This is a genomic window from Vibrio sp. Vb0598, from assembly GCF_033338935.1.
In the GTDB taxonomy this organism is placed as follows: domain Bacteria; phylum Pseudomonadota; class Gammaproteobacteria; order Enterobacterales; family Vibrionaceae; genus Vibrio; species Vibrio alginolyticus.
Window position 1 is genome coordinate 1 of record NZ_JAWOTP010000018.1, and the last position, 57671, is coordinate 57671.

A 57671-nucleotide genomic window follows, 5' to 3' on the forward strand; every position below is an offset into this window, starting at 1 on the left:
ACCTCGGGGTCAACTTTGAGAATAGAGAGAAGTAGTTATCAGTCCCCGAAGACATACTGCTATTTTTCTTTATCGGCTGTTCAAGCCATAGTAACATGGACGAGCACCGCGTGTAACTAAGTAGTAAAAGACTTGTTAAAACAACTATAAGGAGCAGTTATGCCTTGGATTTATGCCATTGTGGGTTTGCTGGTCGGTACAATCGTAGGCGTAGTCATTAGTAGACTAACCACCCCTGAATACAAGAAACAAAAGTCTGTGCAGAAAGAACTTGAAGCGGCCAAGTTTGAATTAGAGCAACAACGTCAAGAGCTCGTCGATCACTTTGCACAAACCGCAGAAATGTTGGACACCCTAGGTAAAGATTACACCAAGCTATACCAACATATGGCCAAGACCTCTTCTGAGCTTTTGCCAAACTTACCAGAACAAGACAACCCGTTTGATAAGAAAACGGCAATGTCGTCTGAAACCATTGCAGAAGATCAACCAGAGTTTAACGAACAACCAAAAGACTACGCTAATGGCGCCACCGGTCTTTTGAAGGATCAAGAGAAAGAAATCATTAATGCTCCCGAAGCGGTAACCGCAAAAGCATCATAATCCTCTCTTACTTCTATCTAGGGCCGATACATTTGTATCGGCCCTTTTTTGAACTTTTTCCCCTCACCTTCGCTCTAACTTGGGTGTGCACTGCCTCCCCTTTTGATTGTCCGAACTAGACCCTATATTAGTTATTAACAAAGTGAACTAACCGTTCGGATATTTCTTTTTGGCAGACATGTTTCAAGAGGAGTTATTGGATGAAAAAACCACTGCTTGCGCTCACCGTTCTATCTCTGAGTTTGGGGTCGATTATTGCCCCAGTTCAAGCCACTGCCGCATTACCTTTGAATGTGGATGGCCAACAGTTACCTAGCTTGGCACCAATGCTTGAGAAGGTGACCCCAGCTGTTGTGAGTATTGCTGTAGAAGGTAAACAAGTACAAACCAGCCGCATTCCCGAGCAATTTCAATTTTTCTTTGGCCCAGACTTTCCTATGGAACAAAGGCGAGAGCGCCCGTTCAGAGGTTTAGGGTCTGGTGTCATTATTGATGCGAAGAAAGGCCATATTGTCACTAACTACCACGTGATCAAGGGGGCAGATGAGATTCGAGTTCGCCTCTTTGACGGGCGCGAGTATGACGCTACGCTCGTTGGCGGTGATGAAATGGCCGATGTTGCGTTACTTAAATTAGAGAAAGCGAAAAACTTAACGCAGATTAAAGTCGCGGATTCCGACAAACTGCGTGTCGGTGACTTTACGGTTGCGATTGGTAACCCATTTGGACTCGGTCAAACTGTGACTTCGGGTATTGTTTCAGCCCTTGGTCGTAGTGGCTTAAACGTTGAAAACTTCGAAAACTTCATCCAAACCGATGCCGCAATTAACAGCGGTAACTCTGGTGGTGCATTGGTCAACCTTAATGGTGAGCTGATCGGTATTAATACTGCGATTTTAGGCCCTAACGGCGGTAATGTGGGTATTGGCTTTGCGATTCCATCAAACATGATGAAAAACCTCACTGATCAAATTCTAGAGTTTGGTGAAGTCAAACGCGGCATGTTGGGTGTGCAAGGTGGCGAAGTAACCTCTGAGCTAGCTGATGCATTGGGTTACGAGTCAAGTAAAGGGGCCTTTATTGGTCAAGTCGTACCGGACAGCGCAGCCGATAAAGCAGGGTTAAAAGCCGGTGACGTAATTGTATCGGTGAACGGCAAAGCGATTAATACTTTCTCAGAGCTCCGCGCAAAAGTGGCAACACTGGGCGCAGGTAAAGAAATCACATTAGGTGTGGTTCGAGATGGTAAGAATAAAACCTTTGATGTAACGCTTGGCGAATCTACGAATATGAAAGCTAAAGCGGAGACATTACATGAGGGACTCAAAGGTGCGGAGTTAAGCAATACAACACCAAGTGATGTAATCCAAGGTGTTAAAGTATCGAGCGTTGCAGATAACTCTCCAGCGGCTCAATATCAATTACAACAAGGTGACATTATTATCGGTGTGAACCGTCAACGAGTGAAAAACCTTGCCGAGCTTCGTACAATCGTAGAGAAACACAAAGGTGTACTGGCTCTTAATATTCAACGTGGTGAACGTACTATTTATCTTGTCATTCGTTAACCACTTTCAAAGTGATAGGAAATAAGGTTTTCGATGCATAGTACTGAGTGATAAGGCTCGATCACTTTTCCTTATCGCTCAATAACTAATGAAAAGGGCAGCGCGATGACGTGCTGCCCTTTTGTTATTTTTCAATGTAATGCTATTCTTCATCTTCGATGCCATTTTGGCGCTCACGCATGGAGAGGATATGCTCAGCTTTTTATTACGTTCTGTCTTTTTAGGCTTGGCTACTGCCGCAGTGGTATTACTGGCGGTTCCATCTTTGCGCAACAACGTAATTCCTGCCGCGCTTGATCCTCAACCTGTTAATATCGCATCAGTCGAGTTGACGTTTAATCAAGCGGTCCGAAGAGCAGCGCCTGCAGTGGTAAACATCTACAGCCGTAAGTATGTTGAGAATGATCGCAGTAAACTCTCGACTCAAGGTCTGGGGTCAGGTGTCATTGTTAGTGAGAAAGGCTACATCATTACTAACTATCATGTGGTTGCTCAAGCTGATCAAATTGTTGTGGCATTACAAGACGGCAGAGCCGCAGCGGCTCAGCTCGTAGGGACAGATAAACGTACTGATATAGCCGTGCTGCGTGTCGAAGGTTCGAATTTGCCCGTAATCCCTCTGAACTCTAATTACAAACCACAAGTGGGCGATGTAGTACTAGCCATCGGTAACCCATACAACCTTGGACAAACCACAACGTTCGGCATTATTTCTGCCACAGGTCGTTCATCTATTAGCGATGGTCGTCAAGCATTCATTCAAACCGATGCCGCCATCAATGAAGGTAACTCTGGTGGAGCCCTAGTGAACACACAAGGCGAGCTCGTCGGCATTAACACCGCCTCTTTTCAGCAAGCGACAGACTTAGAAACTTACGGTATTTCTTTTGCGATCCCTGCGCCGCTAGCCAGTAAGATCATGCAGAAAATCATCGCTGATGGCCGCGTGATTCGTGGTTATATTGGAATCGACGGCCAAGACATTAATGCGGTCACTGCTCGCCTACTTGGAAATGAACACATAGGTGGTATTGTCGTACTTGGTATTGATCCAAATGGCCCAGCCAATGCGGCTGGCTTTCAAAAACAAGATATCATTATCAGTATTGATGGCAATAAGGTTCAGGGGCGTCAGAGCGTTATGGATATCGTCACCGATTTACGGCCTGGCACCACCGTGGATGTCGGCATTATTCGCAAAGGAAAAGAGATGACCTTGAAAGTCACCATTGCCGAAGACAAGCAAGAAGCATAAAAAATCCCAGCCATTGGCTGGGATTTTTATTTGTGCGTTACTCGCTATCGCTCGATGTTTCCGTCGTATCGGAATCATCTAGCTCAACTTCAATGCGAGTGACTCGCTGCAAACCTCTCGGTAATAACCCACCTCGGCGACCACGTTCGCCACGGAAGTTATCAAGGTCAGACGGTTTAAGACCCAACTTTCGCTTACCCGCGTACAGCGTTAACGATGCACCTTTTGGTAAAGACATTAAGTGAGATAGTACTTCTTCTCGCTCTTTTGCTTTAGCAGCAGGAATGTTGATGATCTTATTCCCTTTACCTTTCGCCAGTTGTGGCAAGTCTTTGATTGGGAACAGCAGCATGCGACCTTGGTTAGTGATTGCTAAGATTTCATCAGAGTCTAAATCTTCAATCTCTTTTGGCGTCATGATCTCAGAGTTGGCAGGTAAAGTGACGAGCGCTTTACCACTGCGGTTTTTAGACAGCAAGTCCGCGCCTTTACATACAAAGCCGTAACCTGCATCTGAGCCCACCAGCCACAGCTGATCTTCTTCACTCATGATGACTTGGCGAATACTGCTACCAGCCGTAATATTCAAGCGACCGGTAATCGGCTCACCTTGACTACGAGCAGAAGGCAGTGAGTGCGATTCCAGAGAGTAACTTCGACCGTCACTACCTAGGAATACCGCAGGCTGATTACTCTTACCTCGAGCATGCGCTAAATACTTATCACCCGACTTATAGTTTAAGCCTTCGGCATCCACGTCATGGCCTTTCGCGTGACGAATCCAACCTTTCTCAGAAAGCACAACCGTGATTGGCTCACTTGGTACGAGGTCACGTTCAGTCAGCGCTTTTGCTTCTGCACGCTCAACCATTGGAGAGCGACGGTCATCACCGTATTTCTCTGCGTCTGCTTTGATTTCTTTTTTCAGTAGTGTATTCAGACGACGCTCAGAACCGAGTAGCTGTTCTAGCTTCTCACGCTCTTTCTCTAGCTCGTCTTGCTCACCACGGATCTTCATCTCTTCTAGTTTTGCTAGATGACGAAGTTTGGTATCTAAAATTGCATCCGCTTGGATATCGGTAATACCAAAGCGTTCCATCAGCACCGCTTTTGGATCGTCTTCAGTACGGATGATCTCAATCACTTCATCTAGGTTGAGGTAAGCAACTAACAAACCTTCCAAGATGTGTAGACGAGCCATTACTTTGTCTAGGCGGTGTTGTAGACGACGACGCACAGTCGTACGACGAAACTCGATCCACTCAGACAGAATTTGCACCAGACCTTTAACTTGAGGACGGTTATCCAAACCAATCATGTTCAAGTTAACGCGGTAACTGCGCTCAAGATCCGTTGATGCGAACAAATGGTTCATCAACAAGTCACAATCGACGCGGTTTGACTTAGGCACGACAACAATACGCGTAGGGTTCTCGTGATCCGATTCGTCACGAAGATCGTCAACCATTGGCAGCTTCTTCGCACGCATCTGGTTAGCGATTTGCTCAAGCAGTTTGGCACCCGATACTTGGTGAGGCAAAGAAGTGATAACAATATCAGAACCTTCTTTATGCCAAACCGCGCGCATTTTGATGCTGCCACGACCGTTGCGGTAAATCTTCTCGATATCCGCTTGCGGCGAGATAATTTCTGCTTCTGTTGGGTAATCTGGACCTTTGACATACTGCATCACGTCCGGCAGTTCTGCTTTCGGGTTGTCGATCAAATGAATAGTCGCATCTGCGATTTCACGAACGTTGTGCGGTGGGATGTCTGTTGCCATACCAACGGCAATGCCGGTTACACCGTTAAGCAGGATGTGAGGCAGACGTGCTGGCAACATTTGTGGCTCTTTCATTGTGCCATCAAAGTTAGGTTGCCATTCAACCGTGCCCTGGCCAAGTTCGCCAAGCAATACTTCAGCAAACTTAGACAGTTTTGCTTCGGTATAACGCATTGCCGCAAATGATTTCGGATCATCTGGCGCACCCCAGTTACCTTGACCATCCACTAATGGATAGCGGTAAGAGAATGGCTGAGCCATCAATACCATCGCTTCGTAACACGCTGAATCACCGTGCGGATGGTATTTACCTAGCACGTCACCAACGGTACGTGCAGATTTTTTGTATTTTGCTGATGCAGAGAGACCAAGCTCTGACATCGCATAAATGATGCGTCGTTGAACCGGCTTTAAGCCATCACCAATGTATGGCAAGGCGCGGTCCATGATTACGTACATCGAGTAGTTCAGATAAGCGTCTTCAGTGAACTTGCGCATTGGCAATTGTTCGACGCCATCGTAGGTAATTTCTGTAGACATCCGTTACACCTCTGCCAAGTCGCCGTTGTTTTGTAGCCAAGAACGACGGTCATCTGCACGCTTTTTACCTAGCAGCATGTCCATCATTTCCATGGTCGCCGTAGAGTCGTCAATGGTTAACTGCACTAAGCGACGCGTGTTCGGATCCATGGTGGTTTCACGCAACTGAAGTGGGTTCATCTCACCCAGACCTTTGAATCGTTGCACGTTGATTTTGGCTTTCTTCTTCGACAAGCGCTCTAAAATGCCATCTTTTTCATCATCATCGAGGGCGTAGAACACTTCTTTCCCGCAGTCGATTCGATACAGAGGCGGCATCGCCACATAGATATGACCCGCTTCCACTAGTGCGCGGAAGTGACGAGTAAATAGAGCACAAAGCAGCGTTGCGATGTGAAGACCATCCGAGTCCGCATCGGCAAGGATACAGATCTTACCGTAACGAAGACTCTCGAGGTTGTCGCTATCTGGGTCAATACCCAAAGCAACAGAGATATCGTGTACTTCTTGAGACGCAAGAACTTGATCGGCAGAGACTTCCCACGTGTTCAAGATCTTACCACGCAGTGGCATCACAGCTTGGAATTCACGGTCACGTGCCTGTTTTGCCGAGCCACCCGCAGAGTCACCCTCCACAAAGAAGATTTCAGTGCGACTTAAGTCCTGTGCTGAACAGTCGGTCAACTTGCCTGGCAGTGCCGGGCCGGACGCCACTTTCTTACGTACGACTTTTTTCGCCGCTCGCATACGACGGTGCGCGTTAGCGATACAGACTTCTGCCAATTGCTCTGCGAGCTGAGGCTTTTCGTTCAACCAAAGACTGAACGCATCTTTGACTACGCCAGAGACAAATGCCGCGGTTTGACGAGAAGAGAGACGTTCCTTGGTCTGGCCTGCAAATTGCGGGTCTTGAATCTTAACCGACAGCACGTAAGAACAGCGGTCGAAAACATCATCACCCGTTAGCTTCACACCACGAGGTAATAGATTACGGAACTCACAGAATTCGCGCATCGCTTCCAACAAGCCTTGGCGTAAACCATTAACGTGCGTACCACCTTGAGCGGTTGGGATCAGGTTAACGTAGCTTTCGGTGATCATCTCACCGCCTTCTGGCTGCCAAATTACCGCCCAGTTTGCCGCTTCAGTATCCGCCAAGAACTCACCAGTAAATGGTTCTTCAGGAATAACTGGATAGCCTTTTACACCTTCCGCAAGATAGTCTTTAAGACCGTCTTCGTAGTACCACTTATAGTCTTTGCCATTAACTTTGTCGGTTAATGTGATTTCTAAGCCCGGACACAAAACCGCTTTTGCGCGCAGGTTGTTGACTAGGCGCGTCACAGAGAAGTTAGCCGAATCGAAGTACTTCGCATCAGGCCAGAAATGCACGCTGGTACCGCGATTGCGACGACCACATGTGCCAGTTACGGTCAGATCAGACACTTTCTCGCCGTGTTCAAATGCAATTTCATACACTTGACCATCACGACGAACTGTTACTTCAACGCGTTTTGACAACGCGTTTACTACAGATATACCTACCCCGTGCAAACCACCAGAGAATTGGTAGTTTTTGTTAGAGAACTTACCACCCGCATGTAGCTTACATAGAATTAGCTCTACGCCTGATACTTTCTCTTCTGGGTGGATATCAACAGGCATGCCTCGACCATCATCGATCACTTCGAGTGATTGGTCAGCATGTAGGATGACTTGTACTTTTGAGGCATGTCCGGCTAGCGCTTCATCGACACTGTTGTCGATAACTTCTTGGCCCAAATGGTTTGGGCGCGCTGTATCCGTATACATCCCTGGTCGGCGACGTACTGGCTCTAAGCCATTCAGTACTTCAATGGCACCAGCATTATATTGTTCAGTCATAATACGGAATTATTCTCAAAGTTTACTTGTTGCCTGAGTATCACCAATGGGCGTACCCATACTCAGGAAACGAAAAAGCCACCCTGTTCACATCACTAAGAGTTTGTAAACATGATGCATAACAAAGTAGCCAGGGTCCTCGACCCTTAAGATCTTTTGGCAAAACATAGTCGGAAAGCATACCGCCCATGTCAAGAAACGGTTGGATATATCAATAAAAACTATGAGCCTTTTCCAATCGCTTTCGAATTACAGTTCTAGAAATTCGATAATCTGTGCAGGATAACGCTCAAAGCCTACAAAACTGTGATCACCGCCTTGTTCTACTGTTTGCTTAGCGTCTGCAAACTTATCTACCGCTTGTCGATAGTCTAAAACCTCATCTTCTGTTTGTTGCAATAACCAAAAAGAATGTGGCGACGCGATGCTTTGTACATCAAGAGCTTTTAACTCGTCAATATGACAAGCTTCAAGTGTATAGGTTTCATGCGTATATGGGTTAGTTTGCTTACCCAAATAATCTACTAGCAACTCATAAGGCTTGACTGCGGGGTTAACCACTACCGCTTTAAACCCAAACTTGTCATTTAGCCACGTTGACATAAAACCGCCTAATGAGCTGCCCACTAGACCAATTTTATAGTCATCTTTATATTGCTCGATAATATCCAACAACATTTTCGCCGCTTGCTGAGGATAACAAGGTAACTGGGGAACAATCACCTTGATATCAGACCTATGTTGCTCGCAGTAGGCTCTCATCACATTCGCTTTCATGGAGAGTGGAGAGCTATTAAAGCCATGGATATAGAGAAGAAGTGAAGGTTTACTCATAGATATCTCGCACAAAAAAGCGAGCCCGAACAGAGAGCTCGGGCGCGTTAGTAGCCGTTAGAAGAGAAGTCTGGTTGGAACTGGCCATCAGGAAGCCGACCTACTTGGGTCGTAATATCGCCACAAGCGTGTAGTTGCAGCTCCCGCCAACCAGGCGAAGTGGTATCAAGGGCAAAATCATCCGAGTTAGGCTTAAACTGAACACAAGTTGAGGGTGTTGCCATCACTCGAATGCCCTTGTAAAGCACATTCATATCTTGATGAACATGACCACAGAGAATGCCTTTCACGTTATCAAAACGCTCGACAACCTGCCAAAACGCTTCGGCATCTTTTAAAGTATGTTGATCAAGCCACGCGCTTCCGACCAGTAACGGGTGATGATGCAACAAAACAAGTGTGTGTCTTTCTGGGTGTTCGGCTAGCTTTTCTTCGAGTAGCGTTAATTGCTGATCACTCAAGCGCCCATGAGGAACGCCAACAACTTGCGAGTCTAAAAGAATTAACTGCCAATGCTCGCCAAGCAACACATGCTCTGCGGCTTTGATTTGTGGCGAAGGCAAAACACTGCCCATATTAGGCTTGTAATCATGATTACCAGGTAGCCAAAAGCAGTCTTTCTCTAGCGGTTCAATGCCGTTGGCAAAGCGCTGATAAGATTCTGCACTATGGTCTTGGGAAATATCGCCTGTCGCCAAGATGTAATCAAACGCCACGTTGCGGCGTAAAACATCAGCAACAACAGCATTAAAGCTATCGACTGTTTTTACGCTTAGCAAACTTCCCTCATCGGCAGCAAACAGATGAGTATCCGTAATTTGTAAAAGTTTGATGCTGTCACTAGATGATTGCAAAATGAAAACCTGATTCGTCCACTATATCGTTATTTGTTATTTTCCTTTAGTGAAGTGACGATCAATTGAAGGCAAGTGGTGTTCTACTGATACCACTTCGTAAACAAAACGTCAGCCATTCACCGAGGAATGTGTTTAATTGATGCTTTTCATCTTTCTGCATCAGTTGGTCATTGGGATAATCATACTTAGCTTTTATGCGAGAGAACTCTCCGCTTGAGCATACTTCGGCTACTCTCGCATCATGATAAAGCCTGACAGACATCGTCGGTAAAGGAAACACTGGCGTTTCATCACTCTGACATATCTCAACAACTGTGGTGTATTTTGTGATTTCATTCACGGTCAATTGGTAAACCATGTTCGCCGCTTGGTAGCAACGTACATCCCCAACTTCAGCAGAAGCAGGCAATAAGGCATTCAATTTAGCGTAGTTGGTCTCATACGTTCTCATAAGACCAGCTAAATCAACATGATATCTCTGTTTTTCAGCCAATTGTGCCATTACTCACTCTCCACCGTTTGGGATAGTCCCCATTCTGACTTTAACTCTTGATGGTGTAATTGCAGCCATTGCAACGCAATAATCGACGCACCATTTTCAAATTTTCCGTCCTTCACCCATTGATACGCCGTTTCACGACTCATGACATGAACTCGGATATCTTCATTCTCATAGTCTAAACCATGAATGCCGTGCGCTTTAGACGCATCCACTTCACCAACAAAGACGTCTAGCTTTTCCGAGCAACCACCAGCCGAAGGATAATAAGAAGTGACAGGTATAACGCGCCCCACCTGAATCCCCGCTTCTTCGACAGCCTCTCGACGAATTACGGCTTCAGCAGATTCATCGCGGTCAATCATACCGGCGACAATTTCTAGCTGCCAAGGGTGTTCATGTTCCAACGCGCCAATACGAATCTGTTCAATGATTACGACCTGGTCCGTCTTTGGATCATAAGGAAGCATCGCTGCTGCGTGACCACGCTCGAACATTTCTCGTTCGACAACTCCACTCCAACCACCAGCAAATAGCCTATGCTGAAAGCGGTATTTCACCATTTTGAAAAAACCTTCAAATAAGGTTTCTTTCGAGATGACTTTTACATCTCGCGAAGTAAAATCTTGTTGTTGTTTGTCACGCTGTTGCATTCAACACCTCTCTGAGTGAATCCTGTAGTTTACTCATTGTTATTCGCTTGCTCAAAGGACTTGGCTCAACTTTTTGTATAATAGTTACAAATTAATTTAAGTCTTTGCTAAAAATTTATTGCACAAGTGGATAATTACGTGTAAAAAAGTGCAAACTTTAGAGTAAATATCGTGCAAATTGAGTTAAACTACTGAGAATTAACCAATCTATGGACCGCGGGAATAGAAAATGAAAAAATTGCTTCCACTATTTATCAGTGCAGCGCTAGGTAGCATGAGTACGTCTGCGTTCGCAGACTCTTTGGCTGAAATCTACGACTTGGCAAAACAAAATGATCCACAATTGCTCAGTGTAGCAGCACAACGTGACCAAGCTTTCGAAGCAATCACCTCAAGCCGTAGTGCTCTATTACCACAAATTAACCTTACTGCGGGTTACAATTTAACTCGTGGTGATACTGAATACGATTCAAATCTAATTAGCGACGTATCAAACGATGGCAACGCACTAACCGCTGGCGTTAGCTTTTCACAAGCACTTTACAACCGCGCATCTTGGATCTCTCTAGATACTGCTGAGAAAAGTGCTCGCCAAGCAGACGCAACTTACGCAGCGACGCAACAGGCACTGATTCTTCGCGTGTCACAAGCGTATTTTGAAGTTCTACGCGCACAAGATAATCTTGTTTTCGTACGTGCAGAAAAAGCCGCGGTTGGCCGTCAACTTGAGCAAACTAAACAGCGTTTTGAAGTAGGTTTGTCTGCAATCACTGACGTGCATGACGCACAAGCTCAGTACGACCAAGTGCTAGCGGACGAAGTGTTGGCAGAAAACGCGCTCACTAATAGCTACGAGTCACTGCGTGAAATTACAGGCCAAGAGCACAAAGATCTCAACATTTTGGACACTGGCCGCTTCACTGCTAGCCCATCGACCGTACCAGCTGAATCGCTCATTGATGAAGCAAAAACCAAAAACCTGACCTTGCTATCTTCACGTATTCTTCAAGACATTGCGCGTGACAATATTTCACTAGCAAGCTCTGGCCACCTACCAACGCTCTCTCTAGATGGTGGTTACAACTACGGTGATACTTCTCATAGCTCTCGTGATAACACGACAGACAACTTCAATATTGGTGTGAACCTTGCAGTACCGCTATACACAGGTGGTAACGTAACCTCTCAAACCAAACAGGCTGAATACGCGTACGTGGCAGCAAGCGAAGATCTTGAAGCACAGTACCGTAGCGTAGTAAAAGATGTTCGCGCACAAAACAACAACATTAACGCCTCTATCGGCGCATTACGTGCGTATGAGCAAGCGGTTATTTCTGCACGCTCTGCACTAGAAGCAACAGAAGCTGGCTTTGATGTAGGTACTCGTACTATCGTTGATGTACTGGACGCGACTCGTCGTCTATACGATGCGAACAAAAACCTATCGAACGCTCGTTACGACTACATTTTAAGTGTTCTTCAGCTACGCCAAGCCGTTGGTACGCTAAGCGAACAAGACATCTTGGATGTTGATGCAGGTTTGAAAGCGGCAAAATAACCGCGAACTGAATACTTCAGGCCTTAATAAATAAAAAACGCCAGTTGAGTTATCAGCTGGCGTTTTTTATTACTTATAGTTCAGAGCCTATAAGTGTCTCTGAGCATCAAGTATCAAAAAGGCCGCACTTAGCGACCTTTATGAGCAAATAGCATTTCAATGCTAACAAACAGCAGGCTTAGCCCTTACCGCCTTTGATTGCATTAATGATTTCACTGGTCGAGCAGCCATCTTCAAAGTTCAATACACGAACTTCACCACCCGCCGCAATGACTTCTTTACCACCAGCAATCTCTTCTGGTTTGTAGTCACCGCCTTTTACTAGCAGGCTTGGTAGAACTTCTGAGATCAAACGCTGCGGCGTATCTTCACTAAATGGTACAACCCAATCCACAGCGCCCAAACCTGCCAACACCGCCATGCGGCGATCGGTTGGGTTTACCGGACGACCAGGGCCTTTAAGGCGTTTTACTGACTCATCGGTATTTACCGCAACGATTAGGCGATCGCCCAGTTCAGCAGCATGGTTTAAGTAAGACACATGCCCTGCGTGTAGAATATCAAAGCAGCCATTTGTCATAACGACTTTCTCGCCACGAGCTCGTGCTTTTTTCACCGCTTCGATCAGTGCTTTTTCTGAAATCACACCGTAATCCGTGTCTTGGCTGCCATGTACCGCTTCTGCTAATTCAATCTCAGAAAGCGTTGACGTGCCTAGTTTACCAACTACAACACCTGCCGCTGCGTTTGCTAGTGCACACGCTTCTTCAAATGATTTGCCTGCGGCAACAGACGCTGCCAATACAGAGATAACCGTGTCGCCCGCACCTGTCACGTCGTACACTTCTTTCGCTTGAGTTGGAAGGTGGAACGGTTCCTGACCACGACGAATCAAGGTCATTCCGTTTTCGCTGCGTGTCACTAAAAGCGCTTCAAATTCAAACTCTTCAACCAAAGCCAGTGCTTTCTCTACTAGCTCTTGGTCAGATTTCACTTTACCTACAACGTCTTCGAACTCTTTCATGTTTGGCGTAAGAAGTGTTGCGCCACGGTAGCGTTCAAAATCCGCACCTTTCGGGTCAATGAAAACCGGAATATTTGCTGCGCGCGCTTTTTGAATGTATGCCTGAACATGCTCTAACGAGCCTTTTGCATAGTCAGACATAATCACGGCTTTAACGTTTGGCAGTGCGGCATCCATTCGAGATAACACTGGCGCAGAATCTGTGTTTTCAAACTTGTCTTCGAAGTCGAGACGAATAAGCTGTTGTCCACGGCTCATTACACGAAGCTTCGTAATCGTTGGGTAATCAGGCAGTGCAACGAAATCGCACTTCACATTGAGTGAGCTCAGCGTCTCCGTCAGCACTTTTGCAGGCTCATCTTCCCCAGTTAGACCAACAATGTGAGCATGGCCACCTAATGATGCGATGTTCATCGCAACGTTCGCAGCACCACCAGGACGCTCTTCATTGTTTTCTACTTTTACAACAGGAACCGGCGCTTCAGGAGAAATGCGCCCGGTTGGGCCATACCAGTAACGATCTAGCATGACATCACCGATGATGAGCACACCAGCGCTGTTGTAATCAGGTAGAATTGGTTTCATTGTTGGTCTCCAAAAATTAAATCGAAGTGAGTTTATCACAGCCCTTATCGAGGCTAAATATATGGTCTTAACTGAACCACTGATTCCAAGCCTGTTTTACCCACTCCCTTTCGGCAACAAACTTATCTTCCACCACATCAGCGTCTAAATTGAGTAGATTTCGGCGGTGTATTTCGTTGCGCATTGTCGTGTAAGCACGTATCAACTGCATTGCTTGGTCTTCGTCCATGACATTTTGCGCAATGAGCGTTTCAAAGATGCGCACATTATCACACCAACGCGTCAATTTCGGCTTATCGTGACTATAGTTGAGCACTAGGTACTGAGCGAGAAATTCGATATCGGTAATCCCACCTACATCTTGCTTGAGCATAAAGCGGCCTGGCTTTTTCCCCCCAAGATGACCGCGCATTTTTTCTCTCATTTCGACAACGTCTTTTTTCAGTTCAGCTTGATCGCGTGCTTTGCACAACACATCATGCCGCGTATTGTGAAATGCGATCGCCAGTGGTTCATCACCATAAATCATGCGCGCGCGGACAAGTGCTTGATGCTCCCATGTCCACGCGTCTTGATGTTGATAGTCGTCGAACGCGTCCGTTGGGCTAACCAACAAACCCGATGCACCGGACGGACGCAATCGGGTATCGACCTCGTATAAAATACCGGAAGCGGTGCGAGTGGAGAAAATATGAATGATACGCTGTGCTAAACGAAGGTAGAACTGACGACCATCAATCTCTTTTTTGCCGTCAGTGTAGACATTGACTGGGCAGTCATGCATGAAGACAATATCCAAGTCGGAGTTATAGCCGAGCTCCCACCCTCCGACTTTACCATAACCAATTACAGCAAAGCCTTTGCCTTCACGATCTTTCACATGCGTTGGCTCGCCATACTTTTCAGATACTTGAAACCAAGCCTGACTGATCACCGCATCCACGATAGCTTCCGCTAAATAAGTTAAATGGTCACTCACTTTCATCACTGGCAATGCGCCAGCAATATCTGCCGCTGCAATACGCAAAATACAAATTTGCTTAAACTGACGCAACGCTTCCATTTGCTGTTCCATATCATCTTCAGGAATACGTGCCAAATAATCACGTAGCTCTGTACGGTAACTGTCTAATGGAATGGGATTGTACAGCTGCGCAGGGTCGATTAACTCATCAAGCAAGATAGGATAACGAGACAGCTGCTCTGAAATCATTGGGCTTGCGGTACACAAACGTACGAGCTGCACCAGAGCCGCTGGATGCTCATCCAATAATTCCAAGTAAGTTGTGCGAGTGCAGATGTTGTGTAGCAAGTGAAGTACACGAGATAAACCAAACTGTGCATCAGGATGGGCAAAGACCGCATCAAACACTTTCGGCATCAAACGATTGAGCACTTCGCGTCCACGTGGGCCTAACGTTTTTTTGGCCAGATCGGTTTTAAAGTTGATGATGGTTTTCGCGCATGAAGCAAAGTCTTCAATCTGAATATCCTGCTGCAAGATATGCTCAAGAACGTCTTGTTTGTCGGCCATATCCCATAGCTCATGAAAATGACGAGCAACAGTAGTCCCCTCGTCTTCTTCATCATCACCAATTAGTGATTCAAAAACTTGGTGAACATTTGCCATATGCTGCTGGGTTTGCTCAATTAATTGCTCCCAACAGCTCATTTTCATCGCAGTGGCGAGCTTTAAGCGTTCGGTTTCGCAATCAGGCAGCGTCTGGGTTTGCTTATCCGCCATTGCTTGCAACAAGTTTTCTAATTGACGCAAGTACTTGTATGCAGCTTCTAGATCGCTGACTTCTTTTGGAGTAAGCAATGCCAGTTCTTCAATGCCTTGCAGCGTTTCCAACAGCCCTCGATTACGCAAAGAAGGCTCTCGACCACCTCGAATCAATTGAAAAACTTGAGCGATAAATTCAATTTCTCGGATGCCACCCGCACCTAGCTTAATGTTGTTATTCAACCCTCGGCGGCGAACCTCGCTACTGATCATCGACTTCATTCGTCGCAAAGATTGAATCGCACTGAAATCAATATAACGACGAAAAACAAAAGGGCGCAGCATTTGGCGTAGCTCTTGATACTGCGGGTACATCTCACATCCCATCACCCGAGCTTTGATCATCGCGTAACGTTCCCAATCTCGCCCCTGCTCTTGGTAATAATCTTCAAGTGCGGCATAGCTCATTACCAAGGGGCCACTTTCTCCAAATGGGCGAAGTCGCATGTCGACGCGGTAGCAAAAACCATCGAAGGTTTGTTGGTCGAGCGCTTTGATGATGCGTTGACCAAGACGAGTAAAGAACTGGGCATTAGCAATGCTTCGGCGTGCGCCTTGGGTTTCGCCATTCTCTGGGTACGTGAAAATTAAATCAATATCGGAAGAAAAGTTTAGCTCGCCACCACCCAGTTTCCCCATACCGATAATTAACATCGGCTGCACTTCACCGTCCTCACTTGTTGGCGTGCCCCACTCCTGACAACACACTTGATATTGCCATTGATAGGTTTCAAAAATCATCGCTTCTGCCAACTCAGATAAGTGGCTTAAAGACGTCTCTAGCGACCATGCATGCGTGAAATCCTTCCACGCAATGTACACCATTTCTCGGTTGCGAAACTGACGCAACACGCGATGGCCAGACATCTCATCAGGACATTGTTCCAACAGTTCAGCAAGGCGTGAGCGGTAAGACTCCTGACGACTTGGCTGCGCTAACATACTTGGCAACTCACGGGCTAGGACTTCATCGCGATGAATGGCTTCGGTTATAAATTGGCTTAAGCCCGCCACATAACGAAATTGCTGCGCAACCTCATCGGGCCAAAGGGGAAAATAACCTGCGTCTTGGGCGTTTTGTACGGCAGATTCAGCGATAGAAATCAGTGGCGAAGGCAGCTGCATTTTTCTTCCTTGTTTGAAAAGCACGGTAACTCATTCTTTATACCAGACTGAAAGCAAATAAAAACGCCCACAAAAGGTTTGTGGGCGTTTTATCAAAAGTTCGGGATCGAATATTAAACTTGGAAAGATTTAATCTTCTTGTCTAGCTCACCTGCATTATTTTGCATCATTTCAGAGGTTTCTAGCAGCTCGGTAACAACAACAACTGAGGCTTCCACCAACTCACGTACATTGGTGAGGTTTTGGCTCATCTCTTCTGCAACACTGCTTTGTTGACCAGACGCCGTCGCGATCTGGAAGTTCATGTCATTGATTTGCGTCACTTGCCCAACAATACCATCGAGCTCAGATCCAGCATTAGAAACCAGCTCGTTTCCATCTGCCGCTTCTACAACGCTTTTTTCCATGAGTTCTACCGCAGATTCAGCACTGGTTTGCAGCTGTGCGATCATCTCTTGAATTTCTACCGTCGCTTGTTGTGTGCGTTGGGCAAGGTTACGAACTTCATCTGCAACCACAGCAAAACCCCGCCCAGCCTCGCCAGCTCGCGCCGCTTCAATCGCCGCATTCAGTGCAAGCAGGTTGGTTTGTTCAGAAATGCCTTGAATCGTCCCCACAACGCTACCAATGGCTTCAACACGTTCTTCAACTTGGTTAACCGCTTGTGCCGATGAAGCGATATCCGACGAAAGTTCACTCATTTTCGCCATTGTACTTTGCAAGAACTGCTGACCAGAAATTGCTTGTGCGGAAGCTTGCTCTGTTAGAGAAGATGCCGTCTGGGCATGTTCCGCAACCGTTTGGACCGTCGACGACATCTCACTCATCGCCGTAGCAAGTTGATCAATTTCGTTAAACTCTTCTTGCGCCGATTCCTTCGTTTCCGACATGCTCAGAGTCATGACTTCGGTGAGCGTTGATAATTCATCAGACGCATTAATTTGCATTTGAATCACATCGTGCAATTGTCGACGTGTCTTTTCTAATTCACGTGCCACGTCTCCGTATTCATCTTTACAATCCATACCAAATGGAACAGAGAGGTTCTTGCTCGCCATCAGTTTGATCGCGTCGCTCAGATACTGTGTTTGACGCAACATCACTCTAGCCGCCGCTAATAAGAGCACGACAAAAACCACTATCAATAAGGCGGTTTGCCAAGCAACTTGCGTTAAGTATGCTTCATAATGCTGTTGGGCAACTTGCGCGTTTTGTGTCGCCGCTAAAAGTGAGTCGTAAAAAGTGTTTGCGTCCCACAGTTGTTTTGCCACGATCAGGACAGTACTGAAGACCATCAACATGACCATTTTAGGCACCAGTCGAATGTCGGATATGACCCTTTCCCATGGCTTAAATGCCAGCTTTTCCATTGTCAGTTCTCCACCGAGTCTTATATAGTCTTTATCTATAATCTTTATATTACTTATAATTATGTTCGCGCTTTGCGTGGTTACGCGATTTATTTTGAGCTTCGTATGAAAAACAATGATATCAAAGACAGCACACGACCGATGGGCCTGTTGTCACTAATATTGTCTTTTATGGCACTATTTGTGATCTCTGGCTTGTTGTTTTTCCCGATCGATCACGAAACCCGTCAAGTTCTTATCGGTCTGGATTTCATAATCTGTAGTATTTTTCTACTACAGCTCACCATTGATTTGATCCGGTCCACAGATCGCTGGTTATTCCTTAAACGTCATTGGATAGATTTCGTGGCGAGCATCCCATTGATAGAGCCCCTGCGCTTTGCTCGTATTTTTCATATTATGCGAGTGGTATTAGTACTGCGTTCGTCAAAGTTCATTTTGCATCAGCTCAAAGAAAACCGCCGCGAAACCACGGTCGCCTCTATACTGCTATTGATGGTTATCCTCATAACACTCGGTTCTAGTGCAATGCTGTTTATCGAAGCGAAAAACCCAGAAGCGAATATTCGTACTGGCGCCGATGCTTTGTGGTGGGTATTTGTAACAATCTCAACGGTTGGTTACGGCGATCATTATCCAGTGACCTCCATAGGAAAGTTTTTGGCTGTCATCATCATTGTTTGCGGGGTGGGTATCTTTGGTATGATCTCGGGTCTTATCACCTCTATCCTTACTGCCCCAACGAAACAACAGACGCACAGTTCAATCAATAAAGAACGTATGCTCGAGCAGCTCCTAAGCCAACAAGCGCAAATACTAGAACGACTCGATTTCATGGAAAAAGAGCTACAACAACGTAAAACAGAGACAAAAAAATAGGACCATGCGGTCCTATTTTTTTGTTCTTATCACCAGAACGATCATTCACGCCAATAAGGCTGAACTTCCACACTGATCGCTCGGGTTTGATCCATTGCATGCAAAATTGAGCGCTCTTGACGGTGCAACCAGCGTTCTAACTGCTCTTTTTCTGCGTCTTCCAGCATATCAACCAACGGGAGTAAGTGGTTCAGCATTAGCAGATCATCGATACCATGCACTAGATCTGCCCATGGTAAACGGAAGCTGTTACGCTCATCCGAGTTATACAAACTCGCGAAACCAATACCAGTATAGAGGTTACGCAATAAGCGATAACGCTGATCAACGTACTCTTGCGCCGTCAGATCGCGCTCTGCTGGGAAAGCTTCCATTAGCTCAGCCCAAGTGCGATCGAGCTGAGTAACTGAAAACGGCATGATGTTACTTGCCATTTTTTCACGTGCTTTTTCATCAAGAAATGGCTGCCAACCGCGTGCTAAGATCCAGCGGCTTAGATCCAGCAGTAACCCTGTGTAACGCGCGGAATTGAGCAACCCTAGCACTTCTTCACGGCTTGGCAACTCTTGTAACTGCTGAGTCAGCTCAGATACTAAGAACTTACGCGCATCCAACTTACGCAGCACATTGCCTTTGTCATCTAAAAGCTCTTCAAGGTGTGCATGCTCATCTAACCAACTCAGTTCTTCTTCCAACCATTTAAGCTCTTGGCGCAGAATCGCACTCGCGCGACGAGGGACAATCCCGCCAAAAATAGTCAATGTTTGACGAATGAAACGAATGGCATTACTGATTTCACGCAGTGCTTCCACGCTGTCACGCTCAGCATAAATTTGCTCGTGATAATGCCAATGAGACAAAGCGTGCTCTAAAGAGTTGATCAAGCAAAATTCAACGGTATCCGTCGGACTACTGTCCACAAGTGCCAATGATTTTACTTCATCACCCGCATAACCGCTTGCAAGTCGATAACCTTTCGCCGCTTTGCTCAAGTTACCCAAACGCATACCGCCTTGCTCGCAAAAGCTGCGTGCCAGCGTGAATAAAGCTTCGGTTTGGCCAGACTTAAGTTCCAGTTCAACTTCGCAAATCGGCTCTTGCTTCTCTTCTTCGTCTTCACCTTTGGCTACAACTAAGCCTTGGTCAAAGGCAACTTCAATCTGACTGCCATCGGGCATGCCAATCAGCCATTGTTCACGTGTGAAGTTGGTCGAGAATAATGGCATAAGCTCGGATTGCAGCGTTTCTGCATCTTTACCTGGAGGCCAAATATCTAGAGGATGAAGCGACAGATTAGGCTCGTCGCTAGTGTGCTCAGCATTGTATTCTGGTCTTTGATGTAAGCCTGCGACGACGCGTCCTGCTGTCTTTACGGTTTGGACGAATACATCATCAAAACGGCGAATTCTTAAACCAATGTCGTGCTTTCGAAGCCATTTATCGGCAGTATCAAAATAGGTGTTACCCAAGTCACGACAACTATGCTGAAGTACTTTTGTCTCAGAAATTTTTTCTTTTAAAGTTTCTGAAAATTCAGGAGAAACAAAAAACTTCAGTTCTATTTCGGTTTCCATAGCTATACCTTTCAAAGCAGATAGAAACAGGATATTGCGTAATTTCTCACACGGCAAGAGAGAAATATCGCCGGATTGATGATCTAAAACAGTTTTAATGAGCGATTTAATGCGTTACCATGCGCGCCTTTATAGCCATCGTTCAACATTTCGCCAAGCACTCAGAAATGGTGTATGTTTTTTTAAGGTTATAGTTATTAGGTTGAATGACCATGCCAGTAAATACAATTATGGGGTTATTTGCAAAGTCCCCAATTAAGCCTTTGCAACGCCACGTTGTGTGTGTCAACGAATGTTGTTCACACTTGGTGAAATTCTTTGAAGTATCTTCAAAGGGTGATTGGGAAAAAGCAGCAGAAATCCGTGCACAAATTTCTCACCTAGAGAAAGAAGCGGATGTGCTGAAACGTGAAATCCGTCTAAAACTGCCTCGCGGTTTGTTCATGCCAGTCGACCGTACTGACATGCTTGAGCTTTTGACTCAACAGGACAAACTTGCAAACCTGGCAAAAGACATTGCTGGCCGTGTATATGGTCGTCAACTTGTCATCCCTGAGGCTCTCCAACCAAACTTCCTCGCTTACGTTCAACGTTGTCTTGATGCTGCCGATCAGGCGCAAAAGGTAATCAATGAACTTGATGAATTGCTAGAAACCGGCTTCAAAGGCCGTGAAGTGACGCTCGTCGCTGAAATGATTCATCAATTAGACGTTATCGAAGATGATACCGATGCCATGCAGATTGAACTTCGCCAGCAGTTGATGGTGATTGAAGCTGACATGAACCCTATCGATGTCATGTTCCTGTACAAGATTCTTGAATGGGTAGGTGGTATTGCCGACCAAGCGCAGCGCGTAGGTGCTCGTTTGGAAGTCATGCTATCTCGATCTTAAAACATAAAGTTAACGACATAACGAAGAGCATAATTAACACGTGTCATAGGGACGATGACTATTTTCATCGTCTTATGGTTTGGCGCGCGTAAAATTTTGTTCCGCTTGTTATAAAACAACTAGGTATTACGATGGATATCCTTGCGAACTACGGCACTGTCCTGATTATTGTTGCAGCGATTTTTGGTTTCATGATGGCGATTGGTATTGGCGCGAACGACGTTGCTAATGCGATGGGTACATCTGTAGGTTCAAAAGCGCTAACTGTAAAACAAGCTATCATCATTGCGATGATCTTCGAATTTGCAGGTGCTTACCTTGCAGGCGGTGAAGTAACCGACACTATCCGTAAAGGTGTAATCGAAACTTCTTTATTTGCTAGTCAACCAGATGTTCTTGTCTACGGCATGATGTCTGCGCTTTTAGCAGCAGGTACATGGCTGCTTCTTGCTTCTTACATGGGCTGGCCAGTATCAACGACTCACTCAATCATCGGTGCAATCATTGGTTTTGCATGCGTATCAGTAGGTACTGAAGCGGTTGACTGGGGCAGCGTTCAAGGCATTGTTGGTAGCTGGATTATTACGCCAGTGATTTCAGGTTTCTTTGCTTACGTTATCTTTGTCAGCGCACAACGCCTGATTTTTGATACAGAGAACCCTCTGTTTAACGCGAAACGTTTTGTACCTGTTTACATGTTCATCACAACAATGGTGATTGCACTTGTAACCATCAAAAAAGGTCTAAAACACGTTGGTCTTCACCTGACCAATGGTGAAGCCTGGATGTGGGCAGCAGCAGTTTCAGCACTTGTGATGATTGGCGGCTACGTATACATCCAGAAAAAATTCGCTAATCGCGAAGAGGACCGCAGCTTTTCTGGCGTGGAAGGTATCTTCAGCGTTCTGATGGTTATCACCGCTTGTGCGATGGCATTTGCACACGGTTCAAACGACGTTGCAAACGCCATTGGTCCACTGTCTGCTGTCGTATCGACTGTTGAACACATGGGCGAAATCAGCACGAAAAGCACCATCGCTTGGTGGATTCTACCTCTTGGTGGTATTGGTATCGTGGTCGGTCTTGCGACACTGGGTCACAAAGTAATGGCAACCGTTGGTACAGGCATCACCGAGCTAACGCCTAGCCGCGGTTTTGCAGCACAGCTAGCAACCGCATGTACGGTAGTTCTAGCGTCTGGTACAGGCCTGCCAATTTCAACCACTCAAACATTGGTTGGTGCGGTTCTCGGTGTTGGCTTTGCTCGTGGTATCGCAGCACTGAACCTAGGCGTAGTTCGTAACATCGTGGCATCATGGATCGTTACACTACCAGCGGGTGCGTTATTGGCCGTAGTATTCTTCTACGGACTTCAAGCGATGTTCGCTTAAGACACTCGTCAATAGAATGTAAGCGCTTTGTCATTATTGACTCAAACGCACAGAAAGGGAGGCTTTGCCTCCCTTCTTTGTTGCACCGAAGTTTGAAACTGCATACTATTCGTCTATTTCCGGCTCCAATCATTCGGTGCCAACGCTGTCTCCAAGAAAAATCGTTAAGGGATTTACTGTGAAAAAACTAATCATCACGGTTTTGTTTACTTTGCTAGCAGCGCCAGCGGCCCTAGCAGCAGACCGTTATATTTCTGATGACCTCTTCACTTTTATGCACTCAGGTCCAAATAACACCTACCGTATTATTGGTAGTGTTAACGCCGGTTCTAAAGTACAACTGATTAAAACCAACCGAGATACTGGCTACACGCAAGTTCGTGATGACCGTGGTCGCACTGGTTGGGTACAAAGCAAGTTTGTGACAAACCAAGAGAGCATGGCAATTCGCCTTCCTCGCATTGAGAAAGAGCTAGCCGAAGTAAAAGAGCAGCTTGCTAATGCTCGTCAAACTTCTGATGCAGAGAAAGCCGGTCTTGTTACCTCTCTCGAAACACGTAACCAACAAATTTCAGATCTAGAAAATAAATACTCTGAGATCAGCGATCAGCTTACTTCTGTTGAAACAGAAAACCGCGAGCTACGCGCAAAACTGGATACACAAAAAGATGACATGCTGCTTAAGTACTTCACTTATGGCGGCGGTGTTGCAGGTTTAGGTTTACTATTTGGTTTGATTCTTCCGCATGTCATGCCTCGTAGAAAGCGCTCTCCTGCGGGTTGGGCATAAACCCTTACGCTTTTATCTTTAAAAAGAACGCAAAAGCCAGTCGATATTGACTGGCTTTTTAGTTTGCTTCGTTTGACAGAAGTGAGTACTACTCCCCCATTGAACTAGAGGCTCGACGACGATCCGTTGCGCCATAAAGCTTGCCATCTTTTAGCTCAATTGCATTCAAACCGCTTACCACTGGAATAACGTGCACTGGGTAGCCAAGCTCCATAAACTCAGGCACCAACATTTCTGCGAACGTTTTCTTTTCCACCAGCAAACCAGTCGGGTCATAAGACTTGGTGCGGTCTATCTTAGTGCCATACTGGATGTTTGGTAAGTCAATAGCCTCTTGCGCTGATAAATTCCAATCCAGCACCCCAACCACGGTTTTGAGTACATACCCCGGGATTTGTGAACTACCTGGTGACCCAACCACCAAACGCAAGTTATCATCACTGTCCATCACCATTAATGGCGTAATAGCCGAACGTGGACGCTTGCCCGCTTCAATTGAGTTTTGTGTAGGTTTGCCGTTAACCGTTGGCTGAGGTGAGAAGTTCGCCATTTGTGCATTCAAGATAACGCCATCAACCATGACACCAGATCCCATTCCCGTGCCAACGGTGCTGGTCATCGCAATTGCATTTCCATCTCTATCGACGATAGAAATATGCCCTGTATCTTTGCTCTCGAAGCCTTGATATTGCGCATACTGAGTTTGCGTTATCTGTCCTGCTTGTGGATCCTCTTTTGAAGTGCCATTATCAGGGATTAAATCACGTCTCTGATCTAGATAGGCTTTAGACAGCAACTGTTCAACTGGCGCTTCCACATAATCCGGATCTCCGGCATACGCAATACGATCGGCTTTTGCAATTCGCATCGCTTCAGTCATGATACGCCAAGGTTCCACATCCGTTTTCGCCATATGGGCAATGCCATAGGGTGCAAGCAGTTCAAGACTCTGAGCGACCATCACACCGCCCGAAGCTGGGTAACCAAAAGAGACGATTTTATTCCCACGGTAGTCGCTCTCAATGATGTCACGCTGCTTCACTTGGTAATGTTTAAAATCTTCTAAAGACAACTTCTCGTGTTGGTCGTCAATACGACTATTAACCGTCTCTACGATGTGCTGACCAAGCTCACCACCATAAAGGTAACTATCGCCTTGTTGCGCGATCTTCCTCAGCGTCTCAGCCATCTTAGGGTTCTTCATCAAGGTTCCCGTCGGCTTAATATCGTCCCCTTGCCAATACAAGGCTTTCACTTCCGGATCTTGCTCAAGTCGGCTTTGCTCTCTTACTACGATGTCGTAGGTGTAGCTGTTCATCGCGTACCCATTGCTCGCCAATGTAATCGCCGGCTTAATCAGCTCTGCCCATGGCAACTTGCCGTATTGTTCATGAGTGGTGTAAAGCAACCGCAACGTGCCCGGAACCGCAACAGAACGAGGGCCTAATATTTCGTTGCGACTGAGTACTTCCCCATTCTCAACAAACATTTCAGGGTTCGCGCTAGAGGGCGCTTCATCTCGACCATCAAGGGCCAGAAATTTTTTCTCGTCATGTTGATAAAACAGCGCGAAAGTCCCGCCGCCAATTCCGGTCATATCTGGCTCAACGACAGACATCACCATCTGCATCGCGACCATAGCATCAACAGCGTTACCGCCTTCTTTCAATATTGAGTAACCGGTACTGCTCACGTAAGGATTCGTCGCACTGACCATGAAATCTTGCCCGCGACTATCTGGTGTAACTGGGAATGGGTCTGGCTTTGCTGCATAGCTTGTCGATGCAACAATACTTAAAGAAAAAATCAGAATACGCATGTGTCTCTGTTTAGACTCCTATTATGTGATGGGGTCTAACGTGGACCAAGTCATTACTCCGAAGTTCGTGAAGATGGTGTCTTTTTACACAACGCTGACTGGAATCGCGCTATCAATAGATGAATGATATTGGTGCTATTTAAACGACTGAGAAAAGCTATATTTTGCTTGTTTGAGTATCTAAAAATCATCACCAGAATAGATGCAAAAGATGCTCTGAAAAATAAAAAGCCAGCGATATGATTTCGCTGGCTTGATGTGTTTCTACAAGAGTTACCCTTTCCACTCATACAACGCTGGTATACGAATTTGCTCACCTTGGAACTCAACAATCACAGCTTGCGGTTGTATTTCTCTTAGAGTGACCTGATCATCAACGACATCCCCTTGATGATACTCAACATTGTTAATTTTCACCCAACGGCGATTTTCATCACTGGCATACATATGGGTTTGCAAATTAAGCGCAGGTAGACGCCCTTGCCACTGGTGAGCGTTGCGCTCTAAATCGTTCACGCGTGCCGTTTGTGATGACGAATTGTCATCATCTCGGGATAAGGCATTTTCGACCTTCCTAGCTAAATCAGGAGATAATGAGGATAAATCCAGATCATCCAAAGACAACCCGAGGTCCTCTTCAGCAGCAGAAGTCGTTTGGGTTGATGCTGAGTTGCGTGTTTCATCTCTGCTTGGTGTATGGCTCGTGTATTCATCGGGGGTGGTAAATGTACCAAAATCACGCGATAGCTCTGCACTTGGCCACTCTCTTGGCAATTGGGCCAACTGGGTGTTCTCTGGATAGTCCAATACTTTGAAAGGTGATACCACTTCGACCTTTTCTATCGGGGACGTTGTATCTACTTCAACACTCGGTGCAAAGAGATCTAAGTACCAAGCGACTCCGATAGCAGAAGCAGTGATTGGCAGCAAGAACAGACCTATATGTTTCACAGCTGACATTATGCGTCCTCCTTCTCGATTCTCGCCAGTTGAGGCGCATCTGGCTGAACATTTTGCTGAAGTCGGTCTAGCGTTCGCTTACCTGCAATACCATCGACACCAATTCCTTGCCAACGTTGAAATAATTCGACTCGCTCTTTCATCGCACCATCAAAAATAGACGTTTCAAGCAGTGGCTCACTCACCGCTTCTGCTAATAATCGGTCTAATACTTCAATCGCAGGGCCTTCCATGTCTAAACGTAATGTTTCATTCAGCGGAGCATGCCACAGTTCGATAATATTGCCCTGCCACAACGGCTTTAGCCACGAAACTGGCAGACGAAGACGCTGCTTACCATTGAGCACTTCAGCTTGGTCATTACCGACGGCATATAGAATGACATACCCAACATCACCTTGATAATTCAACTCCAAGATCACAGGGCGATTTTGTTGCATCAACAGCGGCCAAGTCGCCATTTTACGCTCACAACGCATAGTCGACTGCGGTTCTGACAAACAAAGATTATCGCGAACCGATGCTTGATATCCCCACAAACGATACAAATCATTTACAGCGAGGTTCGACTGTTTTTGTGTTAACAATAAATCACGCTGCTCATCAGTTAACTGTTGGCTGACGACGGTTGGTGTTGGCTCTACTCTTGGCTCCGTCACTTGTGTCAACCCTGACGTCGCTTGAGCTGGCATATAATTCACGACCGCCCACCCCGTACTTAATGCAGCAATAAGGCCTACCGTGACAGAGCCCCAAGCAGGCCAACGGAAAGTCCGGCGCTCTTTTTTATCTTGCTGATAAATATCTGCCTGAAACTGCATCACCTCTTCACAGGCCTGCTGAACGGTTTGCTTATCCACAACCACATTACCCTGGTGATAACTAATGTTGAGGGATTTGTCACAGATAAGGTTGATGAGCCGCGGTATACCGTGACTGTATTTGGCTATAAGTTTACAAGAAGCACGATTAAACAGTTGCTGGTCGCCACCTGCTGTATGTAGTCGAAATGCGATGTAATCTTCTGTCTCTTTTTCATCCAACGGCAACAGGTGATAACGCCCGGTAATACGCTGGGCAAGTTGGCGTAGTTGTGTTGTTTGTAATAACCGCTGCAATTCAGGCTGCCCGACCAACAACACTTTGAGCAATTTTCTGGTATCGGTTTCCAAGTTGGTCAACAAGCGCAACTGCTCTAGAACGTCGGCAGCAAGGTGTTGAGCCTCATCAATGACCAGCAATGTCTGCCAACCTGAACGATAATTACGCAGCAAATATTGATGGATAACCTGGTTTAGCTGTTTGAGGTTTGCGTCTGGCGGATAGGTGATTTTGAACTCATCACAAATGGCTTCGAGCAAGTCTCTGCTCGAAAACGTGGGATTGAGGATAAGACCCGCTTTGGTGTTATCACCCAAATTCGCCAGCATCGCTTTTGCGACAGTCGTTTTGCCTGTACCTACTTCGCCAGTAAGCATAGCAAAGCCACCGCCATCGCCTAGCCCAGCTTGGAGATGTGTGATTGCCTCTTTGTGACGTTGGCTTAAATACAAATAACGTGAGTTTGGAACAATCGAAAATGGTTGTTCGACAAACCCAAAAAAGTCCTTATACATTAGGCTCTCCAGCTAAAAAACCACCTGAGAATAGTCAGATATAATATAAACATAGCCGCATCTACTCTCGGGAGTAAAGAAAAGTACCATTGCTTGCTACAATGTCCAACGGCATATCCATAAATTAAGAGGTAATTCGTGCAAGTTTATTTAGTAGGTGGCGCAGTTCGAGATAAATTGCTCGGAATTGATAGTTATGACAACGATTGGGTGGTCGTAGGCGCGACGCCTGAGATGATGTTGTCCCAAGGGTACACCGCCGTTGGTAAAGACTTTCCTGTATTTCTGCATCCCAAAAGTAAAGAAGAACATGCCCTTGCACGAACAGAGAGAAAGTCAGGTTCTGGTTACACTGGCTTTGAATGTTTCTTCGATCAAAACGTCACCTTAGAAGAAGATTTGATACGTCGTGATTTAACCATTAACGCGATGGCAATGGAGAGTGATGGCACGATCCATGACCCATATGGTGGCCAGCAAGATCTCAACGATAAACTGCTACGCCATGTATCAGACGCCTTTATTGAAGACCCTCTACGCGTTTTACGTGTCGCTCGCTTCGCTGCAAAGCTGGCTGATCTAGACTTTATGGTTGCCGACGAAACTATGCGGTTAATGCGTCACATGGCAGAATCTGGAGAGCTAAGCACACTGACTCCCGAGCGTGTTTGGCAAGAATGGCATAAATCTCTCTCTACTCCTCGCCCTGATATTTTCTTATCGGTTCTACGAGACTGTGGTGCATTAACCGTGGTGTTACCTGAAATTGATGCACTATTTGGCGTACCTCAACCTGAGAAGTGGCATCCAGAAATCGATACTGGCATCCATACTTTGATGGTGGCAGAGCAAGCCGCAAAATTGAGTAACTCACTCCCCGTCAGGTTTGCCGCCCAAGTGCATGACTTGGGTAAAGGCGTGACGCCAGAGAGCGAATGGCCAAGCCACAAAATGCATTGCCATACAGGATTAAAACTGATCAAAAAGCTGTGCGAACGTGTCCGGGTACCAAATGAGTTTCGTGATTTAGCCTTGATGGTGTGCGAACAGCACTCCAATATTCATCGCGCGGCTGAACTTAAACCACAAACCATAATTAAAATACTCAATAAACTTGATGTGTGGCGTAAGTCCGAACGTCTGCAAGATATCTTGCTTTGCTGCCAAGCGGATCACGCTGGTCGTAAAGGACTGGAAACGCAACCATATCCACAGGCGGATATTTTTAGGCAAGCCTACCAAGCAGCAGCGGCAGTTGACGTTCAAACCATAATCAAAGAGGGCTTTAAAGGCCCTGCGATTCGTGACGAGCAAGAAAAACGACGTATTGAAGCAGTGAAAGCAGCACTTAAAAAGTAACGAACAAACAAAAACGCCCGCGGATTTCACGGGCGTTTTTCGTTAACATCAATTATGCACTTAATAGAAAAGCGAACAAACCGACGCCCAAAATCAGACGGTAAATCACAAACGGTGTCATGCCCATGCGTGAAATCATCTTCAAGAAGAAGTGGATACAGATGTACGCACTGATAAACGATGTGATAATGCCAGTCAGTAAGAAACCAACATGGACAGGTTCACCACTGGTCACTAACTTCATACCTAAGTAGCTACCAGCTAATGTAATGATTGGGATCGACATTAAAAATGAAAAGCGGGCAGCCGCTTCTCGAGTAAAGCCAAGGTAAAGCGCTGCTGTAATGGTCGCCCCTGAACGTGAAGTTCCAGGAATCATCGCTAAGGCTTGAGCAATACCGATAAATACAGCTTTCTTCCAACCCGTTTGGTATTCATCGGCAACGAGTTTAGCGTTTTTGTCTACCCACCATAGCAACAGGCCAAATACGATCGTAGTAGTCGCGATGACGTAAGCGCTACGTAGATACACTTCAATGATGTCTTTCATCAATAAGCCGAACACACAAGCTGGAATCGTCGCAATCACGATCATCCAAGCCAATTTAGCTTCTTTACTGCGATCTCCTTTAAAGATCGAAGCAAATAACGCTTGAAACAAAGTGATTACTTCATGACGAAAATAGATCACGACAGCCATTAATGTACCGACGTGAACAGCAACATCAAAGGCCAGACCTTGGTCTTCCCATCCTAAAATAGCGGAAGGCAGGATCAAATGGGCAGAGCTTGAGATAGGCAAAAACTCTGTCAGCCCCTGAATCAGAGCCAAAATAAAGGCTTCAAAATAACTCATGTAAACAACTCAAATTAAAAATGAAAGGAAACGGGTTTGAGCGAATCGACTGGCTGCATAGCATGCCAAATGTCTGCGACTGTGCGTCCATCGCCTGGGATCACTAATTGCGGTTCGAGATCATACAGCGGCTTTGTGACAAAAGGATATTTGTAGATATCACTGCGAGGTAGCTCAGGTTTTTTCTTGGAGACGCGCTCACCGAACAACACTATATCGAGATCCAGTGTTCGATCCTGATACTTTTGCGCGTTTTCTTCGCGTCCCCACTTAAATTCAATCTCGCGTAGTTGATGGCTCAACTCTTCTAATGACAACTCGGTACGCATTGCAACGACAAAGTTGTAGAAATTCTTGCTGCTAAAACCAATAGGTTCGCATTCATATATCGGTGATACGAGGAGATTTTCTCCAAGCCGTTGCAGCTCCTGATACGCAGCAAGCACATGTTGCTCTCTTTCTACGTTCGTCCCAACACCGATATAGGTGGTGATCATGCTCGGCCTCGCTCAATCACCACACCAACAGCACGTGCTTGTGGCACGGCGCCAGGCTTCGCTAGGCGGATTTTCACCCAAGGCACAGAGAAACGCTGCATGATAAGCTCTGCTACTTCTTCAGCCACGCGCTCGACCAGTAAGAAACGACCATTTTCAATGTGGTTAAGTACCGCCTCACTCACCTGCGAATAATCCAGTGCATCTTGCACATCATCACTTTTGCCCGCAGGTTTATTATCGTGTGCCATTTCAATATCTAGAACCAACTTTTGTTTGATTTGTTGCTCCCAGTCGTACACGCCAATTGTGGTGATTACTTCTAACTGTTCAATAAAAACTTTATCCAGAGCCATCTTATGTCCTTCTATTACAGAGGTCGGATACCCGTGAGGGGTAATTTGATCGTAGTATTCTATACCTAAGTAACATTTACTTTGGTCATCACAATGTTACTTAGGTATAAACTGCGAAAGCATCTTTATATACAAGAAATCACATAATGCAAGCTCTATCACAGTGAGGATTTCTGCATTATGTAAATTCGGGGTATGATAGCAACTACGCGGGAACCGAGCATTAAATTCCAATCCATCAAGGACTTCTATGGACGCACTGGCACTGATAATGACAATGGCCGCCTATTTATTAGGTTCGGTTTCCAGTGCGGTTTTGATCTGTCGACTCTTAAAACTGCCAGACCCACGCAGTGTGGGATCTAACAATCCTGGAGCAACGAACGTATTGCGTATTGGCGGACGAGGAGCCGCTGTTTCAGTCTTGTTGTGCGATATGCTCAAAGGCACTATCCCCGTGTGGGGCGGATACTTTCTTGGTATCGACCCTATCATTCTTGGCGTCATCGCCATTGCTGCCTGTCTTGGCCACATGTACCCCATCTTTTTCCACTTTAAAGGCGGAAAAGGTGTCGCAACCGCGCTTGGCGCTATCGCTCCGATTGGTTTGGACTTAACAGGATTGGTGATGTTAACTTGGCTGTCAGTAGCCGCGCTATTCCGCTATTCATCCTTAGCGGCTCTCGTCACGGTTTTGGTCACTCCGTTTTATACTTGGATGTTTAAACCGCAATACACGTTACCTGTTGCTATGCTGTGTTGCTTAATCGTATTTAAGCATCATCAAAATATTCGTCGGCTTTTGTCTGGCGACGAGCCAAAAATCGGCGAGAAGAAACTGACACAAAAAAACTCGGCTTAATGCCGAGTTTTTCGTTTAAAGAGGGATGCATTGGTTACGCATGAACTCGATTCAGGAAGTTCAACAACATTTGGTTGACGAACTCCGGCTGTTCTAAACAACTGATGTGTCCCGCTTGCGGAATTTCTACCAACTCACTGCCCGTGATACAGTCTTTCATTAAATACGATTCGAAAACCGGGCGAGGCTTATCTTCACAGCCCACCGCAATTAACGTCGGCAGAGCGAATTTTTCCGAATCTTCAATCACATCACGGCGACCAAACACCATGCGCCCCATGCGAGCTACTTCCACCGCACGCTCACCGTTCAGCTCTTCTAAACTGCGTTTGAATGAAGCGACAAGTTTAGGGTTATCCTGATTGACGTTGTTGGCAAAGAACAGCGGCACAACGGCTTCAATAATTGGCGCAGGCACTGCTTGGACTTGGCTGATGGTATCAAGCATTGCAAAATACTTTTTATACGTAACTTCTGGCTCCCAGCCAATGAAGGTATCCATCAATACCAGTGACTTAACACGTTGCGGCGCTTGAGCCGTTAGCTCAGCTCCCCACATGCCGCCAACAGATAAGCCCACGATCGAGAATTCTTCGATATCTAAATGATCCATCAATGCCAACATATGTTGTGCATAGTCGGCCAATGACTGTGTCGATGCAGGTGCAGCGTCCGATTCACCATGTGCCCAAAGATCTGGCACAATACAACGGAATGACTGGCTTAAAACCTCAACTTGTGGCGCCCACATTTGGCTATCCCAAAGGTAACTATGACCAAATAGAAGCACAGGGCCCTCACCTTTATCTAGATAAGCAAGTTGCTGACCTTCAATTTCAAACTTATTCATTGTTATATCCATTTCTTATTCTTCCACGTCATCCTAGCACTGAAACAATCGCGAACTGATCGCATCAGTCAGAATGTAAAACGAGGCGGTTCATTGAATAATTAAAAATAAAGGCCTCTGAGGAGCAGAGACCTTTATTACAAAGAACCGGTTTCAAACCTACCGCATAAATTTGACTAAGCGACAGGTGTTAGTTGATCAATTGGCCAACGTGGACGAGCCTCTACTGACATATCAGCCACTTCGCCATTCTTCAAGCGCTGCATGCCTGCGTAAGCGATCATCGCACCGTTATCTGTACAGAACTCAGTACGTGGGTAGTAAACTTCGCCGCCAACTTTCTTCGCTAACTTCTCTAACTCAGCTCGCAAACGACGGTTAGCACTCACACCACCAGCAATAACAATGCGTTTCATGCCTGTTTGCTCAAGCGCGCGCTTACATTTAATAGCCAACGTAGCACACACAGCCTCTTCAAATGCCAATGCGATGTCCGCGCGGGTTTGCTCGTCATCACCGTTTGCAGCAATCGTGTTAGCCGTAAAGGTTTTTAGACCAGAGAAACTCATGTCCAAACCTGGCACATTCGTCATTGGGCGCGGGAACTTAAAGCGGCCCGGTGTACCTTTTTCCGCCAGTTTAGATAATAGTGGACCGCCTGGGTAATCCAAACCCATTAGCTTCGCTGTTTTATCAAACGCTTCGCCCGCCGCATCATCAATCGACTCACCTAGAATTTTGTACTCACCGATGCCTCTCACTTCCACCATCATAGAGTGACCGCCCGATACTAATACCGCCACAAACGGGAACGGTGGAGGGTTATCTTCCAACATTGGGGCCAATAGGTGACCTTCCATATGATGAACAGGTACCGCTGGCACTCCCCAAGCATAAGCAATACTGCGACCGATAGTCGCACCCACTAATAGCGCCCCAACAAGACCAGGCCCCGCGGTATACGCGACACCATCGATGTCTTTTGAAGTTAAGTTCGCTTCTTTTAGTGCCTCTTTAATAAGAGGAATGGTTTTCTTTACGTGGTCACGTGAAGCCAACTCAGGCACCACACCGCCGTAATCTGCGTGCAGTTTTACTTGGCTGTATAGCTTGTGTGACAAGAGACCGTTTTCATCGTCATAAATTGCGATGCCAGTCTCGTCACAAGAGGTTTCAATACCAATAATGCGCATGGTTTTCTCAGTATGCTTTCTGTATAGAGGAAATTTGGGCGTCATATTACCTCGCCTTGGTGCTGCAAACAAATTTTGTACAGACAATAATCGACAAAAGGCTTTACAAAGTAGTTGTGATCGGATTAAAATTCCGCACCATTTTTGATCAAGCTGGTAAGAGACCTAACAATTGTGATTTGGTCTGTTGAATACCAGCGTTAACGAATAACCCCTGAGGTGAAAGGCATATGCCAGTAGTTAAAGTACGTGAAAACGAACCGTTCGACGTTGCTCTACGTCGTTTTAAGCGCTCTTGCGAAAAAGCAGGTATCCTTTCTGAAGTGCGTCGTCGTGAGCACTACGAAAAACCAACTACAGTTCGCAAACGCGCTAAAGCAGCAGCTCAAAAGCGTCACGCTAAGAAGCTAGCTCGCGAAAACGCTCGTCGCGTTCGCCTGTACTAATAACTGAGCTCCAAAAGGAATTTAGTTATGGCTCTGATTGATCAACTCAAAGAAGAGCAAAAATTAGCGATGAAAGCCAAGGACAAATTGCGCCTTGGTACTATTCGTTTAGCCCTATCAGCAATCAAGCAACGTGAAGTTGACGAACAGATTACTCTGAACGATGACGACATTCTTGTAGTATTGACCAAGATGGTTAAACAACGTCGCGACTCTGTAGCGCAGTTTGAAGCAGCGGGTCGTCAAGATCTTGCTGATGCGGAACAAGCAGAAATTACCGTTCTTGAGGACTTTATGCCTCAACCACTGACAGACGAAGAAGTAGCGGCTCTCATCGAGAACGCGATTGCTGAATCTGGCGCAGCTGGCATGCAAGACATGGGCAAAGTAATGGGCGTTCTGAAACCGCAAATTCAAGGGCGTGCAGATATGGGTAAAGTAAGCGGTTTAGTTCGCGCTAAATTGGCTTAAGGTACCCCACCCAATTGCAGCAAGCCGTGCTATCCTTTGGAGCGCACGGCTTGTTTGTATCTGGATGGATGGAATGAAATCAATGGGCAATACGCTCATTCTTTTAAGGCATTCACTCCACTCATCATCTTCTTTTTTTGTTAGGTTTTATGGCTGGACACATCCCTCGCAGTTTTATCGATGACCTTCTAGCTCGACTTGATATTGTCGATATCATCGACGCACGTGTGAAACTTAAGAAAAAAGGCAAAAACTACGGCGCATGCTGCCCTTTCCACAACGAAAAGACACCCTCATTCAGTGTCAGTCAAGAAAAGCAGTTCTACCATTGTTTTGGTTGTGGCGCGCATGGAAATGCCATCGATTTTTTGATGGAATTCGACCGACTAGAATTCGTCGAAGCCATTGAAGAACTCGCTTCATACTTGGGTTTAGATGTTCCTCGCGAACAACGTAGCGGCGGTAATGGTTCGTTTCAGTCAGGCCCACAAGCAAGCAGCAGTGAAAAACGTAACCTATACGACTTAATGGGCAGCATTGCTCAATTTTATCGTAACCAACTCAAACAGCCAGCAAGTAAGGTGGCGATTGAGTATCTAAAAGATCGTGGCCTGTCTGGTGAAATCGTCCAGAAGTTTGGCATCGGCTATGTGGCTGATGAATGGGATTTAGTTCGTAAGAACTTTGGCCAGAATAAAGAAAACCAAGACATGCTCGTCACAGGCGGCATGTTGATTGAAAACGATAAAGGCAACCGCTACGACCGATTCCGTGGTCGAGTGATGTTTCCTATTCGAGATAGACGCGGCCGAGTAATAGGCTTTGGTGGTCGAGTATTAGGTGATGGGACACCAAAATATCTCAACTCACCCGAAACCCCGATATTTCATAAAGGTAAAGAGTTGTATGGCCTTTATGAAGTACTACAAGCGTACCGTGAGCCATCACAAATTTTAGTGGTTGAAGGCTATATGGATGTTGTCGCGCTTGCTCAATATGGCGTAGATTATTCCGTTGCCTCATTAGGAACCTCGACAACGGGCGATCACTTGCAGGTGTTATTCAGGCAAACAAGCACCGTCGTGTGTTGTTATGACGGTGACCGCGCAGGCCGTGAAGCCGCGTGGCGTGCCATGGAAAATGCATTGCCTTACCTAACGGATGGTCGCCAGTTAAAATTCATGTTTTTGCCGGATGGAGAAGATCCCGACTCTTATATCCGACAAAACGGAAAACAAGCATTTGAGCAGCAAGTGTCTAATGCGATGCCCTTGTCTGAATTCATGTTCAGCTCATTGACTCAGCAGGTCGATATGAGCACGAAAGAAGGCATGGCAAAACTGAGTACTCTTGCGGTTCCTCTCATTGATAAAGTCCCTGGCGGCACTTTAAGACTATACTTGAGAGAATTGCTTGGCCGCCGTTTGGGTTTGGTTGATGAACGCCAACTACAGCAGCTAATTTCAAAACAAGGTAAAGAGGATAAAAGGCCTCAACCTCATAAAGAAATCAAGCGAACGCCGATGCGAGAAGTGATCGCGTTACTGATTCAAAACCCACAATACGTAAGTATGGTGCCAGATCTAACTAGCGTTAGAGATTTGCCCATTCCTGGTCTAAGTTTATTTGTTGATGTACTTGATAAATGCCAAGCGCATCCCCATATCAACACAGGCCAATTATTAGAGCATTGGCGAAACAGCCAAAATGAGACCCTTCTGTCTCGTCTCGCGAGTTGGGACATTCCACTCGATGAGGACAACCAAGAAGAAATCTTTTTAGACTCACTGGATAAAATTATTGCCCAGTGCGTAGAAAAACAAATTGAAAACCTGCAGGCCAAAGCAAGAAGTGTCGGTTTATCAGCCGAAGAGAAAAGGGAGCTGCTAGCACTTATGCTAGATTTAAAAGCGTAACCCTGTTTAATTAGTCAGCAACGATTTAATTTGTTATAGTAAGTGGTTTGCATTTCGCATACTGATTCCTTCACCAGATTACGAAGTTGGATACCGTCTATGGATCACAATCCGCAGTCACAGCTAAAGTCACTTGTTATTAAAGGCAAGGAACAAGGCTATCTGACCTACGCCGAAGTAAATGACCACCTACCTGCTGAAATCGTAGATTCAGAACAGGTAGAAGACATCATTCAGATGATCAACGACATGGGCATTAAGGTAGTAGAAACTGCTCCTGATGCTGATGATTTAGCACTGAACGATGACACAAATATTACCGATGAAGATGCAGCCGAAGCTGCAGCCGCTGCACTTTCTAGCGTAGAGAGTGAGATTGGTCGTACAACAGACCCAGTACGTATGTACATGCGTGAGATGGGTACTGTCGAACTTCTAACTCGCGAAGGCGAAATCGACATCGCAAAACGTATTGAAGAAGGTATTAACCAAGTTCAATCGTCTGTTGCTGAATACCCAGGCACAATTCCGTACATTCTTGAGCAATTTGACAAAGTTCAAGCTGAAGAACTACGTCTTACAGACCTAATTTCAGGTTTTGTAGATCCAGATGCTGACGACACCGCTGCACCAACGGCAACACACATCGGTTCTGAACTGACTGAATCTCAGTTAGAAGAAGAAGACGATGAAGACGTTGATGACGACGAAGATAGCGATGACGATTCAGATGATTCTGAAGAAGATGTAGGTATCGATCCAGAATTAGCGCTAGAGAAATTCAACCAACTACGCAGCACCTATCAAAATCTTCAATTAGCAATCAACGAGTACGGCTATAACAGCCCGAAAGCAACCGTTGCTAATGAAATGATGCTAGACGTATTCCGCGAGTTTCGTCTAACGCCTAAACAGTTTGATCACCTAGTGAATGAACTGCGTACTGCTATGGATCGCGTTCGTACTCAAGAGCGTCTGATCATGAAGTCAGTGGTTGAATACGGCAAAATGCCGAAGAAATCATTCATCGCGCTGTTCACTGGTAATGAATCAAGTGAAGCTTGGCTGGATGAAGTTCTTGCTTCAGACAAGCCATACGCTGAAAAGATCAAACGTAACGAAGAAGAAATCCGTCGTTCAATCGCTAAGCTAAAAATGATTGAAGAAGAGACTTCTCTAAACGTACAGAACATTAAAGACATCAGCCGTCGTATGTCTATCGGTGAAGCAAAAGCTCGCCGTGCGAAGAAAGAGATGGTTGAAGCGAACTTGCGTCTTGTAATTTCTATCGCGAAGAAATACACCAACCGTGGCCTACAGTTCTTGGATCTGATCCAGGAAGGTAACATCGGTCTGATGAAAGCGGTAGATAAGTTCGAATATCGTCGTGGTTACAAGTTCTCGACTTACGCAACGTGGTGGATCCGTCAGGCAATCACTCGTTCAATCGCGGACCAAGCACGTACGATTCGTATTCCGGTACACATGATCGAAACGATCAACAAGCTAAACCGTATCTCTCGTCAAATGTTGCAAGAGATGGGTCGCGAGCCACTACCGGAAGAACTGGCAGAGCGCATGCAAATGCCAGAAGACAAGATTCGTAAAGTTCTAAAAATCGCTAAAGAGCCTATCTCAATGGAGACACCAATCGGTGACGACGAAGATTCGCATCTAGGTGATTTTATCGAAGATACAACGCTAGAACTTCCGCTAGATTCTGCAACAGCAACTAGCCTTAAAGTGGCAACAAAAGACGTGCTTGCAGGTCTAACACCACGTGAAGCGAAAGTACTTCGTATGCGCTTTGGTATTGACATGAACACTGACCATACTCTAGAAGAAGTTGGTAAGCAGTTCGACGTTACTCGTGAGCGTATCCGTCAGATCGAAGCAAAAGCACTACGTAAACTTCGTCACCCAAGCCGCTCAGAGACTCTGCGCAGCTTCCTAGACGAATAATCGCAGCGCATACAAGCTTTTAGAAATCAAAAAAGGTGACTTTAGGTCACCTTTTTTATTATCTACTGTTCTAAGTGGATAAAAACTAAGCGCAATTGCCCTAGTTGGTATCTAGACACCTTGCAACGCTTCCCCTATAATCGTTGTCCTATTAAGGCCCCTTAGCTCAGTGGTTAGAGCAGTCGACTCATAATCGATTGGTCCGCAGTTCAAGTCTGCGAGGGGCCACCATATTCCGAAAGGCGTAGCAGGTTAATACCTACTACGCTTTTTTTGTATCTTATATCTTTGGGTACAGTTGCGGTAACTCGTCACTAACCTCGTAATAGCTTTTCCTCTTCCCCTCTTCTTTAACTATTATCTGGCTCTCTATACGAGCAATAGAAACAAAATGTCTGCTCGTGATTTAAACCATTGACCCTCAGACAACTTCTGATAGGATGGACATACAAACGTATGGACGTCTAAAACAAAAAATGGAGCTACAATGAAAAGTATTGGTCACTTAAAGAAACTAGCTTTGATTCTCACGGCAGTAGTCGGCTTAAGCGCTTGTGGAGAAAAAGATGACTCTGTCATTAAAGTGGGCGCGACAGTTGGACCACATGCACAAGTAGTCGAGGCGGTAGCGAAGGAGGCAGCAAAGCAAGGTTTGAATGTCGAAGTCATTGAGTTTTCTGACTACGTGACACCTAATGCCGCTCTTAGCGATGGTAGCATCGATATTAATAGCTATCAGCACCAGCCATTTTTAGACAACTTCAACAGTAGCCATAACGCCCAATTAGTATCAATTGGTCAGTCCATTCTTATGCGTATGGGGCTTTATTCCAATAAGTATCGCTCACTGCAAGAGCTTCCAAACAATGCACGTATAGCGCTTCCAAATGACCCTACCAACGGTGGTCGTGGTCTGTTGCTACTCGCCGATGCAGGTTTAATTGAGCTGAAACAGGGTGTTGGCCATAAAGCCGCCCTAACTGATATCACAAAAAACGCAAAATCATTTGAATTTGTCGAGGTAGATGCCGCTCAGCTACCAAGAACATTAGATGATGTGGACGCGGCTGCGATTACAATGAACTACGTAATGTCTTCTGGTTTAGATCCGAAGAAACAAAGTATCTATCTTGAAGCAAAAGACGCCCCATTAGCAGTCATGGTCATCGCCACTCGTGACGCAGACAAAAATAATGAAGCGTATAAAAAGTTCGTTTCTATTTATCAATCTCAAGCGATTCGTGATTATCTCGATCGCACTTTCAAAGGCACAATCGAAGCAGCTTTTTAATCAATAAAGCAGCGAATACTTTGCCCCACGAATCAGATAGAAAAGAGGCTAATGTTTTCTCATAGCCTCTTCTTTTCATTACTCACTAAATCGACTCATTGTCGACTTTCAGCCTCTAACTTCATTGCCAAATAAGCTTGGTCAGCAGAAACCAATTCAGGACGGTTAATCAACTTCCAGAGGAAGTATGGTGGGATTAAAAATACGATGAAGTAGAGAGATTCATGGAAGAAAACATCGGCTATCGTTTGCTGATGCTCCCAAAGTGCCGTCAGTGCGAAGAGCTCTAACATCACGCCTAATACGCCAAAGACGACAGAGACAACAATCGCTAAACCCAGTAGTTCTCTAATAAAGTGCTTGTATGCCATGATACTAATTCCTTCTAGCAATAAGTCATACTAACTTACGCTCATAAGAAAGAAGCCAGCTTGACTATCATCAAACTCCCCTCATCACAGTTAAGAACTTAGTTTTATAAAAAAGGACTTGTATATAGCATCATTGAAGATTGACCTCTCTATCACAATACAATGACATCATTTCTCGACTTTGAGACTAGCCTTTTACATTTATCAGCAGTGTAAACAAGAGGTCATAATGAAAAAATATACCTATCCTTTACTTGCTATCTCAGGTGGTCTTTTATTGACGGGCTGCGGTAGCGACGACTCTTCATCCGATACAGAAGCAGCCACTTTTTCTCTCAGCGTTTCCGATGCTCCTGTTGACGATGCCAACAAAGTCGTTTTAGCGTTTCAAGATGTTGTCCTTGTACCATTTGACCCTGAAACTGGCGAGCAAACTGGAGAACACATTCTGTTAGATGCTAGTGACAATGGAGCACTACACCAAGTTGATCTAATGGAATATCAGGGAAGCAACGCTAAAACGATCATTCACGAACAGGACATCGCTCCTGGTGATTATGCTATGTGTGTGTACGCTAAAGACGGCAAACAATTAAACGATACAACACTGTCATACGTAGAGAAGACAGACGGCAACATCAAAGGCTTAGTTGTACCTAGCCGAGGCAGCTGTTTTGGTTTTAAACCAGATACGAGCGATCAAGGTCGCTTAAAGTTTTCGCAAAAAGGTCAGTATGTAAAAATTCATACTGGTCATAATAGCTATGTTGTCGAGTTTGACTTACGCAAAGGTCTGGCGGATCCAACAGGCAAAGATTACATGAACATGAACTCTAATGCGGTAAGCTTAGTAAACGCATCAGAATCAGGTCATATTAGTGGTAAAGTCAGTGAAATTCAGTATCAAGCATGTGAAGCAGACAGTGCCGCATCAAATGCAATAAATGACGTTCCTGCCGTTCACTCTGTTTATCTGTATACAGGTTCAATGGATCGCTCAACCATGGGCGATATGGGTGCGACAGATCCACTCAACGCGCCAGTTGCGGTAGCTAACGTGAATGAATCGCAAGACGAAGAAGGTAATACAACCTACAGCTACGAGTTTGGTTACATCGGCCCGGGTACTTACAGCATTGGCTACACATGTACTGCGTATATTGATACGCCAGACGCTCATGAAACTTCAGAAGACGGTTTCTTGATTTACCAGCACTACACGCCAGTTGATGTTGTCGAGGCAGAACTGACAACTCAGGACATTAATCCAATTCTTTAAGTCACCATATTAAAAAAGCCGCTCGTACTGAGCGGCTTTTTACTTAGTCAGAAAGGTAATATTGAACCGTCGATACCACTCGGACTTTTTTAATGTAAGGCGTGTTGCTGTCTCGGTCATAAATCGAGAACTGCCCTTGAGTTGCACGTTTGATCTTACCCAGTGAACTCTGTGAGTCTTTCGCAAATTTCTCAGCCACTTCACGCGCATTCTTAGTCGCTTCTTCGATCATGTCTGGCTTCACATCATTCAGCTTAGTAAAGCTGTACTCAACACGATTTGCATAAGGATCTTGGTTAAGCAAAACGCCTTGTTTTCCTAGCTCACCTATTTCATTGATTGCCGCTCGAACAACATCAACACTCTGGCTGTAAACCGTAACGGTTCGCGAGGCCAAATAACGATACTCAATGTCTTGCTCGCTCCCATATTGCTGTGCTTTTCTGTCAATGACCGCTGGGGAAGAAAGGGAAACGCTGGTTTCAGGAAGCCCTTTGGCAGTTAGAAAGTCCAAAATCAAACGGGTTTGCTGGTCAATTTCATCAAACATGGCTCCCATATCATTACTCGCCAGAGTAAATTGAATCGGCCAAATCACCGTATCAGCAGGATACTCACGCTCCGACAAACCTTTTACTGTAACGACTCTTTCATAGGCTCGGTATTTCACCGCCGTCTGCTGCATAAAATAGCCAAGGATGCCAAGACCAAGTATCAAACTTAGCCCAATCCAAAGTGCTGCTTTATTGGAAACTCGTTCCATTATTTCCCCCTGATAAATATCAACTTAGCTTAATCTTTGTTCTAGATAAGATAGCCTATCTATTGTTTTAAGAGGGAGACATAACGCGAGTTTTGATTCATAGCACAGTGATATACCGTTTTCTTTAGTCAATAAAGCTTCATTAGTTTGTCACCAAAAGCTCATGCTTTTGCCTCTGAACTGTCATCTGTAATTTCTACTATCCAATCAGCAACTTGTACGCTGAGGTAAATATGGATAGTTCAACCCCTTTTCGTCTCCCTCGTAAAACGCCGTTTGGCATTGGTGAAAACGTTGCTGAATGGGCAACCGGTTTAAACCAACTTGATAAGTTCTACGCTCAACGCCCCGTTAATGCCGATATCAAAACTTTTCTCCGCTTCACGCTGGATATCTTAGGTATCGATTATCGCATTGCTCATGGTTCACTCGACTCAGTACCTAAACAAGGAGCTACCGTCATTGTGGCGAACCACCCGCTTGGTTGTGTGGAAGGCGTCATCTTGGCCGAACTCTTGTTGATGGTACGAGACGATATCCAAATTCTAGCCAATCAATACCTGAAAACCGTACCAGAGTTAGATCAGCTCTTCATTGGTGTCGATGTGTTTGAAGGCAGAGACGCCGTCAAATCGAATATGAAGGCCCTCAGAGCGGCTAATAAACACCTCGCAAGTGGCGGCTTATTGCTTGTCTTTCCTGCCGGTGAGGTTTCCCAGTTAGTCGATGCCAAACAGCAACGCTTGGAAGACAAAGCGTGGAGTCGAAGCGTAAGTAGCCTGATCCGCAAAAACAAAGCAACGACAGTTCCAGTATTCATCAGTGGTCAGAACTCGAAACGCTTCTATATGGCAGGGAAAATCCATCCACTTTTGCGCACCCTACTGCTTGGGCGAGAACTGCTGAACAAACAGGCGCAAACCATCAACTTATCCTTTGGCCAAGCGATAAAATTTAAAGAGATCAACACGCTTAACGATGATCAAGTAGTGAACTATTTGCGGCTCAACACTTACTTACTCAATCGTGAAATCCAATCGGTGAAGCCCTCTTCCTCATCAGAACGGCTCTCACCAATAGCGGCAGGGTTACCCGTAGGCGAATTGCTTGAAGAACTGAACAACTTACCAAAAGAGTCCAAGCTGCTAACAAGTGGTGAGTTCGATGTCTACTGCACGGAGTCGCAGAATATCCCTTCCCTACTGCATGAAATTGGTCGCCTACGTGAGCTCAATTTCCGACAAGTTGGCGAAGGGACGGGACTAGCAATAGACATTGACCATTTCGATCATGATTACCTGCATCTGTTTGTGTGGGACAGAGAGAATCAATGCTTGGTGGGCGCGTATCGTTTAGGTCTGGTTGATCAACTGATTGAAAAGCGCGGCGTAGCAGGTCTGTATTCACGAACGTTGTTTAACTATGACCAACGCTTTATCGACCAAATGGGTAAATCCATTGAGATGGGGCGCTCTGTGATTGCACAGCAATATCAAAAGAGCATGAGCGCGCTACTGCTGCTGTGGAAAGGCATCGCAACGTTCGTTCATCAAAACCCAGATTACACTCACCTATTTGGTCCGGTAAGCATTAGCAACGATTATAGCGATACTGCACGTCAATTACTGGCTCAATCAATGACACTGCACCACTACGACAACAATTGCGCAGAGTACGTCACACCTTCTAACCCACTTCCTGAGCACCACCGTGACTGGAACACCAGCATGCTCACAGCTCTGGGTGATTTACAGCTATTGTCACGTGTCATTGCCAGAATCGATGAAGGGAAAGGAGTGCCCGTTTTGCTGCGTCAGTACTTAAGCCTCAATGGCAAGCTGGTATGCTTCAACGTCGACCCTGCATTCAATAACGCTCTAGATGGATTGATTATGGTGGATTTGCGCGATGTTCAAGAAAAGACGTTGGCAAGGTATATGGGACGCGAGCAAGCTCATGACTACCTCGTCTATCATACTAATAGCAACGATGATTAAGAACAGTGATTAAGTAGAGAGTTGGGAATCACAAGAAGAACCGTGTGGCGACTCTCTTTATTTACCCTTTCATCAACTAATTAGGCGTGCTCCGTGAAGTGCGCCGAAAAGACTCTCATAGATACAATCTATCGAAAGATCTAGATAGCATTTATCTCACCAATTCCGTCACAAACTTTCACAAAAAACAAAAACAGATCCAAGTCACACTTTAAATCCACCACAACTCAACACAAAACGTGACATTGATCATCACAAGCATTTAATTCGAATTTCAAAAAAAATCAAAAGTGATCAAAGTCACAAAGTATTTTGATTTTAATTTTGTCAGAAGATCGGATTGATCACTAAGATTTTTATTGACAGGTTTGAAAGTTGCTTTTTGTTATTAAGTTACAAGTTAATAAGTTGAACTTGGTCACTTAAAAACCGTTTCTCGGCCTAAGAAATGCGGGCGTAGATCACGAAAAACCCGTTGTCAGTTCCAATTGGAAAATGTGTGGTAAATTGATTGGGTACTAAGCAATCAAACAAACGGTTTTGGCGAACCGTTTACTACAACAAGATTCATCAGAACATCGAACGGGGAATTGTTATGATATCACCAGATGCCAAGATCAAGATACAAAATTTTGGTCGTTTTCTGTCAAACATGGTAATGCCAAACATCGGCGCGTTTATCGCGTGGGGCTTTATCACTGCTCTATTTATCCCAACTGGATGGCTACCAAACGAAACGTTAGCCTCTATGGTTGGCCCAATGATTACCTACTTGCTGCCACTACTTATCGGTTACACCGGTGGTAAATTAGTTGGTGGCGATCGTGGTGCGGTAGTCGGTGCAATCACAACAATGGGTGTGATTGTCGGCACAGACATCCCAATGTTTATGGGGGCAATGATGGTCGGCCCAATGGGCGGCTGGGCTATCAAGAAATTCGATAACTACATCGATGGTAAAGTAAAAAGTGGCTTCGAGATGTTGGTTAACAACTTCTCTGCGGGCATCATCGGCATGCTATGTGCGATCCTTGCCTTCATCTTTATCGGTCCATTCGTAAAAATTCTTTCTGGTGGCTTGGCGGCTGGCGTTAACTTCCTAGTTTCTGCTCACCTACTACCACTGACTTCAATCTTCGTTGAACCTGCGAAGATCCTGTTCCTAAACAATGCGATCAACCACGGTATTTTCTCTCCACTGGGTATCCAACAAGCGTCTGAAACAGGTCAATCGATCTTCTTCCTAATCGAAGCAAACCCAGGTCCTGGTCTAGGTATCCTGCTAGCTTACATGGTGTTTGGTAAAGGTACGGCTCGTCAAACGGCAGGTGGTGCATCAATCATCCACTTCTTCGGCGGTATCCACGAGATTTACTTCCCATACATCCTAATGAACCCTCGCCTAATCCTTGCGGCTATCGCAGGTGGTATGACTGGCGTATTCGTTCTAACTATCTTTAACGCAGGTATCGTTTCTCCAGCATCACCAGGTTCAATCTTTGCAATCTTGTTGATGACTCAGAAAGGCTCAATCGTTGGTGTTCTAGCGTCTATCGCAGCAGCAACAGGTGTGTCATTCGCGGTAGCAGCACTACTAATGAAGACACAAACGTCCACAGAAGAAGACGGTGATGAAGCAGCACTAGAAAAAGCAACATCACAAATGAAAGACATGAAATCTGCATCTAAAAACGATGCGGTGGTAAACAGCCAAAGCAAAGGTGACGTAGACCTAGCGACAGTACAAAGCATCATTGTCGCTTGTGATGCGGGCATGGGCTCGAGTGCAATGGGCGCGAGCATGCTACGCAAAAAGGTTCAAGACGCAGGTCTGAACATCCACGTAACCAACCTTGCCATTAACAGCTTACCAGAGAGTGCAGATATCGTGATTACTCATAAAGACTTAACGGATCGTGCACGTAAGCATGCTCCAAACGCACACCACATTTCATTGACTAACTTCCTAGACAGCGAGATGTACAACCAGCTAGTCACCAAACTACTAGCAGCGCAAAACCAATCCGCAGCCAATGACGACCAAATGGTAAAAGTTTCGCTCGTGGCAGCAAACGACGACAACTTCGAGCCACAGCAAACGTCGGTGTTCCAAATCCAGCGTGAAAACATTCACCTAGGTTTGAAAGCTGCCAACAAAGAAGAAGCGATTCGCTTCGCGGGCAACAAGTTGGTCGAACTTGGCTACGCAGAACCAGAATACGTAGACGCGATGTTTGAGCGTGAAGCATTGGTTCCAACTTACCTAGGCGAATCTATCGCAGTGCCTCACGGCACGGTAGAAGCGAAAGACCGCGTGAAGAAAACCGGCATTGTAATCTGCCAATACCCATCGGGTATCCAATTTACTGAAGACGACGATGATGTAGCGAAACTGGTTATCGGCATTGCCGCTAAGAACGATGAGCACATCCAGGTGATTACCACCATTACGAACGCGCTCGATGAGCCGGAGACAATTGAGAAGCTAACCAGTACCAACGATGTGGAAGAGATTCTGAACATCCTTGGCTGTCAACAAGCGGCTTAATTACCCCTTTAATTTGCTCCTGAGGCAAATGAGGTCAGCTGTCACCCCCTATGCGGTTGGCCTCCCCCTAGTTTCGTAAGTCAACATTTTAGACATTGGTAGGTAAGAATTATGAAAAACGCAGTTCATTTTGGCGCAGGTAACATTGGTCGTGGCTTCATCGGTAAACTATTAGCAGATGCAGAAGTCGAGGTCACATTTGCAGATGTAGACGCACCACTCGTCGATCAACTGAGTCACAAGCAAGAATACAAAGTAAAAGTGGTCGGTACTGAGTGCCAAATCGACACAGTAACTCACGTCACCGCGGTAAACTCAGCCAGTGAAGATGTCATTGACCGCATTGTAAAAACCGACTTGGTCACAACAGCGGTTGGCCCTAACGTACTGGACATCATTGCAAAAACCATCGCTACCGGCATAGCTAAGCGCTTTGCAGCAGGTAACGATAAGCCATTGAACATCATCGCGTGTGAAAACATGGTTCGTGGCACCACACACCTAAAAGGTGAAGTGTACAAACACTTGGATGAATCATTGCACGCGAAAGCAGACGAATTGGTTGGCTTTGTCGATTCAGCGGTAGACCGCATCGTGCCACCAGCAGAAGCAGCGAACGATGACCCACTAGAAGTGACGGTAGAGAGCTTTAGCGAATGGATTGTGGATGAGCAGCAATTCAAGGGCGAAATCCCTGACATAGCTGGCATGGAAAGAACCAACAACCTAATGGCATTCGTAGAACGCAAGCTATTCACTCTCAATACAGGCCACTGCATTACCGCTTACCTAGGTTGCTTGAAAGGCCATCGTACAATTCGTGAAGCGATTGAAGACCCAAGTATTCATGCTGAAGTAAAACAGGCGATGCAAGAGAGTGGTGAGGTGTTGATCAAACGTTACGGCTTCGACCGTGACATGCACAATGCTTACATCGAGAAGATTCTAGGACGCTTTGCCAACCCATACTTAGTGGATGAGGTTGATCGCGTAGGTCGTCAACCAATTCGTAAATTAGGTGCAAACGATAGATTAGTGAAGCCTTTACTCGGTACAATTGAGTATGGCACTGAAAATCAAACACTTTTGAAAGGCATTGCCGCTGCGTTGAAGTACACTAACGACACTGACCCACAAGCCGTAGAGCTACAAAACTCATTAAAAGAAGTGGGAGTGAAGAAGACGCTAGCGACACACACAGGTCTTGCAGAAGACAGCGATGAAGTGGCTCAAATCGAGACACTTTACAACCAACTTTGATTTACCTAGGGGAGCTCGGCTCCCCTTCTATGTCCTTCTCTGCTTGAAGAGTTGGGATAGCTAATAATTAGAAATGTATTCAGTATATGGCAGATAACATCAACGAAACCGAGATCATTGAGCGATTAAACAGCGCACCATCGGTACGAGGCTTTTTCATTGCAGCAGTCGACGTTTTTAACGATTCGATCGACGGGTTGGTGCAAAGAATCTTTCGTAAAGATAACTTCGCTGTTCAATCGGTTGTCGGTCCGCTGCTACAAGACTCTGGACCACTGGGCGATCTGTCTGTTCGTTTGAAGTTATTGTTTGGCTTGGGAGTGCTCCCCGATGACATTTACCACGACATCGAAGACATCATCAAACTCAAAAACCAACTCAATAGTGACGCTTCAGATTACGAATTCACTGACCCGAATATTCTAGAACCAATTAAGAAACTGCACTTGGTGAAGAAAATGGGCATGGTACAACTGGAAGTCAGCGAACCAGATGACGACATCGACCTTGAGTTTTATCAGCTACAACTGCAACGTCAACAACAAATCATTAAGTCAGGGCTCTCACTTGCCATTGTCGAGATTTGCAATGAGCTCGGCAAAGACAGCCCTTTTTAATCGAAAAACTGGCAAGGAAGCCTCCTCAACTCGCCCCTCTTTTTGCACATTCTTCTATACAACGTGCGTGAAAGCCATCACAGTCCATATTCCGATGTCTCTGTAACATCAGACCAATCTATCGCTAGTATTGAAACGGTATCGCATGCTTTCAATCGAAGACACTAAAACTAAGTGGGAGTTTTTCCAGAAACACCACTGGGTATCTCCAGAATTTTCCCGCACTCCCGTCCTCGAGTCGTGGGAGCGTTGCATAAAGCAATGCAGCCCTTACACCTGGTCAAAACCACATATTGCCTCTGGATTTACCTTCTCATCTCTAATGAAGCGCAACGAACATCTCATCGAATGCGCCACGACCGTACTTGAAGATACGTACGATATGCTTGGTGACGAAGACCTGGTATTGATGGTAACCGATGGCAACGGCTGTATTCTCTCCACCGTCGGGCACGACTCTATGCGACAAGAGATGCAAACGCTCGGCATAAAACAAGGCTGTTTTCTCTCCGAAGGAAAGATAGGCACAAATGCAGTCAATCTCTGTATCAACACTCATATCCCGTGTGAAGTTTTTGCTGCCGAACATTTCAATCGCCACTTGCACTCTTATGCCTCTGTAGCGGCGCCTGTTTTTGACCAATTTGGCAAATTACGCGGTACAACATGCCTTTTCAGAAAAGCGGAAAGCTATAAGAAAGAAGACTTAGTCATCATCGCGTCGAGCGCGAAAGAAGTCAGCTTGCAAATCCACATTCAGTCGGAACAAGAAAACATGAACCGCCTCACTTGTGCGCATAACGCAACGTTAGAGTGCATGGATGACGGCCTTCTAGCGTGGGATGAAGAAAATCGCATCACCATGGTAAATCACCAGTCCGAGCGTTTGTTAAACATTGAAGCCAGTCAGGTCTTGGATAAAGAAGTCTTTTCTGTTTTACGCTTCCCACCGAATGTCCTTACTAGTATTGAGTCAGGTGCGAGCATAAACCGTAAACTCACAACGGTAGAGGTTCGTGGCGAGTTTGTTGAAGCGATCATCACCTTGCGTCCACTCAACGACGGCACACACTTATTGTTCTTGCACCCTATCGATAAAATTCGCGAACTTGCTCAACAACAAATAGGTGGCAGTGCGCGCTATACGTTCAGCACTTTGCCCGTCATTTCACGAAAAATGAAGCATGTCATTACCGTGGCAAAACGGGCCATAAAGTCCAAATCACCGATTCTAATTACAGGTGAAGAAGGCGTAGGAAAAGCCACTCTCGCCATGGCGATTCATAACGAAAGCACCTACAAAGAAGGGCCGTTCATTACGCTCAACTGCCGCTCCATCAATACAGAGCAACTGGTCAAAGAAACCCTGGGGTATGACGAAGGGCAAGGCATGCCTTCAAAGTTTGAGCTCGCCCATGGCGGTACGCTCTTTTTAGAAAAGGTGGAATATCTGTCACCCGATTTACAAGCCGTGCTACTTAAGTTGTTAAAAACTGGGCTCGTCAGCCGCAGCGACAGTTTGCGATTGATCCCCGTAGATTTTCAACTTATTACCAGCACCGCTTCAGAGATCAGCGAGTATGTCACTCAGCGCTCATTTGGTCGGCAACTTTATTATGAAATCTCCTCGAACGAGCTGCATATTCCACCACTACGAAAGCGTAAAGAAGACATTGAATTTCTCGTCCAGCAGCTTATCAGCCATTACGAACGCCGCCACAATGTGACGATCTCGATAGAGCCAGTCGCACTGGAAGCGTTGATGAATTTTCGTTGGTCAGGCAATAACTCCGAATTAAGAAACCGAACTGAGCGAATTTTGCTGAACCGCAGTTCGAACTTAATCAAGCTGAACGATATTCCTGAAGACATTAAACTGAATTCTTGCCATACCGCAGAAAATACGCCAGTAATCACGTTAGAAGAAGCCGAGAGAAGAGCTATCGTTCAGGCTTGGAATCAGTGTGATGGCAAAATGCATGATATGGCGAAAGCATTGCAAATTGGCCGCACTACCTTATGGAGAAAAATTAATAAGTTTGGGCTGCAGGAGCAAATGAAGCTGTATTAAGCCAAGAAGTGGCGTTCCTACAAAAAGTAAAACCGGCGTAAGCACGCCGGTACAGATGTACTAACGATAAGATATCGACTAAACATCGACAGACAACTGACGAATCTGCGCTTTTAGTCCCGGTAGCAGACTCGCACTGGCGCTGAATTTTCGCAACCCCACGCGAAGCAATGTTTCTGTGGCATTTGGATCGCCAGCCATCTCACCACACATACTAACCGGTATACCCGCGCGATCGCCTGCTGCACACGTGAGCTCAATGGCTTTTAGTACCGATGGTTCAAAGTAGTTCACCAATTCAGCAACAGCGGCGTTACCTCGATCGGCGGCCATAACATATTGAGTCAAATCATTGGTGCCGATAGAGAAAAAGTCGACTTCTTGGGCTAACGCATCAGCATTTAATACTGCGGCTGGCACCTCAATCATAATACCAACGGGCAAATGAGTCGCATCCAAGCCGAGTTGGTTTGCTTGATGCGCCAACAGCGCTTTTACTTTTCTCACTTCTTCAACCTGAGCCACCATCGGTATCATCAATTGAATATTCGGTTGCTCGTGAAAGGCTCTCAGAATGGCTCGAAGTTGAGCGGTAAACAATGACTCATGTTGAAGACACAACCGCACCCCTCTCAAACCTAAAAATGGATTATCTTCTGCTGGCATAGGATAAGCGGCTAAAGGCTTGTCACCGCCAACATCTAGACTACGAATCGTAAGTGGCTTATCACCAAGTGCGGCAGCAATATCACGATACACTTGATATTGCGCTTCCTCAGTCGGCAACTCATCACTGTTTTGAAATAGAAACTCAGTCCGAAATAGACCAACGCCCTCAGCCCCCGATGTTAGTGCATCATCAATATCTTTCGGTCCACCAATATTGGCGAATACTTGAATATGGACACCATCACAGGTGACTGCGGCTTGCTGAGCACTCGCTAATGCACGTTGTCGGATGCTTTGCCACTCAATTTGCTGAGCTTCTAATTCCTGCTGTACGGCATCTGAAGGAGAGAACCATAAATGCCCTCGGAAGCCATCAATAGTCACCACTTGACCAGCACGCACAGCATCAAGGCAGCCCTGAGCTTTAACGATGGCAGGAATCCCCATCGCACGAGCAAGAATCGTACTGTGAGAGGTTTTCCCTCCCTCACTCAAACAGATACCAAGCACTTTCGATTTATCAAGCCCGGCCACATCAGAAGGCATCAGGTCGCGGGCCAACAAAATACTCGGTTCCTGAATGTCGATGGCATTAGGCGTTACGCCTGTCATTTCGACCATAACTTGGCGTGCGATATCATGTACATCTGCTTCGCGTTCCCGCATGTACTGACTTTCTGCCTGGCGAAACTCTTCGGCCAACGTTTGCAGTGATTCTACCCAAGCTTGCTCGCCTATCATGCCCGTTTGAATTCGCGACTCGACCGATGCCCATAATTCTGGGTCACTGAGCATCATGCTATGAGCAGCAAATATTTCCCCTTTCGGCTGCTTCGCTTGCTCCTGCAAATGTTGAACAACCACGCCTATCGCACGCTTAACCCGTTCAATTTCATCTTGTTCACTTTGGAAATCACGTTCAGGCACTGCTGGCATTTCATGAGTAAAAAGGACAGCAGGAGCAGTAGCGATACCGTCATTGACTCGAATACCAACAACAGCACCTTCAATCTGATTTGAGGCCATGCCATCGAGCAGAGTATCTGAACTTTCTTCAGGTTCGATAATGCCTTGCTCAACCGCCTCTTTTTCTCCGAAGTGCTCATAAGCTAAGGCTTCAAATGCCTTGATTGCTTCACTGGATTGAGAGCCGAGTGCGCACAGCGTGATCGTCTCTTGGCTACGAACGCCAAGTTTCGCAATGCTGTTTAAGCTTTTCGCGTTCACACGGCGCTCGCCTTTTTTCAACCATAATTGGCAGTCAAAAGGCGCGAGTGCACCAACAATGGCCGCAGCGGGACGAGCATGTAATCCATGCGGATTTTGCACTACCCAATCAAATGTCCATTCTTGCTCAAAGCTCTCTGATACTGGCGCTATCTCAGCGGATGTTAGTGGCTGATCACCAAGGTGCTCTTGTTTTACGCTTAACGCATTCTGTGCCTCTTCGACTACCGTCGATAAAGGCAGTCCGGCGGCGGCAGCCACCGACGCCGCCATGGTTCCTTCAACAATAGGTGCCGAGATAAGGGTGACATTTTCCCTCACATGATCATCAATCAGATCCAGAGCCATTTCCGTGCTAAGCAACGCGCTGCCAAGATCCATCAACACAACAACCCCTTGTTGATCTTGTACCTGCTCAATCGCTTCCATCACGGCAATGGCATCGGTTCCGATCGGGTTCTCTGGATCATCAATCCCAGCAGCAATCGCAAGCTTGGCTTTGCCTTGCGTCATTTGGGTGGCAAGTTCTGCCACCCCTTCGGCAAGTCGACGACTATGAGATACAACTACAATTCCCACCATCTTAATTACCTGCTATTGCCTGCTGTAGTGCTTTAATCATTAACAAAGAAGAGGTTGCACCGGGATCTTGGTGACCAATACTGCGTTCACCTAAATAGCTTGCTCGCCCTTTTTTCGCCAACATTTCAATCGTGGCAACCGCGTTCGTTTCTGCTAGCTCAACCATTTCATTAAGTAAGTGATCGGCGCTCATGCCATTTTCTAACGACGCCTTCACGCTAACTAAAACGGGTAACCAAACATCACACATGGTTTTATCACCCAGCTCTGCTTTACCACGAGACACCACGCCATCCACACCGCTTTTTAGTGCATCCACTAACTCTTCAAACGTTAATTGCTCTCGAGTTCCGACAGCGGCAGCCGTACGAATAAACAGCGTGCCATACAGCGGGCCACTTGCCCCACCGACACTAGAAAGCAAGGTCATACCCGTATTCTTGAGAATGCTGCCGATATTTTGGTCCGCAAATTGCGGCAGTTTTTCCGCAACTTTTTTAAAGCCACGGTTCATATTGAGACCGTGGTCGGCGTCACCAATATCACGATCAAGGTCGGTCAGAAAATCTTGATTCTCTTGATACGTTTTTGCACATAACTCTAGCCAGTGAACGATATGTTGTTTTTCAATTTGCATGTTTGCTCTCCCCTGTTACCACTTGATCGCGGCCGTATCGACAGGAGCATCAAACAGCTCCAACATCTCTTTGTCTGCCTTTAGCAACGTAATCGAAACGCCTTCCATATCGAGTGACGTACAGAAGTTACCAACCATATTACGCACGATACGGAACCCTGCTTGCTCGCAGTTATGAGCCAGACGACGGTACACTCCGTAAAGCTCTGAAGTTGGCGTACCACCCATACCATTCACCATCACGATGTAGTCGTGTTCAGCGGCGAAAGGCTCAATGCTGGATTCCACTTCATCCCATTCACCTTCGTCACGATTCCAACTACGCAATGTGCGCTGATAAGGTGTGTTTTCAGCAACTTCAGCAAACATTTCATCCACTAACGTATCGACATCGGTGTATTTCACTCGCTTGATACCTGGTTCGCCATGGATACCAACACCAAACTCCACTTCACCATCTTCCAGAACAAAAGATGGTTTACCTGCTGCGGGTACAACACAAGCGTTAAGCGCCACGCCAAATGAACGACAGTGGTTATTAACGCGACGAGCCAGTGCTTCACATTGCTCCAACGAATAACCTTTGCTCGCGGCAGCCCCAACTAACTTTTCAACCAATACCGTTCCAGCGACGCCACGGCGACCAGCGGTATACAGGCTGTCTTTGACTGCAACATCGTCATCCACCAACACCGACCCAACTTTGATGCCATCGGTATGAAGGAGCTCCACGGCCGTTTCAAAGTTCAACACATCGCCGGTGTAGTTTTTAATGATAAACAGCACGCCCTCACCGGTATTCACTTGGTTACCACATTCGTACATTTGATCAGGTGTAGGTGAAGTAAATACCTCTCCTGGGCAGGCGCCTGTCAGCATGCCTTTACCAATAAAACCTGCGTGCAAAGGTTCATGACCACAGCCACCACCAGAAACCAATGCCACTTGCCCCGGCGTTTCCTCATGCCACATGTAACGAGGTTCGTAGTTCGCTTTTAGCTCTGGGCGAGATAAAGCCAGACCTTCCATTTGCTGCAATACAACATCATCAACTTGGTTAATTAACTTTTTCATCGTTCTATCTCATTCCATTTATATTTTTATGTAGGGTATGAATTCATCTTAAACAGAGAAAAAGCGTGCTCAACAAAAATCAATCTGTTTCATATTGAAACAAAAACTTCGGCATTATTGTTTCAATATGAAACGAAAAACGACAAATTTTCCTGAATAGTGATCGTCGCCATAAAGCATGCTGATGCTTATTACTTCTGACAGTCGGTTTGACACAGAGGTCATAAAAGCATGGAACAAAACCAGAGATATCCTTCACCACTTACCACACCAAACCTAATATAAACCTTATCCCTACAATGGATATTCATTGCACTCCAAAACACACACAAAAAAGGTTAAAGGTTTGAATTATGGACAAAATTATTATCAGCCCAAGCAAATACGTCCAAGGTGAACAAGTACTTACATCTATCGCTCACTATGTGAAAACATTGGGTGAACGTCCGTTAGTAATTGCCGATGAGTTCGTGACTAACCTGGTTGGTGATGACGTCAAACAAAGTTTTGCTGACGAAAAGCTTCCACTCACTATGAACATTTTTGGTGGCGAATGTTCGCGCGTTGAGATTGAACGCATCACGGACATTTGTGCCACTCAAAAACACGATGTCATTGTCGGTATTGGTGGTGGTAAAACGTTAGATACAGCAAAGGCTGTTGCGTTTTACACCAAAATTCCTGTCGTGGTGGTTCCTACGATTGCCTCGACTGATGCGCCAACCTCAGCGCTTGCGGTGATATACACACCTGAAGGTGAATTTGCAGAATATTTGATGATCCCTAAAAACCCAGACATGGTCATCATGGATACGTCAGTCATCGCCAAAGCCCCTGTTCGCTTACTTGTATCGGGGATGGGCGACGCGCTTTCCACCTACTTTGAAGCTCGTGCCAACATGACTTCTGGTAAGGCAACAATGGCTGGTGGGTTAGCGACGCGTTCAGCACAAGCGCTTGCGAAACTTTGCTATGAAACCTTGCTTGAAGATGGTGTAAAAGCAAAAGCTGCGGTAGAAAATGGTGTGAGCACCAAAGCGGTAGAAAACATTATTGAAGCCAATACATACCTAAGCGGTATCGGTTTTGAAAGCAGTGGTCTAGCGGGTGCTCACGCTATTCATAACGGCCTAACTAAGCTTGAAGAGTGTCATCATCTCTATCATGGTGAGAAAGTCGCGTTCGGCACACTTGTTCAGCTGGTACTAGAAAACGCAGCGATGGAAGAGATTAATACGGTTCTTGCATTCTGCCGCTCTGTAGGTCTACCAACCAACTTATTTGATATGGGCGTTAAAGATCTTAACCACGCTAAGTTGCGCGAGGTCGCCGAAGCCTCAACGGCCGAGGGAGAAACCATCCACAATATGCCATTCCCAGTGACGGCAGAAAATGTCTACTCTGCAATTCTAACCGCTCACCAGTTGGGTCAATAACTCACCCCCTTAAAGTGGGCTTAAATAAAAAAGCGGCACATACTCTCGCATGTGCCGCTTGGATTTTTGCTGTTAAGCGTAATTACTCAACCGTCACCGCTTTCGCCAGGTTACGTGGTTGGTCTACGTCCGTACCTTTGATCAGTGCTACGTAGTAAGACAGTAACTGCATTGGGATGGTGTAGTAGATCGCCGCCGTGATTTCACTAACGTGAGGCATCGTTATGATCTTCATTGTTTCATCGCCTTCGAAGCCTGCGTCTGCATCTGCGAATACGTATAGAAGGCCGCCACGCGCACGCACTTCTTCAACGTTTGATTTTAGCTTTTCAAGTAGGTCGTTGCTTGGTGCAACCACAACAACTGGCATGTCAGCATCAATTAGAGCCAGAGGACCGTGTTTCAGTTCACCCGCCGCGTACGCTTCTGCGTGGATGTACGAGATCTCTTTCAGTTTTAGAGACGCTTCCATCGCGATTGGGTAGAACTCGCCACGGCCTAGGAACAATGTGTGGTGCTTGTCTGCAAAATCCGTTGCTAGTGCTTCAATTTCTTTCTCGAAAGAAAGTGCCGCGTTGATTTGCTTAGGAAGTGCGTGTAGCGCTTCAACAATCTCTTTTTCTTTCTCTTTGCTGATGCGGCCTTGCTCTTTACCTAGTGCCGTTACCAACATAAGTAGTGCAGAAAGTTGAGTCGTGAACGCTTTGGTTGAAGCCACACCGATTTCAACACCAGCGCGAGTCATGAACGCAAAATCTGATTCACGAACCAGAGAAGAGCCTGCTACGTTACAAATGGTCATCGCCGCCATATAACCTTTCTCTTTTGCTAGGCGAAGTGCTGCTAGCGTATCAGCGGTTTCACCAGACTGAGACAACGTAATCAATAGGCTGTTTGGACGAGTCACAAACTTGCGGTAACGGAATTCAGACGCAATTTCTACATCACAGCTAACGCCTGCAATGTCTTCAAACCAGTAACGTGCCGTCATACCTGCGTTGTAAGACGTACCACACGCCACGATTTGTACGTGTTCTACTTTGCTTAGAATGTCTGCCGCGTGCACACCGATCGCGTCTGTCACAACAGAATCTGACGTGATACGACCTTCCATTGTGTTGATCAACGCTTTAGGTTGCTCATAGATTTCTTTTTGCATGAAGTGACGGTATTGGCCTTTATCACCTGCATCATGCTCTGCGTTAGATTCAACAATTTCACGCTCAACTGGCTCA

46 protein-coding genes and 1 tRNA gene (1 of these 47 running past the window's edge) are annotated in these 57671 nt (G+C 45.9%); 23 read left to right on the plus strand and 24 right to left on the minus strand.

The window, feature by feature from the left end; genetic code table 11:
* Nucleotides 1–159 precede the first annotated feature (159 nt).
* The 3 genes from zapG to degS all read left to right on the plus strand — a co-directional run bounded on the left by zapG (nt 160) and on the right by degS (nt 3426).
* Nucleotides 160–603: a Z-ring associated protein ZapG gene (zapG, locus tag R7Q38_RS17040; RefSeq protein ID WP_005379861.1), complete on the plus strand. Its 444-nt coding sequence runs from the start codon at nt 160–162 to the stop codon at nt 601–603.
* A 200-nt stretch (nt 604–803) separates the two neighbouring features.
* Nucleotides 804–2171, plus strand: coding sequence for a Do family serine endopeptidase (locus tag R7Q38_RS17045; protein WP_025768400.1), 1368 nt, complete (start codon nt 804–806; stop codon nt 2169–2171).
* A gap of 190 nt (nt 2172–2361) precedes the next feature.
* Nucleotides 2362–3426, plus strand: a complete 1065-nt coding sequence (gene degS, locus R7Q38_RS17050; protein ID WP_017633606.1) for an outer membrane-stress sensor serine endopeptidase DegS — start codon at nt 2362–2364, stop codon at nt 3424–3426.
* Between the two features lie 37 nt (nt 3427–3463).
* Here the strand turns inward: degS and parC are convergent, their stop codons facing one another.
* The 6 genes from parC to nudF form a co-directional block, all read right to left on the minus strand.
* On the minus strand, nt 3464–5749 hold the full coding sequence (gene parC, locus R7Q38_RS17055; protein ID WP_137281703.1) for a DNA topoisomerase IV subunit A: 2286 nt from the start codon (nt 5747–5749) through the stop codon (nt 3464–3466).
* 3 nt (nt 5750–5752) lie between these two features.
* Nucleotides 5753–7633, minus strand: a complete 1881-nt coding sequence (gene parE / locus R7Q38_RS17060) for a DNA topoisomerase IV subunit B (RefSeq protein ID WP_005387417.1) — start codon at nt 7631–7633, stop codon at nt 5753–5755.
* A gap of 249 nt (nt 7634–7882) precedes the next feature.
* Complete coding sequence (gene yqiA / locus R7Q38_RS17065; protein WP_005379875.1) at nt 7883–8467, minus strand: esterase YqiA; 585 nt, start codon at nt 8465–8467, stop codon at nt 7883–7885.
* A 47-nt stretch (nt 8468–8514) separates the two neighbouring features.
* The gene (gene cpdA / locus R7Q38_RS17070) at nt 8515–9321 is read right to left on the minus strand and encodes a 3',5'-cyclic-AMP phosphodiesterase (RefSeq protein WP_005379877.1); all 807 of its coding nucleotides are present in this window, start codon (nt 9319–9321) and stop codon (nt 8515–8517) included.
* Between the two features lie 61 nt (nt 9322–9382).
* Nucleotides 9383–9826, minus strand: coding sequence for a DUF1249 family protein (locus tag R7Q38_RS17075; RefSeq protein ID WP_005379879.1), 444 nt, complete (start codon nt 9824–9826; stop codon nt 9383–9385).
* Nucleotides 9826–10476 carry an ADP-ribose diphosphatase gene (gene nudF, locus R7Q38_RS17080; RefSeq protein ID WP_005379881.1) on the minus strand — a complete coding sequence of 217 codons (651 nt, stop codon included), beginning with the start codon at nt 10474–10476 and terminating at the stop codon, nt 9826–9828. Before nudF ends, R7Q38_RS17075 begins: the two co-directional genes overlap by 1 nt.
* Before the next feature lie 229 nt (nt 10477–10705).
* Between nudF and tolC the strand changes: the two genes are divergently transcribed.
* Entirely contained in the window at nt 10706–12034 is a 1329-nt protein-coding gene (gene tolC, locus R7Q38_RS17085; RefSeq protein WP_005379884.1) for an outer membrane channel protein TolC, read from the plus strand.
* Between the two features lie 178 nt (nt 12035–12212).
* Here tolC and hldE read toward each other — a convergent pair whose 3' ends face one another.
* From hldE to R7Q38_RS17100, 3 genes are all read right to left on the minus strand, one after another.
* Nucleotides 12213–13643: a bifunctional D-glycero-beta-D-manno-heptose-7-phosphate kinase/D-glycero-beta-D-manno-heptose 1-phosphate adenylyltransferase HldE gene (gene hldE, locus R7Q38_RS17090; RefSeq protein WP_017633601.1), complete on the minus strand. Its 1431-nt coding sequence runs from the start codon at nt 13641–13643 to the stop codon at nt 12213–12215.
* A 67-nt stretch (nt 13644–13710) separates the two neighbouring features.
* A complete protein-coding gene (gene glnE / locus R7Q38_RS17095; RefSeq protein ID WP_213960829.1) occupies nt 13711–16554 on the minus strand; it encodes a bifunctional [glutamate--ammonia ligase]-adenylyl-L-tyrosine phosphorylase/[glutamate--ammonia-ligase] adenylyltransferase in 2844 nt (947 codons plus the stop codon).
* Nucleotides 16555–16667: 113 nt separating this feature from the next.
* Nucleotides 16668–17924, minus strand: a complete 1257-nt coding sequence (locus tag R7Q38_RS17100; protein WP_005379890.1) for a methyl-accepting chemotaxis protein — start codon at nt 17922–17924, stop codon at nt 16668–16670.
* Nucleotides 17925–18029: 105 nt separating this feature from the next.
* On the opposite strand from R7Q38_RS17100, the gene R7Q38_RS17105 reads away from it, so the two are divergent.
* On the plus strand, nt 18030–18803 hold the full coding sequence (locus R7Q38_RS17105) for a potassium channel family protein (protein ID WP_005387432.1): 774 nt from the start codon (nt 18030–18032) through the stop codon (nt 18801–18803).
* A 41-nt stretch (nt 18804–18844) separates the two neighbouring features.
* On the opposite strand, the gene R7Q38_RS17110 is transcribed toward R7Q38_RS17105, so the two are convergent.
* The gene (locus tag R7Q38_RS17110; RefSeq protein ID WP_005379894.1) at nt 18845–20377 is read right to left on the minus strand and encodes an inorganic triphosphatase; all 1533 of its coding nucleotides are present in this window, start codon (nt 20375–20377) and stop codon (nt 18845–18847) included.
* A gap of 212 nt (nt 20378–20589) precedes the next feature.
* Here R7Q38_RS17110 and R7Q38_RS17115 point away from each other — a divergent pair, with 212 nt between their 5' ends.
* From R7Q38_RS17115 to R7Q38_RS17125, 3 genes are all read left to right on the plus strand, one after another.
* Nucleotides 20590–21270, plus strand: coding sequence for a TIGR00153 family protein (locus tag R7Q38_RS17115; RefSeq protein ID WP_005379896.1), 681 nt, complete (start codon nt 20590–20592; stop codon nt 21268–21270).
* Nucleotides 21271–21401: 131 nt separating this feature from the next.
* A complete protein-coding gene (locus R7Q38_RS17120; RefSeq protein WP_005379898.1) occupies nt 21402–22661 on the plus strand; it encodes an inorganic phosphate transporter in 1260 nt (419 codons plus the stop codon).
* A 178-nt stretch (nt 22662–22839) separates the two neighbouring features.
* Complete coding sequence (locus tag R7Q38_RS17125) at nt 22840–23451, plus strand: TIGR04211 family SH3 domain-containing protein (RefSeq protein WP_005379900.1); 612 nt, start codon at nt 22840–22842, stop codon at nt 23449–23451.
* Between the two features lie 88 nt (nt 23452–23539).
* Here R7Q38_RS17125 and ggt read toward each other — a convergent pair whose 3' ends face one another.
* The 3 genes from ggt to R7Q38_RS17140 all read right to left on the minus strand — a co-directional run bounded on the left by ggt (nt 23540) and on the right by R7Q38_RS17140 (nt 27846).
* Nucleotides 23540–25270: a gamma-glutamyltransferase gene (gene ggt / locus R7Q38_RS17130; RefSeq protein WP_239938441.1), complete on the minus strand. Its 1731-nt coding sequence runs from the start codon at nt 25268–25270 to the stop codon at nt 23540–23542.
* 273 nt (nt 25271–25543) lie between these two features.
* Nucleotides 25544–26230, minus strand: coding sequence for a general secretion pathway protein GspB (locus R7Q38_RS17135; protein ID WP_005387437.1), 687 nt, complete (start codon nt 26228–26230; stop codon nt 25544–25546).
* On the minus strand, nt 26230–27846 hold the full coding sequence (locus R7Q38_RS17140; RefSeq protein WP_054574267.1) for an ExeA family protein: 1617 nt from the start codon (nt 27844–27846) through the stop codon (nt 26230–26232). Before R7Q38_RS17140 ends, R7Q38_RS17135 begins: the two co-directional genes overlap by 1 nt.
* Before the next feature lie 138 nt (nt 27847–27984).
* On the opposite strand from R7Q38_RS17140, the gene R7Q38_RS17145 reads away from it, so the two are divergent.
* Nucleotides 27985–29205, plus strand: a complete 1221-nt coding sequence (locus tag R7Q38_RS17145; RefSeq protein WP_213874550.1) for a multifunctional CCA addition/repair protein — start codon at nt 27985–27987, stop codon at nt 29203–29205.
* A gap of 52 nt (nt 29206–29257) precedes the next feature.
* On the opposite strand, the gene R7Q38_RS17150 is transcribed toward R7Q38_RS17145, so the two are convergent.
* The 3 genes from R7Q38_RS17150 to folB are packed head-to-tail and all read right to left on the minus strand — an operon-like array spanning nt 29258 to nt 30914.
* Complete coding sequence (locus tag R7Q38_RS17150) at nt 29258–30061, minus strand: undecaprenyl-diphosphate phosphatase (RefSeq protein WP_017636143.1); 804 nt, start codon at nt 30059–30061, stop codon at nt 29258–29260.
* 14 nt (nt 30062–30075) lie between these two features.
* Nucleotides 30076–30558, minus strand: a complete 483-nt coding sequence (gene folK / locus R7Q38_RS17155) for a 2-amino-4-hydroxy-6-hydroxymethyldihydropteridine diphosphokinase (protein ID WP_005387457.1) — start codon at nt 30556–30558, stop codon at nt 30076–30078.
* The gene (gene folB / locus R7Q38_RS17160) at nt 30555–30914 is read right to left on the minus strand and encodes a bifunctional dihydroneopterin aldolase/7,8-dihydroneopterin epimerase (RefSeq protein WP_005387458.1); all 360 of its coding nucleotides are present in this window, start codon (nt 30912–30914) and stop codon (nt 30555–30557) included. The genes folK and folB overlap by 4 nt, the downstream gene beginning before the upstream one ends.
* A 250-nt stretch (nt 30915–31164) precedes the next feature.
* Here folB and plsY point away from each other — a divergent pair, with 250 nt between their 5' ends.
* Nucleotides 31165–31776, plus strand: coding sequence for a glycerol-3-phosphate 1-O-acyltransferase PlsY (plsY, locus tag R7Q38_RS17165; protein WP_005379857.1), 612 nt, complete (start codon nt 31165–31167; stop codon nt 31774–31776).
* A 34-nt stretch (nt 31777–31810) separates the two neighbouring features.
* Here plsY and R7Q38_RS17170 read toward each other — a convergent pair whose 3' ends face one another.
* Nucleotides 31811–32626, minus strand: a complete 816-nt coding sequence (locus R7Q38_RS17170) for an alpha/beta fold hydrolase (protein ID WP_005379855.1) — start codon at nt 32624–32626, stop codon at nt 31811–31813.
* 176 nt (nt 32627–32802) lie between these two features.
* A complete protein-coding gene (tsaD, locus tag R7Q38_RS17175) occupies nt 32803–33819 on the minus strand; it encodes a tRNA (adenosine(37)-N6)-threonylcarbamoyltransferase complex transferase subunit TsaD (RefSeq protein ID WP_005379854.1) in 1017 nt (338 codons plus the stop codon).
* A 230-nt stretch (nt 33820–34049) separates the two neighbouring features.
* Between tsaD and rpsU the strand changes: the two genes are divergently transcribed.
* The 6 genes from rpsU (at nt 34050) to R7Q38_RS17205 (ending at nt 39905) form a co-directional block, all read left to right on the plus strand.
* Nucleotides 34050–34265 carry a 30S ribosomal protein S21 gene (gene rpsU / locus R7Q38_RS17180; protein WP_001145625.1) on the plus strand — a complete coding sequence of 72 codons (216 nt, stop codon included), beginning with the start codon at nt 34050–34052 and terminating at the stop codon, nt 34263–34265.
* Nucleotides 34266–34292: 27 nt separating this feature from the next.
* Nucleotides 34293–34736 (plus strand): GatB/YqeY domain-containing protein, encoded by a 444-nt coding sequence (locus tag R7Q38_RS17185; RefSeq protein ID WP_213906561.1) that lies wholly within the window; start codon nt 34293–34295, stop codon nt 34734–34736.
* A gap of 149 nt (nt 34737–34885) precedes the next feature.
* Nucleotides 34886–36652 (plus strand): DNA primase, encoded by a 1767-nt coding sequence (dnaG, locus tag R7Q38_RS17190; protein ID WP_318114302.1) that lies wholly within the window; start codon nt 34886–34888, stop codon nt 36650–36652.
* Nucleotides 36653–36751: 99 nt separating this feature from the next.
* Nucleotides 36752–38614, plus strand: a complete 1863-nt coding sequence (gene rpoD, locus R7Q38_RS17195) for an RNA polymerase sigma factor RpoD (protein ID WP_005395986.1) — start codon at nt 36752–36754, stop codon at nt 38612–38614.
* Nucleotides 38615–38769: 155 nt separating this feature from the next.
* Nucleotides 38770–38845: transfer RNA gene (locus R7Q38_RS17200), tRNA-Ile, on the plus strand.
* 256 nt (nt 38846–39101) lie between these two features.
* The gene (locus tag R7Q38_RS17205) at nt 39102–39905 is read left to right on the plus strand and encodes a MetQ/NlpA family ABC transporter substrate-binding protein (protein WP_017633488.1); all 804 of its coding nucleotides are present in this window, start codon (nt 39102–39104) and stop codon (nt 39903–39905) included.
* Nucleotides 39906–40000: 95 nt separating this feature from the next.
* Here R7Q38_RS17205 and R7Q38_RS17210 read toward each other — a convergent pair whose 3' ends face one another.
* Nucleotides 40001–40276 (minus strand): hypothetical protein, encoded by a 276-nt coding sequence (locus R7Q38_RS17210; RefSeq protein WP_005383040.1) that lies wholly within the window; start codon nt 40274–40276, stop codon nt 40001–40003.
* A gap of 229 nt (nt 40277–40505) precedes the next feature.
* Here R7Q38_RS17210 and R7Q38_RS17215 point away from each other — a divergent pair, with 229 nt between their 5' ends.
* A complete protein-coding gene (locus R7Q38_RS17215) occupies nt 40506–41555 on the plus strand; it encodes a DUF4382 domain-containing protein (RefSeq protein WP_167415669.1) in 1050 nt (349 codons plus the stop codon).
* Between the two features lie 43 nt (nt 41556–41598).
* On the opposite strand, the gene R7Q38_RS17220 is transcribed toward R7Q38_RS17215, so the two are convergent.
* Nucleotides 41599–42318: an SIMPL domain-containing protein gene (locus R7Q38_RS17220; protein ID WP_054576654.1), complete on the minus strand. Its 720-nt coding sequence runs from the start codon at nt 42316–42318 to the stop codon at nt 41599–41601.
* A gap of 233 nt (nt 42319–42551) precedes the next feature.
* On the opposite strand from R7Q38_RS17220, the gene R7Q38_RS17225 reads away from it, so the two are divergent.
* The 5 genes from R7Q38_RS17225 (at nt 42552) to dhaR (ending at nt 50811) form a co-directional block, all read left to right on the plus strand.
* Nucleotides 42552–44315 carry a lysophospholipid acyltransferase family protein gene (locus tag R7Q38_RS17225; RefSeq protein WP_167415668.1) on the plus strand — a complete coding sequence of 588 codons (1764 nt, stop codon included), beginning with the start codon at nt 42552–42554 and terminating at the stop codon, nt 44313–44315.
* A gap of 595 nt (nt 44316–44910) precedes the next feature.
* Nucleotides 44911–46863 (plus strand): PTS mannitol transporter subunit IICBA, encoded by a 1953-nt coding sequence (locus R7Q38_RS17230; protein ID WP_262635641.1) that lies wholly within the window; start codon nt 44911–44913, stop codon nt 46861–46863.
* Between the two features lie 111 nt (nt 46864–46974).
* Nucleotides 46975–48123, plus strand: a complete 1149-nt coding sequence (locus R7Q38_RS17235; protein WP_262635642.1) for a mannitol-1-phosphate 5-dehydrogenase — start codon at nt 46975–46977, stop codon at nt 48121–48123.
* Nucleotides 48124–48209: 86 nt separating this feature from the next.
* Nucleotides 48210–48740 carry an MltR family transcriptional regulator gene (locus R7Q38_RS17240; protein WP_005379708.1) on the plus strand — a complete coding sequence of 177 codons (531 nt, stop codon included), beginning with the start codon at nt 48210–48212 and terminating at the stop codon, nt 48738–48740.
* A 145-nt stretch (nt 48741–48885) separates the two neighbouring features.
* Nucleotides 48886–50811, plus strand: a complete 1926-nt coding sequence (gene dhaR / locus R7Q38_RS17245; protein ID WP_213898403.1) for a dihydroxyacetone kinase operon transcriptional regulator DhaR — start codon at nt 48886–48888, stop codon at nt 50809–50811.
* A gap of 78 nt (nt 50812–50889) precedes the next feature.
* On the opposite strand, the gene ptsP is transcribed toward dhaR, so the two are convergent.
* Genes ptsP through dhaK form a run of 3 tightly spaced genes read right to left on the minus strand, consistent with a single transcriptional unit; the run spans nt 50890 to nt 55000 of the window.
* On the minus strand, nt 50890–53289 hold the full coding sequence (gene ptsP / locus R7Q38_RS17250) for a phosphoenolpyruvate--protein phosphotransferase (RefSeq protein ID WP_213893933.1): 2400 nt from the start codon (nt 53287–53289) through the stop codon (nt 50890–50892).
* Between the two features lies 1 nt (nt 53290).
* Nucleotides 53291–53926 carry a dihydroxyacetone kinase subunit DhaL gene (gene dhaL / locus R7Q38_RS17255; protein WP_005379705.1) on the minus strand — a complete coding sequence of 212 codons (636 nt, stop codon included), beginning with the start codon at nt 53924–53926 and terminating at the stop codon, nt 53291–53293.
* 15 nt (nt 53927–53941) lie between these two features.
* Nucleotides 53942–55000 (minus strand): dihydroxyacetone kinase subunit DhaK, encoded by a 1059-nt coding sequence (gene dhaK / locus R7Q38_RS17260; RefSeq protein ID WP_137281689.1) that lies wholly within the window; start codon nt 54998–55000, stop codon nt 53942–53944.
* A 353-nt stretch (nt 55001–55353) separates the two neighbouring features.
* On the opposite strand from dhaK, the gene R7Q38_RS17265 reads away from it, so the two are divergent.
* Nucleotides 55354–56436, plus strand: coding sequence for a glycerol dehydrogenase (locus R7Q38_RS17265; protein ID WP_206953639.1), 1083 nt, complete (start codon nt 55354–55356; stop codon nt 56434–56436).
* Between the two features lie 82 nt (nt 56437–56518).
* On the opposite strand, the gene glmS is transcribed toward R7Q38_RS17265, so the two are convergent.
* Nucleotides 56519–57671, minus strand: partial view of a glutamine--fructose-6-phosphate transaminase (isomerizing) gene (gene glmS, locus R7Q38_RS17270; RefSeq protein ID WP_005379702.1) — the 3' portion only. It continues 680 nt past the right edge of the window; 1153 of the gene's 1833 nt are visible here — the last part of the coding sequence; its start codon lies off the right edge, out of view; the stop codon is at nt 56519–56521.

What these genes read in the sequence shown, in the direction of transcription:
- zapG (WP_005379861.1), top strand. Translation starts at nt 160, where the DNA reads ATGCCTTGGATTTATGCCATTGTGGGTTTGCTGGTCGGTACAATCGTA.
- R7Q38_RS17045 (WP_025768400.1), top strand. Translation starts at nt 804, where the DNA reads ATGAAAAAACCACTGCTTGCGCTCACCGTTCTATCTCTGAGTTTGGGG.
- degS (WP_017633606.1), top strand. Translation starts at nt 2,362, where the DNA reads ATGCTCAGCTTTTTATTACGTTCTGTCTTTTTAGGCTTGGCTACTGCC.
- parC (WP_137281703.1), bottom strand. Translation starts at nt 5,749, where the DNA reads ATGTCTACAGAAATTACCTACGATGGCGTCGAACAATTGCCAATGCGC.
- parE (WP_005387417.1), bottom strand. Translation starts at nt 7,633, where the DNA reads ATGACTGAACAATATAATGCTGGTGCCATTGAAGTACTGAATGGCTTA.
- yqiA (WP_005379875.1), bottom strand. Translation starts at nt 8,467, where the DNA reads ATGAGTAAACCTTCACTTCTTCTCTATATCCATGGCTTTAATAGCTCT.
- R7Q38_RS17075 (WP_005379879.1), bottom strand. Translation starts at nt 9,826, where the DNA reads ATGGCACAATTGGCTGAAAAACAGAGATATCATGTTGATTTAGCTGGT.
- nudF (WP_005379881.1), bottom strand. Translation starts at nt 10,476, where the DNA reads ATGCAACAGCGTGACAAACAACAACAAGATTTTACTTCGCGAGATGTA.
- tolC (WP_005379884.1), top strand. Translation starts at nt 10,706, where the DNA reads ATGAAAAAATTGCTTCCACTATTTATCAGTGCAGCGCTAGGTAGCATG.
- hldE (WP_017633601.1), bottom strand. Translation starts at nt 13,643, where the DNA reads ATGAAACCAATTCTACCTGATTACAACAGCGCTGGTGTGCTCATCATC.
- glnE (WP_213960829.1), bottom strand. Translation starts at nt 16,554, where the DNA reads ATGCAGCTGCCTTCGCCACTGATTTCTATCGCTGAATCTGCCGTACAA.
- R7Q38_RS17100 (WP_005379890.1), bottom strand. Translation starts at nt 17,924, where the DNA reads ATGGAAAAGCTGGCATTTAAGCCATGGGAAAGGGTCATATCCGACATT.
- R7Q38_RS17105 (WP_005387432.1), top strand. Translation starts at nt 18,030, where the DNA reads ATGAAAAACAATGATATCAAAGACAGCACACGACCGATGGGCCTGTTG.
- R7Q38_RS17110 (WP_005379894.1), bottom strand. Translation starts at nt 20,377, where the DNA reads ATGGAAACCGAAATAGAACTGAAGTTTTTTGTTTCTCCTGAATTTTCA.
- R7Q38_RS17115 (WP_005379896.1), top strand. Translation starts at nt 20,590, where the DNA reads ATGCCAGTAAATACAATTATGGGGTTATTTGCAAAGTCCCCAATTAAG.
- R7Q38_RS17120 (WP_005379898.1), top strand. Translation starts at nt 21,402, where the DNA reads ATGGATATCCTTGCGAACTACGGCACTGTCCTGATTATTGTTGCAGCG.
- ggt (WP_239938441.1), bottom strand. Translation starts at nt 25,270, where the DNA reads ATGCGTATTCTGATTTTTTCTTTAAGTATTGTTGCATCGACAAGCTAT.
- R7Q38_RS17135 (WP_005387437.1), bottom strand. Translation starts at nt 26,230, where the DNA reads ATGTCAGCTGTGAAACATATAGGTCTGTTCTTGCTGCCAATCACTGCT.
- R7Q38_RS17140 (WP_054574267.1), bottom strand. Translation starts at nt 27,846, where the DNA reads ATGTATAAGGACTTTTTTGGGTTTGTCGAACAACCATTTTCGATTGTT.
- R7Q38_RS17150 (WP_017636143.1), bottom strand. Translation starts at nt 30,061, where the DNA reads ATGAGTTATTTTGAAGCCTTTATTTTGGCTCTGATTCAGGGGCTGACA.
- folK (WP_005387457.1), bottom strand. Translation starts at nt 30,558, where the DNA reads ATGATCACCACCTATATCGGTGTTGGGACGAACGTAGAAAGAGAGCAA.
- folB (WP_005387458.1), bottom strand. Translation starts at nt 30,914, where the DNA reads ATGGCTCTGGATAAAGTTTTTATTGAACAGTTAGAAGTAATCACCACA.
- plsY (WP_005379857.1), top strand. Translation starts at nt 31,165, where the DNA reads ATGGACGCACTGGCACTGATAATGACAATGGCCGCCTATTTATTAGGT.
- R7Q38_RS17170 (WP_005379855.1), bottom strand. Translation starts at nt 32,626, where the DNA reads ATGAATAAGTTTGAAATTGAAGGTCAGCAACTTGCTTATCTAGATAAA.
- tsaD (WP_005379854.1), bottom strand. Translation starts at nt 33,819, where the DNA reads ATGCGCATTATTGGTATTGAAACCTCTTGTGACGAGACTGGCATCGCA.
- rpsU (WP_001145625.1), top strand. Translation starts at nt 34,050, where the DNA reads ATGCCAGTAGTTAAAGTACGTGAAAACGAACCGTTCGACGTTGCTCTA.
- R7Q38_RS17185 (WP_213906561.1), top strand. Translation starts at nt 34,293, where the DNA reads ATGGCTCTGATTGATCAACTCAAAGAAGAGCAAAAATTAGCGATGAAA.
- dnaG (WP_318114302.1), top strand. Translation starts at nt 34,886, where the DNA reads ATGGCTGGACACATCCCTCGCAGTTTTATCGATGACCTTCTAGCTCGA.
- rpoD (WP_005395986.1), top strand. Translation starts at nt 36,752, where the DNA reads ATGGATCACAATCCGCAGTCACAGCTAAAGTCACTTGTTATTAAAGGC.
- R7Q38_RS17205 (WP_017633488.1), top strand. Translation starts at nt 39,102, where the DNA reads ATGAAAAGTATTGGTCACTTAAAGAAACTAGCTTTGATTCTCACGGCA.
- R7Q38_RS17210 (WP_005383040.1), bottom strand. Translation starts at nt 40,276, where the DNA reads ATGGCATACAAGCACTTTATTAGAGAACTACTGGGTTTAGCGATTGTT.
- R7Q38_RS17215 (WP_167415669.1), top strand. Translation starts at nt 40,506, where the DNA reads ATGAAAAAATATACCTATCCTTTACTTGCTATCTCAGGTGGTCTTTTA.
- R7Q38_RS17220 (WP_054576654.1), bottom strand. Translation starts at nt 42,318, where the DNA reads ATGGAACGAGTTTCCAATAAAGCAGCACTTTGGATTGGGCTAAGTTTG.
- R7Q38_RS17225 (WP_167415668.1), top strand. Translation starts at nt 42,552, where the DNA reads ATGGATAGTTCAACCCCTTTTCGTCTCCCTCGTAAAACGCCGTTTGGC.
- R7Q38_RS17230 (WP_262635641.1), top strand. Translation starts at nt 44,911, where the DNA reads ATGATATCACCAGATGCCAAGATCAAGATACAAAATTTTGGTCGTTTT.
- R7Q38_RS17235 (WP_262635642.1), top strand. Translation starts at nt 46,975, where the DNA reads ATGAAAAACGCAGTTCATTTTGGCGCAGGTAACATTGGTCGTGGCTTC.
- R7Q38_RS17240 (WP_005379708.1), top strand. Translation starts at nt 48,210, where the DNA reads ATGGCAGATAACATCAACGAAACCGAGATCATTGAGCGATTAAACAGC.
- dhaR (WP_213898403.1), top strand. Translation starts at nt 48,886, where the DNA reads ATGCTTTCAATCGAAGACACTAAAACTAAGTGGGAGTTTTTCCAGAAA.
- ptsP (WP_213893933.1), bottom strand. Translation starts at nt 53,289, where the DNA reads ATGGTGGGAATTGTAGTTGTATCTCATAGTCGTCGACTTGCCGAAGGG.
- dhaL (WP_005379705.1), bottom strand. Translation starts at nt 53,926, where the DNA reads ATGCAAATTGAAAAACAACATATCGTTCACTGGCTAGAGTTATGTGCA.
- dhaK (WP_137281689.1), bottom strand. Translation starts at nt 55,000, where the DNA reads ATGAAAAAGTTAATTAACCAAGTTGATGATGTTGTATTGCAGCAAATG.
- R7Q38_RS17265 (WP_206953639.1), top strand. Translation starts at nt 55,354, where the DNA reads ATGGACAAAATTATTATCAGCCCAAGCAAATACGTCCAAGGTGAACAA.